Origin of the sequence: Pseudalkalibacillus salsuginis (genome assembly GCF_021646685.1) — a bacterium.
In the GTDB taxonomy this organism is placed as follows: domain Bacteria; phylum Bacillota; class Bacilli; order Bacillales; family Fictibacillaceae; genus Pseudalkalibacillus; species Pseudalkalibacillus salsuginis.
The window spans coordinates 575808-633478 of sequence record NZ_JAKJHW010000002.1 but is presented as its reverse complement, the minus strand read 5'-3'; the positions used below and the strand labels follow the sequence as shown (position 1 = coordinate 633478).

Here is a 57671-nt window from a genome sequence, read left to right as displayed (position 1 = left end):
ATTGGTGTATGAAATATATGAACGTTTCAAGTGCAGGAATAAGGCCAGGGTTCGAAATGATTCAACTATTAAAAGGGAAGAGGTGGAAAGAGTGATGGAAAAACGAGCAAAAAAGATTTGGAGACTTGAAACGATATTATGGATCGTATTGATTAGTATGGCTATGAATTTACTGATCGGAAATGCACTTGCCTCAGAAGATGACGATCAATCATTTGGGCGAACTTATGAAGCTGAGGATACTGAAGCAGAAGGAACCATTATTGATAATAAACACCCTGGATTTACCGGGGAAGGTTTTAGAGATTATAGCCCCAACGTACCAGGAGGCTATATTGAATGGACAATCGATGTCCCTGAGGATGGGGATTATTACCTGATTTTTCGCTATGCCCATGCAGGTGGCAGCGAACGGCCTGCAGAGGTTCTTGTGAATGACGAAATGATTGAAGAACTTCCGTTTCCCCCAACAGGAGATTGGGCTACATGGCTTACCCAAACTTTACATACTTCATTACATGAAGGGGAAAATATCATCCGTTTGACAGCTACCGGTACGGAGGGTGGTGGGAATATTGATCACTTACGAATCCAAGACCAACCAGAAGATGATGAACCTGTTGAAGTAGAAACGGAACAAGTTCCACTATCAGAAGTCATAGATGGAGTAACTATGAAAAAATTGTACCAATTAGGGATATTGGGAAATGTAGAAAATAACAAGGATCAAGCAGTGACATTCAACGAATTTCTAGCATTGATCAATAACGCATTTGGATTTGATGTTCGTGAAAAATACAAAAACGTAGATCCAAGACAGGACATTGGCCAGATCACTGCTGGTCATTGGGGGATCTATGCCGCTCAAGTGGCTAAGGATCATCAATACGTACCCGATTTTTTATGGGACGAAATACAGGCTGATCACCCCTTAAGCAAGGAACACATTGCATTAATCGTGGGAGACTTGTTAGATATGGTCCCGGAGGAGGAAGAAGGCCCGGATATGCTCGGCAAACTGGCACGTCAAGGGATCATGAATCCGAACAGCGATAACAATCATGGAATCAAAGAGGATATGATCTGGCAAGAGGCTAAAGAACTCGTTCAGAGATTGACCGAGGTATCCAAAAAGGATACAGGTGAAGTCCATATTGCGCGTGTCGATGCAATAAATAAAAACTTGATTGCTGTTACATTAAATGGTACGTTTGATGCTTTTGATTTTGATGATTTGGAAATCACCGCTGCCAGAGGAAGCTGGGACAGCCTATCCCCTTTACTCGACCGAAACTTGCGGATCCCTAAAGCAGCAGTGGGAACCGACAAGTTTGGAAATACCGTCTTGTTTTTCAAAAGCCTGGATGAATTGAATGGGGAAAAATTCATATTGAATAAAGAACCTGATGAATTTACCGGCGATATTGATACAGTGATCGAACGGGCAGACAATATATTAACCTGGCAAATGGAACATGGCGGCTGGTCGAAAGGAATTGATCATAGTCGATCCTGGGATGGAGAAGAGCGAAGGTCTGAGTGGGTCAATTCTGATGGGGTGGAACTCGGCACGATCGATAATGATGCAACAGTAAAAGAAATCTATTATCTGGCAGAAGCTTTTTCGGTGACAAAAGATGAGCGCTACAAGAAGAGTATTGAAGATGGAATTGACTTTCTGATGGATCTACAATATGACACTGGAGGTTTTGCTCAAGTATATCCTAGACGCGGAAACTATTCGGATATGGTTACATTCAATGATGAAGCCATGATTCGAGTGCTGGAAATGTTTGATGACATTTTGAATCAAAAGTATCCTTTCAATACCGAAGTGATTGATGATCGCTTGTATCAAACGTTAGAAGAATCCATGGAAAAGGCAGTTGACTATATATTAGAAGCGCAGATAGAGGCAGAAGGCAGACTGACGGCCTGGGGAGCCCAGCACGACCCTTATCGTTATGAACCCGTACAAGCTCGAGCTTATGAGCATCCTTCTATTTCTGGGAAAGAGTCCGTGGGGATCGTTCGATTCCTGATGTCCAGGCCGAATCAGACGAAGGAATTGAGGAATGCAGTAAAAGGAGCACTCGATTGGTTTGATGAAAACAAGCTGGAAGGTATCCGGTATGTTAGTGGCGGAGATGAAAACGGTGACTATTTTGTAGAAGAACCGAATACAACGACATGGTACAGATTTTATGAGATCGGCACGAACCTACCAATTTTTTCTGGCCGTGATGGTGTGATCAAACATGACATCCATGAAATTGAACAGGAAAGAAGAGATGGGTATCAATGGGGTGGAAGCTATGCGACCTTGCTTTTGAAAACTGCAAAAACGACCGGTTACTTTGAAAATCGCGTATACGCCAGAGTAGTCAATGATTTGTCTGAGGATCGATCTGGCAGAAGATTGAAAGAGGATGAGATGAAGCGTGTAGAAGATTACTCAGACATTTTGAACCAAATAGAGAGTAAGCTTGTGGTAGACATAGATGGTACTGGAGACTATGAGACGGTTCAAGAAGCAATTGATGCTGTTCCTGAAAATAATGACCAGGAAGTAAAAGTTTTCATAAACAATGGGGTCTATAACGAGGTCATCGATATCCCTGCGAATAAACCTCATATCGCCCTGATAGGGGAAAGCACAAAAGGGACACTCATCACCTACGACAACTATGCAGGAAAAGACAACGGTATCGGCGGGAAGATAGGTACTTTTGCGAGTGCGACTGGATTTTTAAGGGCAGATGATAGTAAGGTTGAAAATCTAACGATCGAAAATTCATTTGATGAGTCAATCGGCGTCAGGGATCAACAAGCTGTGGCTGTAAATGCTTCTGGGGACAGGTTGATCTTCAACAATGTACGATTCCTTGGTAACCAGGATACACTTCTCGCCAACGCTGGCAGACAATATTACTACAATAGTTATATTGAAGGTGACGTAGATTTTATTTTCGGTGCAGCCCAAGCTGTATTTGAAAATTGTACAATCCATTCGCTTGATCGAGGCTCGGAATCTAATAACGGATATATAACTGCCGCAAGTACACCCATTGATAAACCATTCGGCTTCCTGTTCGTGAACAGCGAGTTAACAAGTGACGCACCTGCAGACACGGTTTATCTAGGACGTCCTTGGCAGCCAAGTAGTAATCCAACCGCCATTGCCAGTGTCGTATTCAGGGATAGTTATCTTGGCGAACATATTAAAGAAGAAGGTTGGACAGAGATGGGAGGGTTCCAACCAGAGGATGCTCGACTTTACGAATATAACAATGAAGGACCAGGAGCTGTAGTGAATCAGGATCGTCGCCAGCTAAGTGATGAAGAAGCCGACGATTACACGATCGAGAATGTACTGGATGGATGGGTTCCTGAATTAAATTAAGAAAAGTGTTGAATGGAATGGTACTGATACAGGCCATTCCTAATAAGTAGAGGAGACTGATAATTTTTCGGAAAATTCAAACATGAACTTCTTTCATGAAAAACAGTTGAAATATAAGAACGCATGTTTGGTTAAGAGGGAGATTTGCATTTAGAGAAGTCCAGGCTCCAAAATCAAATCAATGAAGGAGGAAGACAATGAAACTTCGAGGGAAAGGCAAGTTATTGTGCGCTGGATTGATTTCTATCAGTCTATTATTTGGTAGTCAAGCTGTCATGGCCCATTCATCCGACGAGGAAGATGGCACCGATCAAAAAAATGTATCGATTTATATAGCGGGTGATTCAACTGCTTCTCATTATGGAGAAGACCGTGCTCCTCGTAAAGGCTGGGCACAAGTTTTTGATTCTATGTTTGATGACAAGATTGAAATCCGTAATGAAGCTGCATCTGGACGAAGCTCCAAGAGTTTTATTGATGAAGGCAGATTAGACAACATACTCGCTCAAATTGAAGAGAAAAATTATCTATTTATCCAATTTGGACATAACGATTCAAAATCAAACGACCCGACGCGTTATACAGAACCCTTTACAACATACAAGAGCTATTTAAAACAGTATATCGACGGTGCTCGTGAAAAAGGTGCATATCCCGTTTTATTAACACCTGTAGAAAGAAGAGGATTCACAGAAGATGGCCAAGCAAAGCCATCACACGGAGAATATCCAGAAGCAATGAAGGAGCTTGGGCTAGAAGAACAGGTGCCTGTGATCGATATGTCTGAGAAAACTATGGAATTGTACAATCAGCTCGGTCCTGAAGAAAGCAAGAATCTCTTCATGTGGCTTGAAGAAGGAGAACATCCTAATTACCCGGAAGGGGTAAGTGACAACACCCATTTCCGAGAGTATGGTGCTGAACAAATCGCCAAACTGGTTGCTGAAAGCGTTTATAAATTGAAACTTCAGCTACTTCATAGCCATTTATCAAAAGAGTTAAAAAAAGAATTCTCCTACTAAAAAACAGGTTACTAGCAGTACTAGCTAATAGAAGGTCAATAGGTAGCCCTAAATAAGATAAAAAAGCATGTTACAATAAAATTGGGCATAGGCTAAATAAATAAAAAAACTAAGCTGCCTTACTTCGATATTCCATCGGAGTAAGGTTGTTTAAATTCTCCTGAAACCTTTCATGGTTGTAAAAATACATATGATCTTCAATGTCTTCTTTAAGTTCTGTAAATGTTTCATAGCGATTAAGGTGATATTTTTCCGATTTTAATGCTCCAAAGAAACCTTCAATACAGGCATTATCCAAACAGCGTCCCACTCTAGACATGCTTTGAATCATACCAGCTTCACGAATCATTTTCCCGAATATTTTAGAGGTATAATTGAAACCCACGATCACTATGAATCATCATCCCAATAGGGTTCTCTTTTAAAGTGGCATCCTGAATCTTAAAGACTAGCTGGTTATTGTTGCTTTTTCCTACTTCGTAATGAATGATCATGTTTTCGTGTAAATCTAAAATGGTACTTAAATAGGTTTTTTCACCATTACCGTACGATTTCTAATTTATCTTCTAAACTATATTTAGACCTTTTGGACATACAAAATGCTCCCCTCAAGCAACGATGGTTGTTTTAATTTTACCATTGTCTACTTGAAGGGGAGCATATCAGGAACAAGGAAAGCGCTCATTATTCCATTTTAGGTCCAGATTCTGGAATAACGCATTGTGCAAATGATGGAAATTTGAAATAATTGTTATTGAACAATTGGGCAGCATTGTGGAATAAGAAACGGCAAAAGAATTAGTTGAAAAACGGGGGAATAGAATTGGCTTTTAATGATACTTTTAGGTTTGGTGCTCATGCTATAATATTTAATTCCGAAAGTCATGTGCTTTTATTAAAGCGAACATACGGGAATAAGGGATGGAGTTTACCAGGTGGGAGTGTTGAACCTGGGGAAACCATTCATCAAGCGTTATTTCGTGAATGCAGAGAAGAACTTGGAATAGAAGTTCAGGATGTTGTATTAACTGGGGTTTATTATCATAGTGTACTGAATACCCAAGCTGCAATATTCCGCTGTTCTATTCCAAAGGATGCGGAAATCAACCTTAGTTCTGAACACTCTGATTATAAATGGATGCATTTATCCAAAATAAGTGAGGTCCAACGAATACGGGCTTTAGATGCTTTGGAATTTCAAGGACAAGTAGTAAGTAGAGCCTTTTAGAAGAAATCATTGAAGGGTGGGGGAATTATGGGTTCAAGAATAATGCACTCGATTATTGGTAATAAAATTGCAGAGGCTTTATCGATAGAAGATAAAACATCTTTTTTGCTTGGAAGCGTTGCTCCAGACGCTGTTTTTTCACACCAAGAAAAAAACGTATCACATTTCTTTGTAGGTGAAGTACATGATTATTCAAGAAGTGTTGATTATAAAGGATTTTTACATAAATATAGTTCGCAAGTAGAAAGTAAAAATGATTATAATGATTATATATTAGGGTATTGTGCACATTTAATTGCTGATGATATATGGCTGAAAGGTTTTAATCTTTCTTGGTTAAGGAACAGAATGGATGCTGATGAAGGATTATATATGTTATACCATAATGATTTCCGATTACTAAATGGAAAATTATTAGAGCACTATGGTTTTACAAATGAATTGAGAAAAACGTCATTTTCCTGCAATTTCAGACTTGGAAGAGGTTAAGTCCAAAGACGTTGAAAAATTCGTTCCTTATGTATTAGGCGATATGGAGTACGATAAGGAAGTTTTAAATGAAAAACTTAATGTTTTTACGTTTAATCAGATAGTTGGTTATATAGAGACATCAGTTGATGTGGGGTTATTGAAAATAAAGCCTATACTTACTTAATAGATTTTTACATGGTAACCTGCCCACAATTTTTTGTTATCGTAATTTGCCTTGACTCTAGTAAAAGTTATAATTAGTTATATATACTAAGAATAATTATAGTGAAAATTTTTAATCAGAAGTAGGTGGAATATGAAAACTCAAGAAGAAATGAATGTACTAGAACATATAATTATGGTCAAAGATTCGTTACCAAACAAACAGAGACAACTTTGCCGTTTTATATTAGAACATCATCAAGATATTGGATTGTTTACTGTCAAAGAGCTTGCGAATAATGCGGGTGTGGGAACGACAACAGTCTTACGGCTAGTAAAATTATTAGGTTTCAACAGTTTTTTTGATTTAAAAAAAGAATTTCATGATATTCAAAAAGATTATTCTGATAAATGGGAGAACGTACAAAGATCATTCGGGAGTACCGAAGAGGATAATAATCACAAGACGCTTTCAACTGTTTTTCAAGAAGGGATCGATTTAATTGACAAAACTCTTAACCCTCAATTAATCGAAAATTTCGAAAAAGCGATGGATTTAATATCTAATGCGAAAAGAATCAACTTATTGGGATTACGCCCTTATAAGGCAGTTGCAATATACACTGAGCTGCTCATCGAGGAATTTCACTCGAATACAAGACAGCTTAGTTATGACAGTGATTCAATGTTTGATCGTATACTACAGTTTGAGAAAAATGAAGTTTTTATTATATTTAGCTACGCACCTAATACGCAGCGAGCGGTAGATGCTGCAAAAGTAGCATATGAACAAGGGATACCAATTATTTTAGTAACAGATCACTTATCAAGTCCGATTGCCAGCTATGCAAATGTCATTTTAAAAACCGAGTCTAGTGAAAATCACTTTACAATCATACCGATTATTGCAATTGTAGAATCAATAGTTATTGAATTAGGTATAAGACAATCGAAAACATCAATAAAAAGAATAGAGACATTAGTAAACACATTAAAAGATAAAAAAATTATTATTGATCAGTAAAGTATTTTTTTACAGGACATTAATTAAGCTGAATGCTAAGTTAATGTCCTTTTCTAATATAAAAAAAGGAATGATTATTCCTTTTTTTATAAAAAAGGTTTACAATAAACTATATTTAATGTTAGAATACTTTCAAAAGGTTGCAAATATTTAGAAGATTTGAGGGATTTGAATGGGTACAGTTAAAGAGCTCAATCAATTAGAGCAAAGTAAAAAGGTGGGTTTTATTTATCTTTCCCAGGAGGACTGCATTAAAGCTGGTGGGCTAGATATGAAAGGCACCCTGGGTGCTATTCAAAAATCTTTTGAGTTACACGGGAGTAACGAAGTAATCCAACCATCAAAACCTGTCATTCGCTGGGGCGGTCCAGAAACAGAAGAAACAAGAGGTCGAATTATGACAATGCCTTCTTATCTGGGAGGGGATCTAAATGTAGCAGGAATGAAATGGATTCCAAGTATGCCAGAGAATCCTAAGAGAATTGGCCAACCACGAGCATCTGCAATTATTATCTTAACAGACCCTAATAACGGTTTTCCTTTAGCTATCATGGACGGCACTATTGTAAGCGCTATGAGAACAGGAGCCGCAACTGGAATTGCAGCTAAATATTTAGCTAATCCAAACTCCAGAACGGTAGGTATTATTGGTGCAGGTGTTCAAAGTAGAACGCAGTTAATGGCTACCGTAGGAGTTTTTGGTAATCAGATTGAAGAAATCAAAGTATTCGATTTAAATCGTGAAAAGACTGATCAGTTTGCAAAAGAGATGACATGCGAATTAAATGTAAGCGTTATCAGGGCAGAGAGCGCAGAAGAAGCAATAAGAGAATCGGATATCGTCATTACGGCGACAATGTCCTCCTATCCTTATGTAAAAGGGGACTGGCTAAAGGAAGGGGCATTTCATTCGGAAATTTCATTTTGGGATACTGATCCAGAAGAGTTGGTTCACTATGACAAAGTAATTGTAGATGATTTTGAGCACGTAAAACACCATGGTGTAGATGTTAGTTATAGAGCCGTTCGTGACGGTGTTATTAGAGAAGAAAGTGTATCCAATTTAGGAGAGATTATTACAGGAAAGAAAATTGGAAGAGAAAATGCTATGCAAAAAATCTTATTCAATCCAATTGGTATGTCCATTCATGATATTTCTGAAGCATATAGAGTGTATTTAAATGCTAAGAAATTAGGTATAGGGAATGACCTCTCACTCTGGGAGAACCCACACTGGCTTTAAAAACGTTTGAAATGAGGAATGAAAATGGAGAAATTATTAAGCAATACATTTCAGACACTTGCAAAAAATAAAGTTGCCAATAAAATGGCTCAAAAATACGGATTAAAGTTAGGAGCTAAACGCTTTGTTGCAGGAGATGGTATTCAACATGCAGTAGATTGCGTTAGAAAAATAAATGACGATGGCATGGTAGCTATGCTTAATTATTTAGGAGAATATGTTTTTACAAAAGAAGCAGCTGAAGAAGCAACAAAGAATTGTATTAAAACATTGGATGCCATCCATCAGTCAGGTATTGACAGTAATCTATCTATCAAAATAACTTCATTAGGGTTAGATATAAGCAAAGAGTTATGCATTCAAAATTTAAAGAAAATTTTATATCGAGCAGAAGTATATGGAAATTTTGTGAGGATTGAAATGGAAGATTATTCTCATTGTCAATTAACTTTAGATATTTATAAAGAAATGAGACAAGAATACGACAATATTGGAACAGTAATTCAAGCATATCTCTACAGAACAGAAGAAGATATCCATGATTTAAATGAATATAACGCAAATTTACGCTTAGTAAAAGGGGCTTATAAAGAGTCAGCTGCTGTTGCTTTTCCCAAAAAAAGTGATGTAGATAAGAATTACGAGAAAATTATTAAAACTCATTTGCTGAATGGTAATTATGCAGGAATTGCAACACATGACGACGTGATGATTGAAAAAGTCCTTAATTTTGTGGATCAAACTAACATCAGCAAAGAACAATTTGAATTCCAAATGTTATATGGCATTCGCTCTGACCTACAAAAACAGTTAAGTGAAAAAGGATATAAAGTGAGGGTTTATGTCCCATATGGTGTCGATTGGTTTGGATACTTTATGAGACGTTTAGCAGAGCGACCTGAAAACGTAGCATTTGTACTAAAAAATACTTTTAAATAATTGGAGGATTGTGAAATGTTAAAAACAGTTGAAAAATTTAAAAATGCACAAGATACGGATTTTGCAAATCATAATAATGTTGTTGCTTTGAAAGCTGCCATTGCTAAAGTGAGAAGTGAACTAGGTCAAGAATATCCGGTAATTATTAATGGAAAGAAATTTTATACTGATGATAAAATAACTTCTATCAATCCAGGTAAAAAAGATGAAATTGTTGGATACATGAGTAAAGCTAATCAAGATATGGCAAGTTCAGCAATTCAAGCTGCGACAAATACTTTCTCTTCGTGGGGGAAAACGCCTGCTGAAAAAAGAGCTGAATATTTATTTAAAGGTGCTGAATTAATAAGAGAAAAACGACATGAGTTATCAGCGTTATTAATAATTGAAGCGGGAAAGAATTTTGAAGAAGCAGATGCAGAGGTATCAGAAGCAATTGATTTCCTTGAATTCTATGGAACATCCATGCTTCAACTAGAAGAAGATACACATAAATTAATTAAAATTCCAAATGAAAAAAATAAATTAACATATATTCCTCTTGGAGTAGGATTTATTGTACCACCATGGAATTTTCCATTAGCCATTTGTGCAGGATTAACAGCATCCGCAGTTGTAACTGGAAATACAACTCTTGTTAAACCATCTTCTGTAACACCAATTATTGCTTACAAATTTGTTGAGATTATGGAAGAAGCAGGATTACCAGATGGAGTAATTAATTTTATTCCAGGTGATTCATCTGTAATCGGTGATTTTATTACAGGTCATCCATTAACAAGATTTATTAGTTTCACAGGCTCTAAGGATGTCGGACTGCATATCAATGAAATTGCTGGAAGAACAGCTAAAGGGCAAAAATGGATCAAACGCGTAAATGCTGAAATGGGTGGAAAAGATGGCATTGTGATAGATGAAACAGCCGATTTAGATTCAGCAGCACAATCGATTGTATCGTCAGCTTTCAGTTTTCAAGGTCAAAAATGTTCTGCGGGCTCGAGAGCTATTATCGTTGAAAGCGTGTATGATGAGTTATTGGAGAAAGTGGTCCAGTTAACGAAAGAGCTCAGTATCGGCAACGGGGAAGAGAACCACTTTATGGGACCTGTGATTGATCAAAAAGCCTATAACACCATTTTAAAATACATTGAAATTGGAAAACAGGAGGCGAAACTCGTTTTAGGCGGGGATACGGGCAGCGATGAAGGGTATTACATTCATCCGACCATCTTCATCGACGCAGACCCGAACTGTACGATTATGCAGGAAGAAATCTTTGGTCCGGTGCTGGCGATTGCCAAAGCCAAAGATTGGGAGGAAGCGATCGACATCTACAACAATACCAAATACGGCCTGACAGGCGGATTCTTCTCGTCCGATGACGCGCGTATCGAGCAAGCCATTGAGCGAATGTACTGCGGAAACCTCTATATTAATAGAAATGTGACGGGCGCACTAGTGGGTGTTCACCCGTTTGGCGGATTCAACTTATCCGGTACAGACTCCAAGTGCGGAAGTTATGATTACTTGAAATTATTTAGTCAAGGTAAATTGCATGCTCAAAAAATCTAAGTGAAAATTGAAGAGCTTGCCAAATGATTATTATAGATCAACTGTCAAAAAGTTAATTGAATGTTTGGCGAGCTCTTCATCCTATAATTTATTAAATATTAAAGTGAATTTAAAATAATGAAAGATGGAAATACATTATGCATACCACTAAGATTCTAAGGTCTGAGGATTTTATATACAAAGTTAACGAGAAAGAATCAAAATTTGAAAGTGTATTCCCTCATTTTAATAAATATGATCGTCTAGGTATTATAGTTAGTAAACCAGGAGGAACTATAGGTGTTAGTGTACTTCTTATGGCAGCGATAACTAAATTTTACGATTTCTACCGATTTCAACTAGGAAATGAACATGGTAAATTAAGGATTTATCCAGATTATTTCATATTCCATATAGGAAAATTTCATATGAACCACTTTTGGATGGATATATGGCCATCACATAAAGAAATCTTGGTTAGTAATAATCCTCAATCTATTCTGGAAGCGGTTAATGACCGCGGAATAACAAGATTAATTGTTGAGGACATTCCTTCTACACCTACAAACTTTCTAAGGGAAACCATTAGCAGTGCTGAAAATAGAATTGTTAGTGCTTTAGCATATTCTCCAACAGGAAGAGTCATCAATCATGATATCAGTATAACGAGTTGCTCTATTGTAGAAAAACTCATTAAAGATTCATTAAAGAGTTCGGGAGACCTCTCTGAAAAAATGTATGGAGAACTGAGAAATAAAGTATTAGACCTTGAAGGACATGCAACTGAGACATATCGTCGGATTCAATTATCGGATGCTCTTTACAAACTTACCCTATCTGGTTAATAACTATATTCAATCTTGCTTAGAATAATAACCTTCAATAATAACCTTCTGAGTAAGATTGAATATAGGCTCTAAATTATTTCTAACCTTTATATTGAAAGCGATTTCAAATTAGTATAAAAACTTAAAAAGGGGTTATTAAAATGGAACCAACCTTTACTATGGCTACTTTATTTTGGTTATTCATTCCTATGCTACTATTAATTGTACTTTCTCTTATTTCTCTGTTCAATCAAATCCAACGGGAAAAAAAACAAAAAAATTCTCAATCGTATTTAGATCAAAATACAATTGATAAAAATATAACTGCTGAAAAGAGGGGATCATAATGGATTATATTTCACTTACCGTTTTTATTTTATATTTTGGATTACTCTTTATGATTGGTTATATGGCTTATAGAAGAACAAATGACTTTTCTGATTACATTTTAGGCGGAAGAGGACTTGGTCCGTTTGTTGGTGGTATAAGTACAGGTGCTTCAGATATGAGCGGATGGCTATTACTGGGGTTACCGGGTGCTATTTATGCTGGAGGAATATCAGGCGTATGGCTCGCTATTGGTTTAGCTGTGGGAGCTTATCTAAACTGGCAATTTGTAGGGAAAAGAATCCGAGTGTTTACTCAGGTATCAAATAACTCGCTTACACTTCCTGATTTCTTAGAAAACCGTTTTAGAGATAAATCGAAATCTCTTAGAATTATTTCATCTTTGTTTATTTTAATTTTCTTTGCATTCTATATTTCTTCGGGTCTTGTTGGAGGAGCAATACTTTTTGAGACGACGTTTGGAATATCATATACTACAGCATTATGGACGGGTTCCGTTGTAATCATTCTTTATACATGTGTCGGTGGTTTCTTTGCTGTTGCTTGGACAGACTTTTTTCAAGGAATGTTAATGTTTTTAGCTCTATTAATCGTACCAATCGCTGCTTTTCTTTACTTAGGAGGATGGAGCGAAACCGTGGCTCAAGCTGGAAATATTTCTATAGATAACTTAAATATCTTTGCAGGAACTACTACACTAGGAATTATTTCTTTGCTTGCTTGGGGGCTTGGATACTTTGGCCAACCTCATGTAATTGTTCGCTTCATGTCAATGGCTTCATCTAGAGATATTACCATTGGACGTTCTGTATACACTATATGGAACGTATTAGCGCTATTTGGAGCTATATTTACAGGGTTTGTAGGTATTGTTTATTTTGCGGATGCGCCTTTAACTAATCCTGAAACAGTATTTCTTGAATTTGCAAAAGTATTATTTAACCCATGGGTTACAGGCATTTTATTAGTAGCTATTTTGTCAGCAATTATGAGTACAATTAGTACACAATTATTAATATCTGCAACTGCTTTATCTGAAGATTTGTATAAAGGGTTATTTAGAAAGAATGCGAAAGAGAAAGAATTATTATGGGTAACACGAATAGGTATTCTTTTAATTGCATTGTTTGCTATTGTATTAGCTTTTAACCCAGAAAGTTCAGTATTAAGCTTAGTAGGATATGCTTGGGCCGGGTTTGGATCGGTCTTTGGGCCAGCGATCATACTTTCTATCTTCTGGAAAGGCGCGACAAGAAATGGTATTCTTGCTGGAATGATTGTTGGAGGTATCACTGTGATTTTATGGAGCCTTTTATCCACTCCTCCAGTAGGATCGGATGGCTTACCTATGGAACAATCAGCAGCTGTTATTCCATTTTACTTGTATGAACTTGTTCCTGGATTCTTTTTTTCCTTAATTGCTATTTTTACTTTTTCTAAGATTGGTGCTGCTCCAAGCAGAGAAATGATAGAAGAATTTAATACTGTTAAGACAAGCAATATCTAAAAAGATAACAAAAATGTACAGAGAAGACGGATCTGAAAAATGAACAAAACTATATAGGGTTGATCAAGATCTAGATCTTAATTTCTTAAATTAAAGTACAATTAATAATCTAAGATAATAATGATCTAAAACTGGAGGATTTATTTATGTGGATTATCACCATCTATTCAAAGGGCAATATTAGAATGTTTGAATTTGAAAGCGAAAAAGAAGCAAGAAAACATTTTAATACTATTCAAGAAAGTAAGATCATTTCTAATATTATTTACTATAATGATCATTTGTTAGAAAAAGCAAAAATTGAGTGACCTTAAACCATCCAATTTAGACTAAAAGCTGAAAGATTGCTTAATATATTTTAAAATAAGGCTGTTTTCTAAAAGATTGTTGCTATTGCATAAAATAAAAATATAATTGGCGTACCCATAGACCATAGGGGTACGCCAATTTTTATTTTTTTCCGATGGTTTATTCCATTAAAGACCCCGTTTGCTTAATAAGAGCATTATTCAAAAGACATAGCTGTTTCAATCAAGTCTTTCTTAGTTATTTCTTTCTCCGACTGTTGTCCATAATAAGCTAATCTGTAATGAATATCGTTTTCCGTCCAATTTAACATCATTACACCAGAATCGTTTACAGCATATTTTCCTTTTTTATCCCCTATTTTTACTACTTCAAACTCCATATCTGAATGTACTGTACCACCATTAACAGTCATTAAACTTAAATTATTTCCTTGTCCATAAAAGTTAAATGAAAGATTTCTTATTCCAGAAGGAGGCGGTGTAAAGTCAGCTTCTACAACCTCAAAAGGTACTTGGATCGGCAGCTTCGGTTGGAATGTGGCTTTGGTAGAGCGTTTGTTGAAATGGATCCTGCCTGGGGCTGCCTCTTTCAACTGTTCAGCCTCACATCATCAGTTTACAGATGTACATTCATCTTCTGTCGGAATACCAAAAGCATCTATCTGTATTAAAGGAAGAGATAGATGCCCAGGCTCAAGAATTGTATGAATATGATTTAATACGATCAATCCCAGGAATCGGGGACAAGATTGCAGCAACAATCCTGTCTGAAGTTGGGAAAATCGATCGCTTTCATCACCCAAAGAAGTTAGTTGCTTTTTCAGGGACTGACCACAGAGTTCATGAATCAGGAAAATTTAGAGCAACCCAAAACCTATTAAATATGGCTACCAGTTAAGATAGCCGTTTTGATAAATTTTTTGTTTAAAAAATCAATCACGAGAGGTAGCTGCACTAATAAATAAAAAATTAGTAGGTTTGTCTGTTTTGTTAAACCAGTTGTGAGGTCTAGTTGATTCTATATGAATACTATCCCCAGGGTAAAGGTCGTATTCAATGTCATCAAGAATGATAGTCATGGTACCTTCGATAACATAAATAAATTCCTGCCCTTCATGAGAAAAAGGTGTGCCTTTTTTATCTCCAGGTAATAAGGTAACTAGAATTGGCACAAACATGGGATTTGATACATTACCAGATAGATCTGAATAAGTAAAGGATGACTTATGTTCTACTTGTTTATCAGTTGCTCGTCTGATCATGCCTTTGTCAATTTGTATAGTGTCCGGAAAAAAATAACTGGGACTAACACCAAGAGCTTCAGATATTTTTCGTAAGGAGAGTAATGTAATGGAACAAAGAGAACGTTCTACTTGGGATAAGAAGCTTATAGATAAATCTGTTTTTTCGGAGACTTCCTTCAATGTCATTTTTTTTTCCTTACGGAGTCTTTTTATTAAATGCCCTAACTCTGGATCCATTTTATACCTCCAAATATAGATTAATGTAAAAAGTTATAGGAAATACGCTGGTTTTCTTATAAACATTAGAGAGGATCTAGGTTAAAATGAATTACGTATATCAAACTAGGCTTCTAAAACCTAATACTGAAATTAAATTGTGTCATATTTTCTTACAAAGCAATTGATGACTGGTTAGTTTCGTTATAAAATTTAAGTAATGCTTAAATTTTATAAAATTAATTTTACCATATTAACCTAGTGAGGTGAAGTTATCTGATTTTTAAATATCATATTTGAAATTAGACCATTTCTTTATCACTATAATTTAAGTGAAGTATAAATTCTGTGGTATACGCTAACTTTATTTTAGGATAAAACTGGAACGAGATTTAGGAAATCTGAAAAAAGCATCTAGAGGAAAAAACATAAACGGAAGGTTCTTGATTGAATAATAGAGTTTTAAGAAAATAATAAAACGATTGAATTTTAAGACGAAAATAAGTATAATAGCAACTAATAGCTTTTTAAAATTTAAGTGACATTTAAATATTTTAATTTCTACTTTAATTTTTAGGACTAATTTTAATATTAACTTAGTAACGGTAATGTTATTTAAAAATACCTTATTAAGTTTATATCATTTTTTTAGTCAATTATTTAAATGTCACTTAAATTTTGTGTATTAATTACAATAATGATTAAATTGAGAGGTAGTTAATTCTTTGGCAGATAAGGTGTCACAAGGAGAGATTGGGCAATCCGCACATTTTTAAGTTAGGAAGCAGTCTTGCTGACGCTATGTTTATTTTTTGCTTTCACTTAACTACTTGAAAGCGGTTACAAATTTACGTTGAGTATGAATATGCAGAAGGTTTTAAATTATTAGGAGGACTTTAAAATGAAAAGTACTTTATCGACAGGACAACTTATTGCCGTCGGTCTTATGCTATTAGCGATGTTTCTTGGGGCTGGTAACACAATATTTGCACCCATGGTAGGTCAACTTGCAGGAACGAACACGTGGATTGCGATGTCAGGGTTTTTGATTACAGGTGTCGGCCTTGTCTTATTAGCAATTATAGCATTAGCTATATCGGGAGGTACGGTAGAGAAACTTGCTGCAAGAGTACATCCAAAGTTCGGTATGTTATTTTCCATTGCCCTATTTTTAACTTTAGGACCAATATACGTAATTCCAAGAACTACATCAGTCGTATATGAAATTTCGGTATTTCCTATAATCACTGAGATGGTTCAGTCAAATAATTTATTCTTACTTTTGTTTTCTTTTCTCTTTATTCTATTGACTGTCTTGCTTTCTCTTAACCCAAGTAAGTTTGTAGATCGATTAGGTAAAGTGATAACGCCCGTATTTGCTACTCTTTTAATTTTATTAATAGCTAAATCATTCATTACTCCAATGGGGAGTTTTGGTGAACCGAAAGAGCCGTATATACAAGATACGTTTTTCAAAGGATTTGTTGAAGGCTATTATACAATGGATGTTCTTGCCGCGTTTATATTTGGGGGAATTTTCATTAAGTCGATTAAGAATTTAGGAGTTGAAGGAAAAAAAGCAACATCCATTGTTTTTATGAAAGCAGGAGTTATAACTGTAATTGGTTTGGCGATCTTGCAGTTATCTTTAGCTTGGATAGGAGCATCGAGTATAGATGCCATTGGATATGCAAGCAATGGTGGAGAAGTGTTAGCAAACAGTGCAATCCATTTATTTGGATATGTCGGAATATTCTTGATAGGTACTGTTATATTTTTAACTGGAATAACAACAAATATAGCGTGCTTATCATCAGTAGCAGAATATTTTAATAGAATCTATCCAAATATTTCTTATAAAAAATGGGTAATACTATTAGCTGTTCTTAGTTTAATCATTACCAATTTTGGTTTGAATACAATACTTGAGTTAGCGTCACCAATCTTACTTCTCTTATATCCAATAGCGATTACATTAATTATTCTTTCCTTTACCAATAATCTATTTAAAGGGTATCAATCCGTATATGTAGGTTCAATTATTGGTAGTGGATTTGTTGCACTGTTAGATGCTTTAAAAGAAGCGAATGTTTTTGCAGATTTTATTAGTCAAACCTTTTCTTTCATACCACTGTTTAGTTTCGGGGCAGGATGGATCATTACGGGACTGATTGGAGCTGTTATCGGTATTATTGTAGCTATTTTGAAAAAACCAGAAGAAAGAAAGCTTGATGTAGGGGGAGAAGAGGTTTCCTGACATGGTAATTAAAATTGTAGCGTCTATCTACTAAGTTTCATTCTCGCATTAAGTATAAATTGAGGTGTTTCAAGTGAAAGAAGATGAAATGATCATATGCAGGTGTGAAGAAGTAAGTTACGAGGAATTGAAGACTACAGCTGCCAAGTATAAATGTTCCGCTAGGGAATTAAAGCTTCGTACTAGGGCAGGCATGGGTTATTGTGGTGGAAGATCATGTCGGACTATGGTAGATAAAATAGCTGCTACATCAGCAAATGATCGAAATCGAACATGCGTATCATTGAAATATCAGCCACCTATACGCCCGATCAGCTTCAAAAATTTAGGAGGGTAATATAACATGACGCGAAGGATCTTAGACCACCCTATACTCGGAAAAATGGAGGATAATAATTATGTATCCTTCACATTTAATCAAAAGGGTTATAAAGGCCTGGAGAATGAATCATTGGCTGCCGCACTTTTAGCCAATGGAATTCGCACATTACGACACCATGAAGAAAGCGGGTCACCAAGAGGTATCTATTGTAATATTGGCCATTGCTATGAATGTAGAGTTTCAGTAGATGGTCAGCAAGGAATCCGGGCATGTCTTACACCTGTTAAAGAGGGAATGACTGTAGAAAGTGATGGTCAACTACCATCCAGTAAAAGAAGGTGAGGGACTTGAAAATGGATAACGCCATCATTATAGGAGCTGGACCTGCAGGTTTAACAGCGGCTGTGACTTGTGCAGAAAAGGGGTTGGATGTTGTTGTCATTGATGAGTATATGAGAGCTGGCGGCAGGTTACTAGGACAGCTTTATGAAGAACCGAATGGGAACTGGTGGAATGGGATTAAAGAATCAAATAAATTGTATGAAAAAGCAGTTGATCTTGGTGTGAATTTTCATTTAAACACAGCTGTAAACAACATCGAAAATTCCAATGGAATATGGACTATTTATACAGAAAGGGAAACATTTCATACGCCGAGTCTGTTATTAGCAACGGGGGCAGCAGAAGCTCCTGTACCTGTACCTGGTTGGACGTTACCTGGGGTGATGTCGGTCGGAGCTGCACAGGTGATGACAAATGTTCACCGCGTTAAACCCGGAGAGCGTGGGGTTATTATCGGTGTGAATGTTCTCTCGGCTGCTATTGCGATGGAGTTACAACTAGCTGGCGTAGAGGTAGCTTCTCTTACTTTACCAAAAACGAACCAAGTGACACAGGATGCAGGTAAACCAAAAGAAGTTCTAGATTCTCTTCTTCATGTATCCCATATGGCCCCATCTCCATTCGTTCGATACGGGAGTAAGTTAATGAAGAATGACTTTATGAAAAAATTGGGGGTTAACTTCTTTCCTAAAAAAGGAGTGAAAATGTGGGATATTCCAATTCAACTTCGAAAAGCTGTCACCAAAATTTATGGTGAAGATGAAGTAGAAGGAGTAACATTAGCAACGATTAATGCTGATGGTGAAGTGGTTTCTGGTAGTGAAGAACATATCCCAGTAGATTTCGTTTGTATTGCCGGAGGTTTATACCCATTAGCTGAACTGGCCGCAGTTGCAGGTTGTCCATTTTATTTAGTGGAGGAATTAGGAGGTTATGTTCCTTTACATAATGAACGGATGGAAAGCCCTCTGGAAGGACTTTATGTTGCTGGGAATATTACTGGGATTGAAGGGGCGAAAGTTGCTGCTGCGCAGGGGAGAACGGCAGGTTTATCAATGGCGCACCATGCTGGAATGGATGATTTAGATGGCGAAATTAAAAATTCTATTAAACGGACTGAACAGACCAGGGATAACGCACATATACAATTTCATCCGGAGATCGAAACGGGAAGAAAGAAAATTTTGCAGCAATGGGACGCTTATCAATCTAATAAAGAAAGATCAGTTGTTTCTAATAGCCGAGGGGGAATAACATGACGAACACCATTCATCGTGATGTCGTTGTAATCGGAGGCGGGATTATCGGTTCATCGATCGCTTACTATTGCTCAAAATCCGGTTTAGACATAACGGTTCTTGAAAAGAAAGAATTGGCTAGTGGCACATCCTCTAAGTGTGATGGAAACATTTTGGCAGTGGATAAAGATCCGGGATTTGACAGTCAAATGTCCCTGAAAAGTCAACAAATGGTCCATGAATTAAAGGATGAACTTGAAATCCCATTTGAATATCGAAATCCTGGTAGTGTTTTAGTTTGTGAAAATGATACGGAAATGGAAGCTGCACAAAAATGGGTACAACAACAGCAAGAGGCGGGTTTGGATTTTCGAATGTTGGATCGGGTAGACCTACGTAATGAATCTGCTTACTTCGCGGAAGATCTCCCTGGTGGGCTTGAGTGTCGGACTGATTCTATAGTCAATCCCTATATGTTGACCTATTCGATGATTCATCGTGCAAAACAATTCGGTGCGAAAATTCATACCCATACGGAAGTGAAAAATCTTTATAAAAACAAAGAAAACCAATTTGTAATTGAGACAAATAACGAAACCTTCACTGCCAATAAGGTGGTCAATGCATGTGGTGTATGGGCTCCGTTTATTGGCGAAATGTTAGATATAGATATTCCGATAAAACCACGCAAGGGTCATGTAATTGTTGCTTCTAGACAACAGCCTGTTGCGGTAAGAAATATAATGGAGTTTGGCTATCTCATTTCAAAATTCGGTGGGGAGAGGCATGTAGATCCAGTAACTGATAAATATGGCGTTGCGTTAGTCTTTGAGCCTACTGAAAGCCAAAACTTTTTAATTGGAAGTAGTCGACAATTTAATGGTTATGACACAAAAGTGGACCATGAAGTCATGAAATGTGTAGCAAAAAGAGCGGTGCGTTTCTTCCCTGAAATGGGTGATATGACGGTTATTAGAACATACACAGGATTGCGACCATGGACATCTGACCACCTTCCAATCATTTCACGTGTTGAAAAGGTGCCGGGGTTTTATATAGCAGCAGGACATGAAGGGGATGGCATAAGCTTAGCTGCGATTACAGGTAAAGTAATCGAAGAAATGATCAACGAAAATGATACATCGATTCCAATTGAACCCCTTCGTTATGACCGATTCAAAGTCAAGAGCACACATTAATCCGAATTAATTCAGTTTGGGGAAATTTCCAATAAACAAAATAACTGTTGTGGCGATGATTGATTGGAGTAGGTAATACGTAATTTTTTATTTCATCTAATGATAAGTCTCTTACAAAAGCAGCCAAAAAAATATAGCTTTACATCTACAGTGAATCCTTGCTAAATCTAGATTGAGATTTGATATTTCATTATGCGGGAAATTCCAGGGTGTTTAAAATGCAAGTTTAGTAGAACAACCTAGCAAATGCTGATTTATTTTAGCAGGTTCTCCGGGACAACGGTTGTTGCTCAAACCGTTAGCTGACAAATAGGCTTCCTATTTTTTTAGTAAAAAAGATACGAGTATGATGTAAGACGAAAGGATGAAAAAGTATGTTAATCTTAAATGCTGATGAACAAAAAAGTTTAGTAGATATCAATGAGATCATTGAATGTGCAGCAGTCGCATTAAAGGAATTTTCAGAAGAAAGAACAGTTACACCTATTCGTGCCGCCTTACCCTTTGATGGTGGTCAAAATACTGCATTAGTAATGCCTTCCGTGGCTGAAGAACTCGGGAGCCTTGGATTAAAAGTAGCAACCGTAGCTCCAAATAACAAGAAATTAGGGAAGAAAACCATAAATGGTATTGTGATGCTATCAGACTTCAAAACAGGAGAACCAACCGCTCTTTTGGAAGGCTCTTATTTAACGATGATTAGAACAGGCGCCTTATCAGGTGTAGCAACGAAATATTTATCCCGCCAAGATTCAAAAAAGTTATGTATTATCGGTACAGGAGAACAAGCAAAAGGTCTGGTTGAAGCTGTACTCGCTGTTCGAGACATTGAAGAGATTTTCCTTTATAACCGAACAGAACAAAAAGCACAAGAATTTGCTGAATATATTAGAAAGAAATTTAATAAACGTGTCGTAGTATATTCAGACTCAAACGAAGCAGTACGCGAAGCTGACATTATTATCACTACAACAAACTCTTCAACACCAGTTTTTTCAGAGTCATTAAAACCGGGTGTTCATGTCAATGCAGTAGGTTCATTTAGACCAACAATGCAAGAGTTGCCATCTCATGTAATTTCTCTAGCCGACAAAGTAGTAGTAGAATCTAGAGAAGCAGCATTAGAAGAGACTGGTGATTTACTAGTTCCGATAAATGAAGGCGTTTTTAAGCCAGGCGATATCTATGGAGAGCTTGGGGAAATTGTAAACGGAGAATATAAGGGCAGAGTCAGCGATCAAGAAATCACCGTGTTTAAATCAGTTGGACTAGCTGTTGTGGATATTGTTGTAGCCCAATATTTTTACAAAAAAGCTATTGAAAATAAGGTAGGGACTAGTATTCGATTTTAAGTTACAGATATTTTCTATCATGAAAAATGCTTTTATTTCAAAATTTGTAACTTAACTCGATTTTTTATCCCATTAAAAAGGACGCTTTCCAGCTCTGGAATCGCGCCCGATCGTATTATAAGGTTAACCAGGTCATCGGTTAACCTATTTAGGTTATTCTTTAGGTAGCCGGGGTAAGACGGAGCGCCCGTGGGACTTGATCCCGTCCGTAATACTGGCCACCCCCTACTTTTAATATGTTGCCTTAAAATAAAGTTTGATCAAAAATACTATATAAACATTGATATACTCTTAATAAAAGATCCCGATTCAGAAAAAAGTTTGATCAAAATCAGGATTTTTCTTAATTGGACACTTATTGAATTTCACTGCATTGTTAATCTTGTTGTTGAATTGATCTAACATAAAATGGTCAACAACTCGTTCCATTCCTTTTGAATCGTGTTTGTGTGGGTTTTCAGCTTGAACGGGGTAGTAGCCTATTAATAAACAAAGGATGAAGGGCTCAAGAGTGTAATAACAAGAACTATTGCTTACGTCAGATTGTGAGACAATAACCTTAGTAAGGTTTAATATTAGCGATAATGATTAAAAGGGCGGTTCTTAATGAAAAATCATATCAAAGTGAATGGAAAGATTCTTCAAACGAACAAACGATTTTCACAGTTGAAAAACAGCCAAAAGGATTGGATCGCAACAGAGCTTTATAAGATCTACCACAATAAAATGAAGGAAAGACGCACAATTAGGAAGTTACCTCCTGATCAGAGAGCTGTTGTTATTTCGTCTTTGTATGGGCAGATTCAGAATCGAGAGATATGGATTCCGTATGATGAGGTGAAAAAATATGTATTCAGTAAAACAACAAAGGTGGTAAAATCTTTTAAGAAGCAATTCTCAGAGTTAAGTGAGGAAATAGAAGCTGAGCACGATATGAAACAAAAAGGATGACCTTAGTTGGATACAGCTGCCAATCTTGCCGCTAGAAAAAATGGAAGGTGATCTATATCATGAACATTCAAGTAAATCTTAAAGATATAATCGAAGAAAAGGATAGAATTGTAGAGCTTGATATTGAGGAGCAATGGTATTCTTATCGTGACGAAAGGTTTAAACAAATTGCAATTAGATGGAGTAGAGACAATTACATAAACTTTGTTGAATAATGTTAGTACGAGTTAAACCTTGAATTTAAAATTAGCAACTCTTTTTTGCAATAATCGGTCGCAATAGTCGAAGTTCTAGCCAGACAATCTCCGGCTTTTCCTTTATTCAATAAACGGGCAGGATTCTGGAATAAGAGGTTCCAATATTTAATCCACAGAAGGGCCAGATTGTAGAATAACATCTTCACTGACTGGGTTTTTCAGGTATTATTAAACCAATCAAAAAAATAAAAATAAAGGAGTGATAGAAGTACGTTATCTTGTTTTGAGAAACCGACCGGCCCCTGTGATAATGTTTTAGCTATTCCCAATATTTTAATCTTAATAACTTAAGGTGAGGGGAGAAAGCAAATGAACCTAGAACTGATGGATATTTTTCGCATGGAATTTGACTTTAGTTGGGATACTGAGACCTGGTTTTTACCTTTAGAATCTGCTCTTGAGGGTTTAAATTCCACAGATGCAAGCTGGCAACCTCCTGGAGGAGGGAATACAATTTGGCAAACTGTGAACCATCTAAATTATTACAACGCCCTACTTGTTAGACAAATCAATGACACAACGCCTAGAAAAAAGGCATCTAATAACAAGGCTACATTTGGAGATATCGGGGAACCAGCAGATTCTAAATGGAAGGCAGTCTTGGCAGAGAATACATTTGGAGATATCGGGGACCCAGCAGATTCTGAAAAATGGAAGGCAGTCTTGGCAGAAACACGCCTAATTTGTGAAAATTTGCGCAAATCACTAGCACAAGTTAATGACAGTCAGCTGGAAGAGGAACATGTTGGGGTTCTGGCTCGTCAAATTTTGCACAACGTATACCATATAGGGCAAATTGTATTAATTCGCAAACAACAAGGCTCTTGGCCAAAGGAGCGAGAATAATTTGTATATTCCACTATAGGGCGCAATTCAAGAATATTGGATTACGTCCTTTGTTCTGTTAAAGGGGGCGTTGATCTAAGAAGGACAACGCCTCTTTTGCTTAATGTGTAACTATAGGCCAGTTTAATTGAATAAGAACAAGACCTGGTCATATTTAGCAACCGTAAAGTTACATATACTTGGCAGCTAACTGCAGGGTTGCTTATATACAAGGAGGTAAAACATGGATTATATTTCACCGAAAGAAGCGGTGTTAAAGGTGAAACGGTTGCCTAAAGATACCATAGCGGCGGGTCGTCGTCATACCGTTGGGCTTAAATCTGACGGAACGGTGACGGCCGTGGGTGATAATAAATATGGCCAATGTGATGTAAGTGGCTGGCGCAATATTGTGGCGATCGCGGCTGGTAATGTTCATATGGCGACGAACACGGGTAATGCTCATACAATCGGTCTTAAATCTGACAGTACTATGGCGGCTGTGGGTTGGAATAAGCATCACCAATGCGATGTAAACGACTGGCGCGATATTGTAGCGGTTGCGGCGGGTTGGCGTCGTACCATTGGGCTTAAATCGGATGGCACGGTGGTAGCAGTGGGCCGAAATAATGAGGGTGAATGCAATGTAAGCGGCTGGCATGATATTGTGGCGGTCGCGGCGGGTGACTGGCATACCATCGGTCTTAAATTGGACGGCACGGTGACGGCTTTGGGTAATAATCGGTATAGCCAATGCAATGTAAGCGGCTGGTGCGATATTGTGGCGGTCGCTGCGGGTTATCTTCATACCATCGGTCTTAAATCGGACGGCACGGTGACGGCTGTGGGTTGGAATAAACATGACCAATGCGATGTAAGCGGCTGGCGCGGTATTGTGGCGATAGCGGTGGGTAGTAATCATACCATCGGCCTTAAATCAGACGGTACTGTGGCGGCTGTGGGTTGGAATGAGTATGGCCAATGTAATGTAAGTGATTGGCGCGATATTGTGGCGATAGCGGCGGGTTGTGCCCATACCGTCGGGCTTAAAACGGATGGCACAGTGGTTGCTGTGGGTGATAATGAATATGGCCAATGTGATGTAAGCGGCTGGCGCGGCATCCAACTGCCCGGCAATTAGTTTTTAATAACAAGCCAGAGAATCACTGAACGAGTTAATGAGCATTGCTTCAGGAATATGGTTATTTCATTAAAGGGCGCAATTCAAGAATATTGGATTACGTCCTTTGCCCCGTTAAAGGGGGCAATTCTGAAGCACAAATTGTGCTCTTTCTTTTTGTTAAGGGTAAGATTGTGAAGTACTCATTCTCAATACAGATGGATATATATGTTAAAATTAGTAATGACTAAGCTAATAAGATTTGACAGAGGTTTATCAACTTGTGAGATGTCTTGGATTTACTCCTCCTCCCTGTTCAGCTTCCTATAGCAAGTTGTCCTTTAATAGCAATCTTTCGCAATCGGACTCAGATGAACTTTTACATGTCTATTAATATTGAGGGGGGTTATATTGAATAATCCTGACTTAAAAGCAAGATCACCTTGGTCCAGATTAAATGTTGTTAAAGTTGTAAGAATTTCACCTATACAAAACAATCAAATTAATAATGACATTAGAATTACAGGGAGTAAGAGTTTTACAAATAGAGCATTAATTATGGCTGCTTTGGCTCGCGGAACTTCAACCCTAACCGGTATTCTAAAAAGTGATGATTCTTATTGGTGTATAGATGGACTCCATAAACTTGGTATTACCATCGAAACAGCTGATGAAACAGTTACTGTTCACGGTTGTAACTCCAAATGGCCAGTAAAAAAAGGCGATTTATTTAATATGAAACAAGGAATTACTCCACAAAAAATTCAGGAGGGATAACTTGAAACAAACATTACTTTTGGTGACATTAGTTAGTTTGAGCTTTCTTGTTGTTGGATGTACAACAAATCATGCTAAACAAAGGGTAGAAAAATATTATACTGCTTTTAAAAACGAAAATTACGAAAAGGCTTTTAATCATTTATTAATTTTTGATAAACACTATGATGCGGGAACTACCTTAAGTGAATCAGAAGCTAAAGATAAATACATAAAGAAAATTAACTATTTAGAACAAAAAGGCTATCAATTAAAGGATTTTGAGATTCAAGAAGTCCGAAGTGATGATGGAGGTCCTCCAATTGTGCAAAGTCTGGTAACAATAAAAATTGATGACAAAACGAAAAAAGTCAAGGAATTCATTCAGGTTACGGAAAACGGACTTTTCATTGATTTGTCTGAGGGAGATAAGTACGCTCACTATCGTGATGGAAAAATGAATGTAAATATTAAAAAGCCTAAATAAATTATCTCTAATGAGAAGGGGTAAGCGTTGAAAATTAACTTATGAGCCATTTTTGCGGCTTTTCTTACTTTTCTAATCTTCCGTAAAAGGGTGCATTTCTGAAATAAGATTTACGCTCTTTCTATATAAAGCCAAATTGTTGAGGAACGTTTTTCAGGCAATTAGAATTATTCGAGTTAGAATATTGTGAAGGAGGATTTTCAATCTTCTTTTCTGCAAAACGATTATAGTAATAGATAGATTTCAACTATTACAAAGATTTTTTTGGAAATTTTAATTGGTTAGGCATGGTAAAATGTTATTAAATGGAACTGAAAAATTTAATTGATAAAGGAGAATATTTTGGAACAGATAAATTGGACCGAGCAATTAGTAGAAGCATGGAACACCAACAATCGAATCAACCTTTTTCTTCTGGAAAAAATTACCGATGAAGGAATGAACTGCACGTTATCCAAGAGAGGTGGTGGAACTCCGGCTAAACAGTTTGCCCATATGCATAACCTCAGGTGCGATAAACTTGTCAATTGGCATTACCCTCTTTCCGACATTGTCGAGAAGCTAAGCATGTACGATGAGCTGAACAAAGAACGGTTAAAGGAATGTTTGAATACATCTGGCGAACAAATGGCATTGTTCATTCGACAATATACCGAAGAAGGCAATAACTTTAAAACGTTCAAAAAAGGACTGGTTTCCAGCATCAGTTATTTTATTAGTCATGAAAGCCATCATCGCGGCAATCTAATTCAAACTTTAAAACTAAGCGGTCATAGATTGAATAAGGATACTCTTTATGCTATTTGGTATTGGGACAAAATGTAATGTAAACCAAGGAACGGGGAACGCAGCTTTTTAAGCATTACTTGGTGGGAAAATCTTTTAAGTTTTTATCTTTCGGATATGGATACTCCACTGCTGTTTTTTTCTAGAAGTCTTTACACGGGTGAAGTGTGTCTAAATTGATCTTCTAGGGAAAACTGCAGAAAAATCTCTAAAATGGCGAGGTAAATAAATGGAAAACGGAAAAATCACAAGAAAAAACCCATCTAGCATACCGACACCGGTTGGCAATTACACACATATTACAAAAATTCCAAGGAATTAAGAGATATTCGTGACATCAGGTCAAATCGGTGTAGATGAAAATGGAAAATTCCCAAAAATAATGAATGAGCAAGTCAGTAATACGGTTACCAATATAAAAAACTTTGATTATTATAGAAAAAAATTATTTGTTTCTAATCCTAAAATACCAAAAGAATTTAGTGGCTTTATTAAAGAATAATATTATCCGTTACTGGATTATTTTTATTTCGCTAACGGGTGCATTTCTTCAAGAAGATGCTTTTTTATTGAACTTATTGTAGTAACGAGCAGTTTAGCGAAAGAAGAGGTAATTGGCATTTCGATGTAGAATTTTTACAGATATTGTGGTCGAAAAATCTATTGAATGGGTGGGAGCTTAGAAATGAAAACGCTACTTCAGTATAACTGGCAGGTTAGAGATGATTGGTTTACATGGTGCGAAGATGTACCAGAAGAGGAATTACTTAAGAAGCGGGTTGGCGGGGTCGGTAGTATCCTGTACACCCTGTTTCATATCGTGGAGGTCGAACGAAGTTGGATTCACTTTTTGAAAACACAACAAGATCCAGGAGAACCACCGTTTGAAGATTATGCCAGCTTGGAAAAAGTAAAAGCTCTATCTAACCAATATCACACAGAGATTGAACCGTTTATAATGTCTTGGACGAATGAAATGGAATCACGAACCATTAAAGTTACCAATTCCGAGGGTCAAAGTGCAACTTTCAGGCACGGGGAAATAATGCGGCATGTCATAGCTCACGAAATACATCACGTTGGTCAGTTGTCTGTATGGGCGAGAGAACTTGGACGGGAACCAGTGACCGCGAATTTAATCTTCAGAGGGCTATTCGAATAAAAGCAATGTGTCGCTAAAGGAGGCAAGAGTTGAAGATCAATATGGAGTCACAACTCTTTTTACTATTGGGGCAGTTTAGCGACAGAAAGACATATCTAATATAGTGTGCTTATCTAGTTGAATGGAGGGTCTAATCATGGGCATTAGGAATTATCTGATTGGAGGCGTTTCCGGCTCCGGCAAAACTACGGTCTGCAACGAATTACAGCGGCGCGGCTACCATGCCATTCATGGTGACCGTGAATTGGTTTATCAAGGCGATCCGGAAACTGGTACCCCGACGGATGGCTTTAAACCCGAACACCATATTTGGCATGTAGATAAAGTAAAAGCTTTGGTCGCCAATCAGGATGAGGCGGTAACATTTTTCTGCGGTGGTTCGCGGAATTTTCACAAATACATCGATCTCTTCGACGGCGTGTTTGTCCTTGATGTCGACCTGGAAACCTCTCTCCGGCGGATTGATGAGCGAGTGGCACTGGACCCAACTGACTGGGGTGGCAGACCAGAGGAACGGGAAATCAGTAAGCGCATGTATCAAACGAAAGAAGGCGTTCCCAAAAACGGGATTATAATCGACGCCACGGCACCGATTGATCACGTCGTTGACGAGATCATCCGTCAAAGCGAAGAAAATAAACATCAACGACAGTAAACTTACGGTTGCGACAGCCCAATACACCGGTGCACCTGGATACGAATTTTATTTCAGACATGTTAAATTACGTAGGAAGAAATACACTAGATATTTTAATATATTGGTACTGATTTTAGGGGTAGGGTATCTGATTTGGGAAGAAATTTATGCCTATCAAGATACCAAAAATCAACAAAATGAAAAAACTGTTCTTCAACTAAAGGGTGCGATTGCTATATAAGCAGTCGCCCTTCAACATACTTCAGATTACGGTGGGATTGTGGAAAACTAAATATCATTGTAAAATGTACGGAACTAACATAAAGGGGAAATTCAAATGAATACCAAGCATTGGAGAGTAGGAATTTTTCTGTTTGAAGATGTAGAAGTGTTAGACTTTGCAGGTCCGTTCGAAGTGTTTTCAGTAACTACTTTAGAAAATGGTGATAAGCCGTTTGTTGTTAACACAATATCAGAACAAGGTAACTTAATATGTGCTCGAAATGGCTTAAAAGTACGACCAGACTTTAATTTTGATAATATGCCTCAATTTGATATTTTAATTATTCCTGGCGGGTTAGGTGCAAGGGAACGAGAAATACATAATGATCATGTTATAAAGTGGATTGAAAATGAAAAAGAAAACGTACAACTAATGATCTCAGTTTGTACGGGGGCCTTATTATTAGCAAAAGCAGGTTTACTAAAAGGTAAAAAAGCAACAACACATTGGGCAAGTCTTGAAAGACTTAAAAAAGAATTTCCAGAAGTCGATGTACAACATGGAGTTAAATTCGTAGATGAAGGAAAAATAGTGACATCTGGAGGCATTTCAGCAGGTATCGATATGTCATTTCATATTGTTAAGCGATTATTAGGGACTGAAGTAGCTAAAGAAACGGCGAAAAGAATGGAATATGATATTGTTCTTTAGATCTTCAACAATCGGGCCAGATAATTGAATAACACTTGGTTGTTAATTTGGATATTTAAGAATAGAGATTGTGAAGGAATGTACTTAAAGTAACGGGCAGTTTACTTGAAGAAGAAAATGATAAAATAAAAAGGAAATTAGTTGAGAGGTCAGAAGAAATGAACACCAGAATGGAATCCTTCCCTTTCGCGTTATACCTCGTTCCTGTAAAATATGTATTGAACAATTCTACCGGTAGAAAGGAGAGCCGCGACTACACCTCCAATTTTGGGAACATAATGTCGCGTCAGACGCCATGATCGTTTGCACATATTCTCCAAAATATCCAATCTCAGAGTTTGTAGATTTTATTTGGTATATGCAGGGGTACAATCCTGCTCATTCAAGAGAACTGGCTTTTCCGGACGGATCCGCAGAGGTGGTTATAGATCTTCTGGAAGATACGACACAACTTTATGACCATAAAAGCCGCGAATTGGTTTTGAATGGTTCGGTCGTTTGCGGGCCGCACTCAAACTATTTTGTCATTGACACATCTAGCGAGTCGAAGGTACTCGGCATCCACTTTAAGCCAGGGGGGCTTCGCCCGTTTATACCCATGCCGCTACATGAGTTATTGAATACACATGTTTCGTTGCAAATGCTATGGGGAGCCAGAGCGACCGAGCTTCGCGAGGAATTGTTGGAATTGTCGACCCCGGAAGAGATGTTCCCTGTCCTGGAACGAAGGTTATTGATGCTATTGTCCGGGAACTTCGAGAGCCATCCGGTTGTGCGGTATGCCTTGAACCATATTGATCGGGTTCGTGTAGGAAATCTTATGCAGCATATTGGTATGAGTCATCGGAGATTTATCGAATTATTTAAAGCAGAAGTCGGTATGACGCCCAAACGTTTAAGCCGTATTATCCGCTTCCAAGAAGTACTCCAACTCACTGGAAATAAAGAAGAAATAAATTGGACCGATATCGCATTGCAGTGCGGATATTATGATCAGGCCCATTTTATTAAGGATTTTCAATCCTTTTCGGGAGTTAGCCCCAGCCATTATCGCATGATTCCCGGCAGACATTACAATCATGCGGTCTCACCTGAATAGCGTAAAAAAATTACAATACGCAACGTGGAATGTAGGCTAGTATGAAATCGAAAGTTTAGATTTTGGAACGAATGGAGGAATAATCAGTATGGAGAATATGGGGTATGCACCGCAAGGCTATCAAACGGTAACACCGCACTTTACTGTAGAAAATGCAGACAAGATGATTCAGTTTATGAGTGAGGTTTTTGGAGCGGACATTTTGAATCGATCCGTGAATGAGAACGATCTTGTAATACATGCTGAAGTGCGGATTGGCAATACGGTTGTAGAAGTGTCCGATGGGAACGAAGCATATCCACCGAGGCAAAATACGCTTCATGTCTTTGTAGGTGATCCGGACCGTTGTTATCAACGAGCTTTGAATGAAGGGGCAATATCCCTTTTTGAACCAGCAGACATGCCTTATGGAGAACGAAGTGGGGGAGTGAGGGATCCTTTCGGAAACCACTGGTACATCGCAAGGTTCACAGGTGAAGCGGGTCACGGGTATTACGGGTAATTGCCCGGCTTGGCAGTTGGGCAGTTACGACCCAGTGACATCCTCTCTCCATTGAAATGGAGAGCTTCCCATTCTAGACAGCGGAATATTGCTTTTTGCCGATTTGTCTTGTCTGAACATCCACGCACTGAACAGGTTTGGCTGAAAAATACCTTGATTATTTTAAAGATTATCGAGTCTTTGAAGATAATGATGACCGTCTTAATAACTACTGGATTACAGGCAAAAACCTTCTTAGCAAAGATAATGTTTTATCTAATAATTTTAGAAACACTTTTGAGGGTTGGAAGGATTTAAATACCTACAATCAGACGTGAAACTTCTTCAACTAAAGGGTGCGTTACTTTAAGATCCAGCTGCCATCCTAGGCGGCTTTTTCTTTTTGAACAAACGTGGCAGGTTAGTAAAATAAGGATATAAAACTTTAATAAGGAGTTTTTATTAGTTTTGATGTGGAGGTCACTCGATGGATAAAGAAGAGAAAACGGCTGCTTTAAATGATCTAAATTTTTTATGTAATGGTGCAAAGATTGAAGGGATTAATTTTTATGGATAAAGTTACTCCTTTCTGAAAGCGAAAATAATTCAAATCGAATTAAAGGACAAATCTACATAAATATTGAGAGTGAATTTTGTATATTTAATTCAATGCCAAAAAGTATCCCCTCATTTGATGAACTACCTAAACTTGATTGGGTCGAATCATCTAAATCATTATGTGAGTTAAGATTGAAATAAATGATCACCTCGGAGTATCTTACTGGCTTGTGCTAGAAATGGCAAAGCGTAAAGAGATACCACACGTAAAAGCTGGGAAGCGTATCTTATTCAGAAAAGAATCTCTTGATCACTGGATTAAAAATAAGGAAGTCCTTTCGATACAGCAAGGTAACAATGATCAGCAGTATGGGGTACTTCGAAAATTACAACCGTAATTACGATTTGGGGGTGATTTTATGTGAAGCAAAAAATTAGAGCTGGAGAAATTCTCCTGCTTGTTTTTCAAAAATAAGGGGGAGTGTTATATGAAGAAAAGTATGATTTTTACATTTTTAATTTTGTTATCGATAATCCTAACAGCATGCTTGAAAGAGGCAGAAAATCAATCATTAAACAAAGAAATGATCGAAGAGTTAAAAAATGGGAAGATCGTTAATACACCTTTAAGATTAGACAGGAAAATTACGATGACAGATGTTGAAAAAGAGTGGGGAAAACCGGACGAACATCATGATCATGAAGATATTCAGACTTATGTTTACGTTAAAAATAACAAACGATTTGTGATTGCAGAAGATGAACTAAAACATGTTTATCGTATCGGAGTTGAACTAAATGTAACAAAATCTGAAATAGAGAAGAAAATGGGGAAATCAACCAACAAATCAGGGAAAATATTATCCTATCATCTAACCGGCTACATCATTACCTTCGAAAAAATGAATGAGCATACATGGACCATAAATTTACTAAGAAACGACTGAAAAAGGTATTGAAACTGTTCAACAACAGATCAGATCCTAGGATGAACGAGGAATTAGAGTCGTTGTACGTATTGCATGCGCCTGGGTCGAAAGAAGAACCTAAAACCGCTGACAAAGGATCTGGATCGCTGGTATCATCCTAGATATATTAGATATCAGTATTACAAGAAAAGTTAGTTTAAATTTTCCCTTATATTCTTTAGGAATTATTTTATTAGGATTTCTAATTACGATTATATTTGATAAAGGTAGGAAAAAGAGAACAAAAACCATCGATTTACAGGACCATAATTTCAATTTTATGTGTTGATGTTGAATTATCTTAATGAGAATATAGAGTTTTTTCTTGTTCGGTTAAAGGGTGCTTATGTTTTAAAAAGGGGATCTGCTGCGACGATCTCTTTTTCTTCTTAAGCTAAAGAAGCAGGATAAACGAAATAAGGTGATTGATTAGGGTTGGCGCCAGCAATTAAAAAACATCCTACGCTAGCCTCTCGTGTAAAGCAAACAACGCTAAGTTCCTCTTTAAGACAAAGCCCCTGCGCCGTTTGTCATTTTGTTAAGAAGACTGAGAAGTGTCATTTATTTTGGACTGACGCACTCTAATTACGGCTAACAATATGGCGGTTCCCAATAAAATGAGTCCGAAGGTTAGAAAACCTTGTGCGTAATTCATGATTTCCTTGGCAGGTACCCGATCATTAATCTCAATCAGCAAAAATGAGATTCCAATACCATATCCTGTCCCCGACCCTTCAACAGCCGCTTGCTGTTTCAGATCAAAGAACTTTAATAGTGCCGCGGAGCTGATAACACCGAGAAAAATGACAAGCCACCAACGTTTCATGTTCTCACTCCTTTTCTTGTTCTAGTCTTTAAGTATTTAACATCTGTGTCTAATGCTTATTATATAAGTTCTTTTATATAAAGGAAAATCCTTCTAAAACCTTAGAATATCGCAGAAATCCATAATCCAAGGTGGAATCCATCGGAGAGCGTCCGTCAAAATTTCTGGAATAAGAATTGCGCTCTTTCTTAATGAATAGGGCCATTTAATGGAGTAAGGCTTATTCTAATGGGGTTCAGTTGAAGAAGGGATAGCAAAATTATGCGAAGAAATAATTAAATATAAAAAGTAGGTCTGTGAAAGTAGGTGACATAAATGAAAGAATTTCCACAAAGCTTAGCAAGATTGATAAATGGATACTCATGGGAACAAATTACAATTGGTCATTCAGGAGCTATGACTTTCTTGTTGAATGGCCCTGGTTATTTAGAAAGAGGCCCAAAGGCTAGTGATGAGGAAATAGAAAAAGCACAAAAGCATTTATCAGTACAACGGTTTCCCAAAGATAAGTACAAAATCGCTCAAAGCCCTCATCCCAGTTACCATTTCCGTTGTTTTGTGCTTCATACCTAAGTTTTTCGATTGCTCTGAGCAGCTCACCTTCAACCGTATCTGCTTGACCATTCTTAGGTACATACTTTTTCCAAATTGTTTTGTTCTTCATAATTATATAATCTGTCAATATCTGCTTTTATTTCTTGTACACTGCTTTATTAAAAGTGCTATTGTCATTTAAAACCATATCTGGAAGATGATCTATATGACAGAATAACCGACCGTATGATTGAATGGAGTTTTTCTCATAACGGACCAATAGTGAGAGAGAAAGATCCCAACCAATTTAGATAGTCATCTTCAGTTAAAGGGGGCTTTTCTGCAATAAAGCTATTGTAGATCAGTCTAAAAACGATCTTCAACAATCGGGCCATTTTGTGTAGTAAGAGAACCTCAAGTAAAGTAGACGTTTAGTTGTAAGCGAAGAATTAGTGTAAACATTAAAATTGATTGGTGGATATTATACATGGATATATTAATTGAAAAATTAAATGGTACAGATGCGAAAGCTTTGTATAAGTTTGAACTTGAAAACAGAGCTTTTTTTGAAAAAATGGTACCTACTCGTGGTGATGATTATTATAAGCCCGGGATTTTTAGGATTAGGCATGAAAGCTTACTTAAAGAGCAAGCTGAAGGAATTTCATATTTCTATTTAATTAAAGATGAAAATGGATCTATTCTTGGAAGGATTAATTTAATTGATATTGATGAAACTCAAAAATTCGGTTATCTAGGCTATAGAGTAGGACAACACCATACTGGAAAGGGGGTTGCTAAAAAAGCATTGAAATTGTTATTAGAAACAGCAATAGAGCAAGGTATAAAACATATCAAGGCAAAAACAACAACCAATAACATAGCATCCCAAAAAGTATTAGAGGGAAACGGATTTAAGCAAACGGCATCAAATGATGAGGAATTTGAAATGAATGGTCAGAATTTAAAATTTACAAATTATATATGGTCCAATAAAGCATTGTCATAGTTAAACAATCGGGGGCTTTTCTGGAATATATTTTCAATATGTAAGTTCAAGAGCGTTCTTCCGTTAAAGGGCGCGATTGTTGAACAAAAAGTAAAGGAGTGAAACATATTATGCATGACTAATATGTTTCACTCCTTATTTTTTATGACTTTTTACGATTTAGGTCTTGATAACTTCAAAACGGTACATCTTTTTTATAAAGTACAACTTTCTTTCAAAGCCACACCTGTCTCCTTCATCTCAAGGAAGACAGGTCGATTACCCGTACGATTTTTTACTCCTGATATTTAGTTTCCTTTGTTTTGTAGCACTTTCAGGCCTTGGCCCATGTCTGATGCTAAAATATAGTTTCTATCCACATACACTCCCCAGACGAGAGCCCCTTCAGAAACATAAGATCCTACTTCCACGGGATTTCCTATATCCGTAATATCTACCATGCGTACACCATCAGAGTAATGTGACAAATAAAGAGTATTGCCCCTAACTTTCGGATCATGTACGGTAAATGTTCCCGGTTCTCGTTCACCCCGCTTGATCTGTGCCTGAGAATTGGTCGTTCTGAATTTGCTGACCAACTGGGGCTCAGTTGGATTTTTGATGTCATATATGCGTACATATCCCCAACCTCTTTCAAACTCGGGGTCTATAGGGTCAGGATTAAACACTTCTCTTGTTTCAATTAGATAATTTCCTCCCTTGGCCAGTGCGGCAGAATGAGCTGCACCTTGAACGTGACGCTCAAATTTTGTTCGTCCGACGAACTCCGGATTTTCGGGATCGCGGATGTCCAGGATCACCGTCCCAAAATCCCAATACGACAAGTAAGCGTAATTTCCGGCCTGGTCAACTATAACACTATGCAGGAAGACCGTGCGTTGAGCACCTTCTTCATCCTCATAATGAAAGTCTCCGTTAAATCCGTCCCCGACTTCAGTCGGATCCCAGTTGGCAATTTCTTGTGGGCTGGTGGGATCGGTAATATCTACTATAGAGAAATCATGAACGTCGACGCCGCGATCCTGATAGCGGTGAGCCTGATAGTTCGTAGCCAAAATGTATACATTGTTACCTTGCTGTACGAGAGCGAATTCATGTGTACCTGTCGGTAACTCAGGCGGTGTTTTCCAGAAGCCAAGACGTTCGGGGGAATACGGATCGGTGACATCATAGAGTACCACACCGCCGGATTCTACTGTATCTCCCGTATACCCATACCGTTCTTCATCCATTTTTTGAACACTGATTGCAGCGATATCTCCTTTAAAATAAGGAGTACTGACACTTTTGACTTTAACTTTTTCCTGCCATGTTCCCGGAATGTCATTGGCCATGACGGCTATTTCTTGTGGATTTTCCGGATCTTTCATATCAAATATGCGTACACCTTCATTTGTCATTTGTCCGCGATGTGTACCCAGATAAGCATATCCCTTATGAGCGAACACATCGGCTGTTCTGACATGTTCACCTTTCAATTCTTTCAAAGGCACGGCCGCTGACTCTCGTAAGTGCTGAAAGTTTTTACTGCCTTCAATCTTGGCAACACCGCCGAAATCCTCCTCATTGGCTTCCATGATGTGTTGTTGACCGTAACCGTCAAAACAGGCCAGAGCTGCCGGACCGCTCACGAACATAAATGCTGCCAAACTCGTTGCAGTGACTTTCTTGAAAATGGACATAACTCTTCCTCCTTTAAAAAAATTTCACTTTTTTGGTATTACCTTAATTGTGAGCCATTTTGTGTTGATCGATGGTTACTATTAATCCAGATAGCTGCTCCATCACGTCTTGAATCTGCTACGCCATAGAACAGACTTTTTCATGATCAATGAGGATACTTTGGACATTTCCGATCGATCGGCTGGGATTAGCTCTCCAATTATGACCCATATTGAGCGTTTCTGGTGTATTCAGTTTTTAGCGTACAATTATCTGGAGTGCCAACGAAAGGACTGGGAAAGAGAAAAGTCCCTCACAATTGGTGAAGTGGTCCGAAGAATACGAAAAGAACATCTTGGACAGATCATCTTTTATGTCTATAGAATCTAGCCAAAATCTGCAAGAGTCAAGTTACTTACATACCTTCGCCTTTTTTTCACGAAAACCTCTTATTAAAACATAAGTTCTTCAACTAAATGGCCCTTAAAAAGTAAAAGAGACACTTTCCTTTAATTTAAGATAAAAGATCTTCCACAAAGGGGCACTTTTAGGAAGTAAACAAAGCCTAGTTTCTTGCTTACAATACCGAGAGATTAGTCTTTTTTATATTTTCCTTAACGTTGTAAATCCGCATTTAGCTGACACTCCACCTTTCGGGGAAATGGAAAAAATAAATGGAAAGCCCATTGACTTAAAAATTAAAATGTTATATATTTATAACGTAATGTTATATATTTCTAACGTTAGGAGGGCTTTCTTTGAAAGTTAAATATATCGTTTTAACGGTTATTTCATTAGGTATTGTGTTAGGTATGCTTCTTCAAACTTTCAATTTACTGGGGGCTAATGATTATTTTTCCGCAGCTTTATTGTTAATCGGCTTAATTAGCTTTGTTGGTTATATTTCAATGATATTGAAAAAATTATTCCCTGAATTCAAACATGGATTACCCTCTAATGATGAACGATCCAAAAAGGTGAAATATTATTCAGCTGGTAGGGCATACTTCTTCTCCTTATATATATGGATTGCTTTACTCGCTTTCCAAAAATACTTGGATAAAGACGACACCTTAATTTTGGGGATATTAGGGATGGTTTTGTCTTTATTCGTGTCTTGGCTTTTTACAAAGAATAAGAGAGGCTTCGAATGAATGAAAACGAAAATCAAGGAATACAGAGCCAAAAACAATATGACTCAACTAGAACTTGCAAAAGAAGTCGGAGTAAGAAGAGAAACAATCAGCTTTCTGGAAAAAGGAGAATATAACCCATCCTTAAAGCTCGCCACTAAAATAGCTCGTCAATTTCATGTAAGTATTGAAGAATTATTTATCTTTGAGGACAGTGATTTGGACTAAAAGAAAGGAGGTGAAGGAGATGTTTGTTTATTTGTATCATAAAATGAATAAAACTCAACAAAAATACACGATTGCAACAACGATTACTTTTTTGGTAGCTGGTGTTGCTTTGCTTTTCTTGTAATCCCGGCATACAGGCAAAGCCCCCCAATATGTATCAAATAGATGTGAAATTAGGAGGTAATACCCCGTTTTTGGAAGATACAAAGGCGAATGGTACAGACGATTAGTAAGAGTGTGTACATCAACAAAGACTATTATCTATTTCTTTTTTGTAATGTAAAAAAAGAAAGCCGCCATAACAAAAAAACCAACAAATATAGCGATTGGATCAGCAGAAGAAAGAAGATCTTCATAGATCATATCTATAGGTTGATAGTTGAATAACTTAGAAATGGCTTTCCCCTGCTCTACAGGATTTTCTCTATTTACTACGTCAAAAATCAGAATCGTGGAGGAAAGAAGTCGGTAATATGATCGATAAGAATGAAAGCAAAAAAACGACTATAACTTGATCCTTGCAAAAAATAAAACAAATCGTTTAATGGAATAGTATTCCATTAAACGATGAACGGATTAGACAGAGCATGTTGAACTTACTGAGAAAATTGATTGAGAATTCTTATATTCAAAGTGGGAACAATTATTTAGCCATGATTATCCAGCAATGACGATTGTATATATTGCTGAGTTAGGTTTGCCTGAGATAAAAATTGAAATAGAAATTTGGGCAGCTAAAGTATAAAGTTCAAACACACTTCATCAAAACCATTGAACGTCTAATTTAGATGATTCCATGGGTTTTAAATGCGAGCATATCTTCAGCAGTCGGGCGCATTTATTTAATAAGAAGTTTCCAAATATATATAAAATTTTTAGGAGATTTATATGGAACTAACACTTTTAAGCTATTTTTTTATCTTTTTTATTACCGCTAGGATTGTAAAACAATAATTATACACGATTTAATTTTAGCATTTATCTTTTCTTTATTTCTTTCTTTTACAATGGGTTAATTATTTCATCTTTACACCATAATCGAGGGCTATTGCTGAATTTAAACTTTGATTTAAACCAACGACATGCTATTAGGGGTTTGCTGAATAATCAAAAGCCCAAAAGGGTTTATCCGATATTTCGTCGAATTCAAATGGAAGGATATCATGAGTAGAGCCTATATACTTGCACCTGGAGGTATGTAATATGTATCAACCAGTGTCCCATAGGAATCAGCAACTACCCTTAGCCGGAGGTTTTGGCGGGTTATGAGAACAATAAACTTTACAGTCTTGCCGCCACCAAAGGTATTGAGAAGCGACATTGAGTGCCTTCGGATTGCCTCGCATACCGGTAGTGAAGCACTGGATGTTAAGGTTTGTCCGAATGGCCTTCCTGGTATTGTGTTCCAGCTTTCTACCGATGCTTCAGCTGCTATAGAGAGTATTTCGACCCGATCGGCACAAATCTCGAATATTCCAATATTGTTTCTGCATGGACAAGGTTCGGAACCGAGTGTCATGCACTTCAGAAACAAGCCGTACACGACAATACAAGTAGTCTTCAAGTCTCACGCGCTTTATACGCTGTTTGGTATGGATGCATCCTCGCTCAACCAAGGTTTTCTAATGCCCGACCAATTTGGCGCAAAAGAGCTTGAGAAGCAGCTTTTAGCCACTAAAACAAATGCCGAGCGAATTACTATGCTCGGCGAATTCCTTATCACAAAGCTGGAGAAAACGAATAAAAGAGATGAACTCATCGAACAGGCGCTGGGTTTTATTCGTTTGCACATTTCAACTATTACAGTGAAAGATTTATTGTCGGCATTTCATATTTCAGAGCGTCAATTCCAGAAGCGTTTTGCCCGAGTCGTTGGCATGCCACCCCAGTTGTACATCCGAGTAAAGCGGGTGAATGAGGCACTGAGGATGATGAATACGGGGCAGTACGAACGATTTTCGGATATTGCTTACGCGCTTAACTTTTACGATCAATCGCATTTTATCCGCGACATCAAAGCGTTTTCCTGGGTTACGCCGAAAAGCATTACGAATAAGGTAAGTGAATTCCATAGCGATGAGGCCGGGTCATCGTATTTATAGAAAAAACGACGGCTTTGTACAATTTCATATCACTCTTTCCAATTATAATGAGAATGTAAAACAAAAAGGAAGGAGCATTACGATGCGTAAAGTCAAAATGATTAATCGAGTTTCTATTGATGGTTATTTTGCCAGTTTCAACGAAATGACTGGAGGTATGGACTGGTTCGTCCCAGACAATGACGTCGATAAAACGACTCACGAGATGGTGAAAGCGGATACGCTCATAGTAGGCAAGGCTACTTTTGAGTTGTTCGAGGCTTCATGGCCGCCCGTTCTGCGCGACCCGAACGCCCCTAAAGAAATGCAGGCGTTGGCGCAAGAGCTGACCGACATGAGAAAAATTGTCTTCTCGGAAACGATGAGGAAGTCCGACTGGGAGAACACTGAATTTTATAGTGGCGATATCACTGAAGTTGTGAAGAAGCTAAAGGAAGAAGATGGATCTGACATTCTCATCATGGGCAGCGGCACCGTCGTGCAGCAACTTACTAATGCCGGCCAAATAGACGAGTATGTGTTCATTATGACACCAGTCATCGCTAGCGGAGGAAAGCCACTTTTTAAAGAGGTTAATCAAAACGAGCTTACGTTCCTCAAAGCCAAGAGCTTTGCTTCTGGCAACGTACTGCTGCACTACGCTGCTGCTAAATAGTTCAAGGTATGCTGGTAGAACCTTGCTGTTGTAGCCGAGTCATCGGGGAAGTGCGATAACAAAGAAATATTGTGAAAAATATAATAATCCTTTTGTTCCGGTTTCTACAATGGGATCGAATCAGCGATCATCAAAGCGATTCGTAATGAAGCAAAAGTATTAAACTAACTAAAAGGCAGCGGTAGATTTTAAATAAAGTCACAATATTTATAAAAAAGATACAACGATTTCCCCTTTGGATATGGTTATCTAAAGGGGCGTTTTTTAATGAGGGAAAGAATATCTGAATATAAGGGCGGACTTAAGAACTGTTGATGGAAAATAGAGTTGTTCCGTTAAAGGGCCATTTAATTGAAAAAGAGGTTAATTCTTTCTCAGTTATGGTAATGTGGAATAAATTGGTACATAAGGAGTGGATCTATTGATGTTTCAAAAGAAGATGGCACAACAAGTAAATACGAAATCAACTACTTGGGGTTATGTGGCATGTATTTCGGCACTCTTATACGCCGCACCACATCTTTGGTGGGGGATGGGAATATCTGTAGCTTTCCCAGGCGACTTTAAATCATTCGACGAAAACATTTGGTCTATAGCTATTGGATTTTGGACAATGGGTTTCTTAGCGGTTCTTGCATCACTCTTTGCACTTTCTTTTATACAACCATGGGGGCGAAGAATTCCCCGTATAATGCTACTCATACTCGGGTGGATTTCATCAATCGTGTTGACATTTTGGGGTCTCGGTTTTTTTTATCTAAGGTTTTTTATAGAAATTGGTCGTGTGATATCTTCCCCACAATTTACTTATCAAGATTCAAATATACACCCTATAATTTGGGGTTACATTTGGTATTCATTGTTCTTAGTTTGGGGGATCTCGTTAGGTCTTACCGTCCTGCAGTATCAAAGAAGATCTCGTGTACAGAGTGAGGAAGTTAATAAATCCATATCTATAGACAACTAAGTGTGCGCATTACGTGTAGAAATCACATGTATTTAATTTATAGGGGGAGGCTTTGGCTGGCTGAACGCACGAGAGTGGTACGATCTCGTCAGCATACATTTTCGTCATCCCTTACGTCAAAAACATGAACTAGAACAAAGGCTAGGGTTTAAGGAATAAAACAAAACACGTGTTATTCCAGAAATGGGCGCATTTCTTGATTAAGAAGGAGTCTTTTTCAGATCGTTGAAGAGCATTAAAGAAATTAGTCATCCGACACTATATATTTTTGACCATATATTTGAAATATACTTCTAATTCACTATCCGGCTAAAATTACGGCAGTAACAAATATAAATTGCAGGATTGTTCTTGGTAATAGGGACGTTGCTGGTCTTTCACCAATCTTGACACTTAACTTTGCAGCACGAATATTAGCTGGAAACATAACAATTAGTAAAATGGCCAAACATATCGAAGCGATTCTAGAAGTGACCGGTATCAGTAGACCTATAGCACCGATAATCTCAAATATTCCCGTAATAGTTACGATGAAATTGGGATATGGCAACGACGGAGGTACCATTTTAATAAGAGCTGGACGTCTCTTTCCCCAATGAGCCATTGCTGTAAATATTAACATAAGAGCAATAGCGAGGCGCAATGATGTCTGCCATTCATTCAATGGCAATTCAAAATAACCAATTACACTAAACATCAGAAATGTAAAAATTAGAACAATAAACGGAGCCATTTGATTCATCCCCTCCTGTTAATTAAAATGCTTTTGTAACCATAAGATACAAAATGACCACAGGTAATAAAGTAGCTGCAATTCCAAAAATTGCCCAATAACGAGATGCTTTCCGATACTCATTCGAAATGATGCCGTCGCCTATTGATCGAGCACTGTGACGGATCATACCTCGCTGTATGGGTATAAGTATCGCTAACCAGAAGATACCGGATAATACAAACAGGAATAATGACAAAGTAAGCCAATTGAAAGTATCCATCGAATAGCCTGATTGAACAGCCATTAGAATGCCGGAACCAATGATTAGTATTAATCCCGGCAGTGTAAAGATGAAATCAGCCATCATAACGTTTTTCACAGTGTCATGAATAAACTTAGGATCCCTTTTTAGGTCAGCTCTAACTTTCCAAAATGCTGCCGTGACAATATTCCCAAGAAAAATAACTGCTCCAAAAATGTGCAAAAACAACAAAACGCTCAATGGGTTCGCACCCTTTCTTTTATTTTTGTTTTGGTTGCAGTAAGTCCGCCATAAGTATTGAAAAATCGTCTGTACTGAATGCGTGATCATCATTGGAGAGGGAACTGCGCACACGGAACCCGTAGGAGATCAATATGAATAACTCAGCTGTCTTATCTGCATTAACCGATAAGGGGATGACCCCAGCATGCTGACCGGCTGTAATCCACTTTTTGGACAATTGGACGGCCTGATCGTAAAATTTATTGATTATTTCACTGACAGCAGGCTGATCGTTCTTCGCTAACAAATAAAGTAAGATTCGATTTGTCGGATCATGGGGGTCTTGCAGTGATGGCAATTTTTTAACGATTTCTTTCAAAGGTCCTTCAAACTCTTTTTTTCCTTGGTTTACTTCGGCAAAAAAACGATCATTGATTTCTTCCATCCTCTCCTGTAAAACAAAAGCCAATAATTCATCCTTGCTTTTTACGTAATGGTATATCCCCCCTTTGGAAAGTCCAGTACGTTTGATAATGTCGTTCAGGGTCATATTGTTACACCCTCTTTCTTGTACTAAAGCTTTTGTTGCGTCCAATAGTAACTTTTTTGTGTTTTTTCGTTTCGATTCCCGGTCCAATACTTTTCATCCTTTATCGTTAGATTTATTGTTAAGGTCATTATTACATACCGACCGACGGTTTGTAAAGTGATAAAATACATTGAAATTTTGTATAAGAGGGACTAAATATTAAATTTGGTTTCCTAAAAGTGGATTATTTATTACAATTAGAAAGAAAATTTTTTTAAAATAGCTCGTGTCATAGGGAGGGGCCTTTTGAACAAAGCACAGCTGTTAAGGCTGCTGGATGATGTGAATCTAAAATAAGGTATAATAAATATGTAACCTTTCAACGATTATTTTATTGGTTAGATTATATAGGGAAATTGGGAGGTAAACTTAATGACTGAAACAAACAAATTTCCACTCATTTCAGGTCATCTTTCTCTTGATTTAGTGAACACGGAAATAGTAAGACGTGGTCAACGTCAGGATTTATTGCTTTCGGAAGAAGATTTTATGGACTGGCTCCATATAATAAAAAAGGAAAACTCTTATTGGGATGATCAGCTATTCTTAAAGGTCAATGAAAGGATTGGACAAGTATTATTATGTATTCTAGAAATGCGGACTGTTTTAAGAGATTATTTTGAATTAATAACAGATGAACAGTCATTTCCAGATCAGTTTATTGCCTATTTAGAAAAAACTGTCGAAAAAGGACCATTCACTTATAAATTAATGAATAAAAAATTGATTCCCATTCCTGTTGGTGAGGCAGAAGATGCCCTTTTATCGTTGATTGCCTTTGATGTATTAACTTTAATTGAAACAAAAAAGCTGTCTTACCTCAAACGATGCTCCAATCCGGATTGTGTACTTTTATTTATTGATGAAAGCGGAAGACGCAAGTGGTGTTCAATGAAGATATGCGGAAACAGAAAAAAAGTAGCACGGTTTCAACAACGTAAATCTGATGAATGATGAGAACCAACTTATTTCAAGAGTTGGTTTTTTTTTACACAATACAACTAACCCTTAAAATAATTTTTTACAGGTTAGTTGCATTAGTGTAAAGTAAAATTTAGTTTAAGGAGGGGAAATAATGGATCGTGCTATAACAATAAAGCGAGAAGAAGAACATTTATTTCACGTACGTTATTTATCTAAGATGAAAGGGAAAGGGAAAAATCCATTAAAGGTGGATGTAAAGGACATAATAACCGGGTTAATCGGTGGATTTTCAACCATTTTTGTGTTAGTACTTTTAACAAACATGACAGCATCCGTATGGTTAATGGCTCCCTTTGGAGCTAGCTGTGTGTTGGCATTTGGTGCATGGAATGCGCCTTTATCACAGCCAAGAAATATTATTGGGGGACACTTTGTTTCAACATTCGTTGGATTAGCCATATATCAGCTATTGGGTAATGAACCTTGGACGATTGGTTTAGCTGTCGGCTTAGCGATTGCGTTTATGATGATTACAAAAACGACTCACCCACCAGCAGGGGCAGACCCACTTGTTGTTATGCTTGGCGCGTACAGTTGGAGTTACTTATTTACACCGGTATTAATCGGCTCGGTGATAATTGTTTTCTTTGCGTTGATTATTAATAATTTACGCAGTAACCGGGAATATCCTACATTTTGGATATGATTAAGAATGTTCAGGAGGGAATCAAGTGGAAAACTATATCTTTAAACAATTAAGCTTTGTTCGGGATAATACGATTGGTCATGTGGCAGAAATAAATGATGAGACATCACTTTCCATTCCAGAAGGATTTAATAACAATATAAAATGGAATCTAGGGCATATATATGTCGTCCAAGAAAAGTTCGCCTTTCATTTTACTCGAGAAAAAATGAACTTACCTGATCAATTTACAGAATTATTCAGCCCAGGTACTAAACCAAGCGATTGGGGAGAAGAGGTGCCACCAATTCATGAATTAATCTTATTGCTCGAAAATCAAGTTTGTAGGATTGAGAAAGTATTGAAATTTAGGCTCAAAGAAGCTGTAGAACAACCTTATACAACATCCACAGGTCTTACATTATCGACAGTAGAAGAATTTCTAAGCTTTTGCTTATACCATGAAGGCATGCACTTTGATGCGATTAAATCAATCAAACGAGTTATTCAAAGTCGGAGTATTTGTTCTTAATCAAATTATTGTCAAACAAAATTAAATTTTCAATGATTCAAATCAATCTAGTTGGGTAATCATGAACAATTAAATGGTTTATATTATTGTTTCAATTATGTAAAAAGTTAAGATATTAGATTATTTGTGGAATAACGGAGCAGGTATGAACAAGCTGAAAAAGGGACTATAGGATCATTAATGCTGTCAGGGCAAAATGAATGGGAATGAGGTATTTTATAAATATTGGGTGGTAAAATAACAATAATAATTTTATTGGAGTGAATATCCATGGATAATCGTAGTAAACTGACGAGGGAAACAAAGATAAACACAAATGGTAATGACAGGGATAATGCAAAAATGTATCCTAAATTGACAAATAAACAAAACGATGTCACTAATTCGGAAAAACTACGTTACGAAAACGCGGATGAAATTTACGACTAAAAGAGGATTGTGCTTAAAATATTCTAACCTATCGCTAAACATAATACGGAACTAGTGCATTGCTTCGAAACGAAGTAATGCTTTTTTGTGAAAGGAAGATTAAACCAGGTTTCACAATTCAGTGTTGCTATACCTAACTGTGCATTTCGTATTCTTAAAAGTCAGTTAATAGAAGTTTTGTTGTTTTCTTTATAAGGTGGCCATATCCGCCATCTCCAAAGGCAAAAAAGCATACTCTCCGTCCTTAATAATCTCACATTTACGAACTGGAATAGGATGTTTGAAAATCGGCCCATCTATTACTGTGGTATGGAACTCTCCACCTTCTCCGCAGGGGTCGATATCACGAGCTTCAAGCTCTTTCACGTATTCATGGGTTAACGTTCGCCCTAAATCATCTTCTCGCATACCTAATGATAAATTAACAGTTACAATGATCGTTACAAATCCTAGATTTATGAACTCTTCGACAGCTTCACGATGATTCATTTCCCACAAAGGCATCCCAAGCTTTAATCCAGCATTCTTCGAAACCTTTTCATGCCAACAGCCATGAGCAGGCATATCCAAATCTCCGGTTACTAACACCTCTGCTCCTTGATTTTTTGCTTTTTCTAAAAGGTGCATAAATTCTTTTTCATAGTCTGCCCAACTTGCAGCTGCAGCATAAATGGGCAAACCTATAGATTTAGCTTGGGCACGTAAAAGCTCCGGAGGCATTCCGTGGGACCTGGAACGTTTCCCTTTTTCCTCTAGCATGACGATCAGTCCAACCGCTTCTCCAACTTTCATAGCTTTATATAGAGCTAAGACACTATCCTTTCCTCCGCTAAAAGAAGTGATGAATTTATGTCCGCGAGCACCATTTTTCCAACCCATTAATTCTGCCATCATATCTCCCCCCTTTATTTTAATTACTTTTTTCACGATGTCTATTATTAGCCAATTTCATGTTTTAGGTTTCATAGTTATTTTTGTTTAATTCTATCACGATTGGGACCCTACAGATAAGATATTACTACCATCCTGATACAAAAAAAGAACTTGAAATACAAATGATGAATTAAAGAGAAGTCATTCCGTAAAAGAAGACTTTACTTTAAGTCACTACACAATAGTCATTTGAAGCCCTTCCATTATAGATGAATTTTTCGAGCCAGGAAATACGTCTATCTTACATATAAGGGCCAGATTGTAAACTGACATGGTTTTATCGTTCCATGATATGTGTAAACTTTGGAATTTCAGAATGTAGTTGACAGCAAAGATTTAAAATTGTTTAATTCATGGTAACAATATGTGGAAGGGTGAAATAAGCACATGATTCAATAATCCTAACTTTAGAATGCTCGATATAAAATACTTTTTATGTGTCCGGTGGATTTATTCTTCCTGTGGTATATCGATAATTTTTTCTGAGGTAGGATTATGATAATGTACTTTAACTTGTGTAAGGAGAAGTCTGATCAATTGAGTACTTTTTCCATACCAGGTATTCTTCATTATATCCTGTCTCAGAAATGAGTGCAGGTTTTTTTGATTATAAGAAGATTTTGGGAGGAATTGGTATGATAAAAGGAATTGCAATTGACCGTCCTAATTCTGCTCCATATGGTATTGTAACGGATGATATGGAAAATGTGTGGTTTACTCAACATAAAGCTAATAAAATAGGTTGCTTAAATAAATCTGGTCACATAAAAGAATTTGACATTCCTACACCAGACGCTCAAGTTTTATGTTTAACTGTAGCAACTAATGGCGGGATATGGTTCACAGAGAATAAAGGTAATAAATTGGGGAGAATTTCAAAAAAGGGAGATATAGAAGAATTTCCACTACCCCAACCAAATTCAGCCCCATATGGTATTGCAGAGGGATTGAACGAAGATATATGGTTTACACAAATGAGTGGGAACCGAATAGGTAAAATAACTTCGAACGGATATATCTACGAATATGATTTACCAACAGAAGGTGCTTTTCCTTCGTTTATTGTTTTAGGTGATGATGGTGCAATGTGGTTCACTGAAAATCAAAACAATGCAATTGGACGAATTTCCTCAACCGGAGAAGTGACTGAATTTGTTTTACCAACTAAACAATCAGGACCCGTGGGAATAACTAAAGGTCCTGATAAAGCACTCTGGTTTGTAGAGATTATAAATAATAAGATAGGTCGTATTACTTTATCAGGTGATATAACTGAATATGAAATTCCAACTGCAAATGCTCGTCCTCATGCAATAACGGCTGGGATAGACGGATCATTATGGTTTACTGAGTGGGGAGCAAATCAGATCGGACGATTTTCCCTTGTTAATGAGCAGATTACAGAATATAAAATCCCTACCCAACAAGCTGAGCCACATGGTATCACTTGTGATAATAATGGGGACGTTTGGTTTGCATTGGAGTGTAATAAATTAGGTAATATAACAAATTATTGATATATAGGATGGCACCCATTTTGTTCAATAAGGAAGTATTATTCAATCAAAGTTTAAGAGAGGAAATTCTGTTCAGTATCGGTATTAAAAAAGCGAAACCAATCTAAAAGGTTTCGCTTTTTTGTGACACTTAAAGAAAGTATAAAATACTTTCTTCAGTATAAGTGCAACTATGACTCAGCCTACGCCTAAGGCTTGGCTTTGCCGAGTTTTCTTTATGAATGGTATTTTCGCCACATATGAACAAGACAGCATATCACCAGCATGCCCTGCATCAACCAAATCCCATGAGGTAATGAAGTCATTTTTTCCAGTAGTGGTATAACTCCAAATCCCGCTAAAAACCCACATCTCGTTGCGAGCGTGTTGAGACCGAACAAACGGCCGCGAACATGTTCCTCACTGCGCTGAAGGAGTGTATAGTGACATACTTGCACCAGTGCTTCAGCAGCTCCTACAAGTAATAGAACAAGAAACGTGGCGAGTGTTATATCAAAAATAAACGTGAGTGATACGAATGTTCCAAACAAAAGTAAACTGACGATATAACGCCGCTCGTTAACATCTTGTTTTTTTATAATCAATGAACATAGAAATGAACCAACAGCTACAGTCGACCACATCATCCCGTTATACAAATCCCCGTATTCTTCTCCAGATGCGATGAGAGGCAGGGCGTATTGATAAGCAGAAGCTGCAAATGGATACACAAATCCAACTGCCAGCAAAAACATGTACATACCTGACTGTAAAACGTTTCGTAAAGTTTGTTTCTGTTCAACGGGCTGAAGCGATTTGGCTTGTTCTGACCAGTGGATATTTAACAATACAATGGCTGATCCAATATACATCAAGCCGTCAAACACAAGCAAATACTTATAAGAAAAAAAGGTCGAAATCAAACCGCCAGCGGGAAAGCCAACGATACTCATCGTCGCTCCAAGACGTACAAGCAGCGAGTTGATTTCCGTAAGGCTCTCTTCACTAAACATCGTAGGAATTGATGCTCGAAAACTCACATCAAAAAATGTATACGTAATACCAAGTAAAAAGGCAACAATAACAATAAACAGTGGATGTTCTATGAAAATTAAACTTAACACAGCGATTCCGCTTGCAAGTTCTGAAATAATCATCGTTAGGTGTTTCGAAAAACGGTCGGCAACGATGCCAGCAAGATAGCTTGTTATCATGCCACCAATTTGTCTCCCTAAAAAAAACAGCATCATATACAGTTCAGGATACGAACTCATTAACAGTGCGCTCGTCAAGCCGATAAACTGCATACGTGAACTAAAATCAGACAATGCTTTCGTATATAAATAATAGATTGGTTTCATCATAGCCTCCAAGAGTCTGGCGGCTAAAGAAGTGTACGTCCCCCTTATTAAGGGCGTACACTGATGATTGTATGCATAGTAATACCTCCTAAAAAATCATAAACTAAAAAAATAAGAGCGGAAGGGACGTGCTTCCATTGCTCGCCTTTACTTCCCTTTTATTATATGTTCCGATTACTAAAAAGAATAGCGGAATTTGACAAACTGTTTGCGGAAGCACTTCGGTACCTCTGTAAAGATTGCGGCAAGAGTTTCAATGATATGACTCATACACCTTTTTCGGCTAATCGTTATCCCCAAAAATAGGTCAAATATGTGGAACTAATGGTTGAAGGTTATACCCTTCCTAAAATTTCAAATAAACTTGATATACATAGATCCGCAACCTTTTACTGGCGACACAAGATTTAAACGCATTAAGTTCGTTAGGTTTTCTCGAACTATCTGGAATCACAGAAAGTGATGAAACCTTTTTAAAGGGTCTATGAAAGATAGAGAACTCACACACCGTAAAAGGAAAAAAGCGGGGCGAAAAGGATAGTAAGCGAGAAATTTCCAATTAAATAATGCTGTTGTTGTAACTTAGAATCGTAATGGGGTTGCTACAGTAAATTCATTTGGATTTTGGCAAGCTGAAATAAGCATTTATTCTATCCGATTTTCAAATGCCATTTTCTTTCGATAAAAAAATACTGATGCCATCTTTTTACAAGGAACCTTACAATTTATGTTAAATGATTTTAGAGTACAGAAATTTCTTATTCAGTAAACGGGCAGGATTGTTGAATAAAAGGATAGAAATGAACTATCAAAGGGGAGAACAATTATGTTAAAAGTAAGACCTTTAGAAGATGGAGACTATGAATTGATTAAGCAAGCAGAAGAAGTAATAGAAAAGAATTATAGGTATGGCCGACATCATATTGGTTCAGCAGTTAGAACAACAACTGGTAATGTTTTTTCAGCAGTTCACGTAGAAGCGAACGTGGGAAGAATCACAGTGTGTGGGGAAGCAATGGCTATTGGTAAGTCTATTTCTGAAGGGGACCACGAATTTGAAACGATTGTAGCAGTGGCTCACCCTCATCCACACGAAGATATAGAAAAATGTTGGGTAGTTGCTCCCTGTGGTATGTGTCGAGAGTTAATTAGTGATTATGGAAAAAATACAGATGTAATCATTTCTTATAATGATAAATTAGTGAAGTGTAATGTAATGGAGTTACTACCAGAAAAATATACAAGTGATATTGAATAATATCTTCAACGGGGGCGTTTCTTAAGTAAGAGAAGTGTCCTATTTATTAAGAATGGCACTGGTTATTTAGAGACTAAACTATGTACTGTAGAAAGTTTAATTTACAAAATACTTTTAGGTGAGGAAACTAGTGTATAAACATATGCCTTCTGATTATACTTGTCCCTTTTGTTTGGCTGTTAAAGGTGAAGAGGACGAAACCAACAAGCATGTTCAAACTAAGCAGCAAGATATTATTTACCAGGACGATTACGTTACAGCATTGATTGCAACGTTATGGTGGCCGAATAATAATGGCCATGTATGATCATTCCGAATGATCATTATGAAAATATTTTTGATTTACCTTTAGGGATCGCTACTAAAATACATAAGTTGTCCCAACAAGTTTCTTTAGCACTCAAGGAATGTTACGGCTGCCATTAAAGAGTTTAGTTTCATTTTTGTTTATTTGCATTTTACAAATACTTATTGTATAAATAAATTAGAGGTGAACGAAAATGAAAAACGAAGATCTTCGTGAACTATTTCAAATAATGACTCGGCGCTTTGGCTTTCTTAATAAAAGCTGCTGTTCTGCTGGTGGGTTTGATATTTCTTTAATACAAAGTCATATCCTATATGAAATTGACCACCGGCATAAGCCTTCTGTGCAACAAGTTGCAGATGCATTGGGGACAGATATCACAACTTTTAGCCGACAAATCCAATCGTTAATCAAGATGAATCTAGTCAAAAAGACGCCTGATCCAGATGACCGAAGAGTCTACATTCTTTCTTTAACGACGGAAGGAACCTATGTAGCAACATCAATTAATCAGCAAATTAATGCATACTTAGATGAAGTTTTTTCCCACATGAATGAATTTGAACAAGAGACTGTTATTCGCTCCATTAAGCTATTGAACAATGCAATGGCAAAATCCAGCGTTTGCTGCACCCCTCCATTGGGGTGATTTCTTTCATTTTATATTTGCAAAATACAAATAATTATAAAAGGAGGATCTAAGATGGCAACAGTATGGGATTCTATTGTGATTGGAGGAGGGCAAGCCGGGCTTGCATCGGGATATCATTTGCAAAAAAAGGGGCTACATTTTTTGATCTTAGAAGCAGGTAAACAGGCAACAGGATCGTGGCCACTTTATTACGATAGTTTGAAATTGTTTTCTCCGACACGTTTTTCGTCACTACCTGGCATGAAATTCCCAGGAATCCCTGATCATTATCCATCACGAGATGAAGTGATTCATTATTTAGAATCTTATCGGCAGAAATTTGAGTTACCAGTGATAACAAATCAGAAAGTTGAATTTGTTGAGAAGAATAACGGATTCTTTAGAATCCAAACAGATTCTGGAGATATTTATCAGACTAAAACCATCATTAATGCAACCGGTTCTTTTCATAGTCCATTTACCCCTGACATAAAGGGACAAGAAACCTTCCGAGGTCAAATTCTACATTCTTCTGAGTACCGAAATCCAGAAGGATTTGCCAATCAAAGAATAGTGATAGTGGGACGTAGAAATTCGGCTGTCCAAATTGCCATTGAACTCTCCGAGCACAGTCAAACGTCCTTAGCCGTACGTCAGTCGGTTCAACTCGTGAAACAAAGGGTATGGGGGCAAGATTTACATTTTTGGATTCGAGTAGTCGGTTTCGATACCTTTCCGTATTGGCGGTTTGGGAAAAACCCACCTATTCCAGCTGGTGTCTCGGATCTGGGTGATTACAAGGAGAGACTAGCTGAAGGGAAGCCCGATCAGCTTCCTATGTTTACATCCTTTTATACGGACGGTGTTATATGGCCGGATGGAAAAAGGGAGCCAGTGGATACGGTTATCTTTGCGACGGGTTATCAGGTTAACCTTCCTTACCTGAAACCTATTGGGGCACTAGATTCGGAAGGGATCCCTTTACAGGTAGCAGGAATCAGTACATCGGTCCCTGGTATTCATTATGTTGGCTTGGAAGGTCAGCGTTCATTTTCTTCTGCCACACTAAGGGGGGTGGGGCCAGACGCTCAATTTGTTGTGAAAAGGATTTTACGTTATTTGAGAAATTGAATTTACAGCAAATGGTCACGATTCTGTAATGAAGGAAGTGAAGTTTGTCTCATGAAAATACTTGCTTTGATTGCTCACCCTAACTTGAAAAAGTCACGCGTTAATGCAAGATGGACGCAGGAGCTTGAACGTATACAGGAAATTACCGTCCATAATCTTTATAAGCTGTATCCAGACGAGCAAATCGACGTAAAACGGCAACAAGAGTTATTGCTTTCACATGAACGAATCGTATTTCAGTTCCCATTTTACTGGTACAGTACACCACCCCTATTAAAAAAGTGGATGGACCAAGTATTATTGTACGGCTGGGCATACGGACCTGGAGGTAGAGCGTTGCAAGGAAAAGAATTGGTGTTGGCCATATCGATTGGAGGCGCAGAAAATTCTTATCGTGCTGGAGGGAAAAATCAGTTCACAATCAGTGAGTTGACTAGGCCAATACAAGCAACCGCGAATTTGACTGGAATGTATTTTCTGCCTCATTTTGTACAACACGATACGGTCGTTATCAAAGACGAAGATATCAATAGAAGTGCTGAAGCATATGTGAAGCATATTACCAATGAAAGGCTCAATCCATTAGTCCGAATCACTAACAAAGCATAAAGTTCTTGTTGTATCAAATTTCCTTATTACCTAATTATGTTAAGGAGGAGTTATTAATGTTAAACGTACATCTACACCAATTTCCACATCAAGCTCATGCTGCAGTAACTAATGAGAAAATTATAAATGTTACATTGTAGTGTCCTGATTGTACCCTTTAAAAACTCCTGTACTGGTATCCTTATAGTAATTGATTCTTAGACCAAAACGTATCTTTGTTACTATTATAAGTGTATGGGTCCTGAGCCGTATTCTTATCATCGTGGTCTAATTGATCGCTTCTCTTGATAGTGCTCTAGCATACGTTTATATCCAAAGTAGGGATGGAGTTTATGGATCGCTATGATATGATCCTTGAGTAAAAGATCTTCTTCTAAACGGATTGCACGCTTAGAACTGTTCTTACTTATAATACCCAGCTTTTGAGACTTCCCCTATTTTCTAGAGCCAGGCTAAAGGATGTTTCTTTCGCATCCCATCAATGATTTCAAATCGTTGAGCTTTTAGGACCATTCCTTCCTATGTAGATTTGGATTGCGCTTTTTTAGGTATTCTACCTGCGCTTTCAAGTAAGCATTTTCTTCTTCCGGACTATCAAAGTGTTTTTTATTCCACTTCCCCCGTTGATCATCAAATGATTCCCTTGTTTCAATTTGTGCGTCACTCTTAATTCCAAATCGTTCACGGAGCTGTCGATAGGACCAGCCTTCCTCCAACTTCAAACGTACAACCTCCCGCTTTAATTCTTCCGTATAGGTTTTAAAACGCTGCCCCTTTTTAGCCATAGAAAAATCCCCTCCAAGTAGACCTTAAGAACATCATATCAAATGCTCTCTTTTTTTGATGTCTACCTGAAGGGGGAACTATTTAACAGTAATTTTATGCTGAGCAAAAAAGTTTGATTTAGCTATCGAAGATGAACCGAGTGCACTGGAATAAGTATCCAAACTAGCAAATTCAATGGTAGTTTTATTGGAATAAGGTGATAGTCTTTCTTCCAACGTGCGGTGAATTGGATTGGTAATCCATGTTTTAAATTGAGCTAATCGATTCCCGATAATAATCATTTCAGGATTAAACGTATTAATAATATTAGTTAGTCCGATCCCAACATATTCACCAATGGAGTTCAGTAGCTGAATGACCTCACTATTCCCATTTTTCGCCTCTCGGGTAATAGAATCTAAATTTGATGTTACATCCTGCTTAAATACATCAAGCTTCATCGCTTCTTCTAGCAAAGCACTTTCAGACGCATATAATTCCCAGCATCCACGGTTCCCACATCGACATTTCTTTCCGTTTGTTTCGATTGTATGATGCCCCATTTCCCCAGAAATGCCAGTTGCACCTGTATAAAGATTTCCATTAATAATGATGCCAGTACCGATACCAATACCAATACTAACGTATAGTAAATTGGATATATTTTTGCCTGCCCCATAAAGCTGTTCGCCAAGACAACCTGTATTCGCCTCATTTTCAATTGAAACTGGAATATGGACAGCTTCTTCGATGGCTTGCTTTAAATCGATTTGTTTCCATTGTAGATTCGGGGCAAAAAGAATTTTACCATCAGTATCTACAATGCCAGGAACTCCAATCCCTATCCCAATTACACCATAAGGGCTTTCTGGTGTGTGGCTAAGTACATCGTGGATCAAAGCGATAACCTTTTCAATTACGATGGAAGGCTCTTTATCCTCTAATTTCTCCAATTTTTCAAAAACGATATCGCCTCTTAGATCCGTTAGAATAGCTAGTATGTAGTTAACACCTAAATCGATGCCAATCGAAAAAACAGCCTTATGATTAAAGTAAAGTAGTACTGGCTTTCGTCCACCATTTGACTTACCAGCACCAATTTCGTTTACCAGTGATTCTTCCAATAATTCACTTACCATCGTCGATACGGTGGCTTTATTTAGACCCGTGTCTTTGGAAATCTGTGCACGGGATATAGGACCTTTTTGTTCAATTGATTTCATAACGATAGATTTATTGATTTTTTTGATTAAGTTCTGGTCCCCAGTTTTTATTGTCTTCATTTTCAATTTTTCCTCACCTGTTTAGTTTATCCATTAAACATTGTTTGTATAAATATTAGTATAACATAAGATAAGAGAGGAATAAATATACCAAAATCAATAAATTATCTGAATATTGTGCATTGACAACGATTACATCATTACATATACTTAGTTTAATGGTTAAACTAATTTACAAAAAATACTCAGAATTTCAATGTATAATTAATCACAAAGAGGGGGTAAGGTTTTATGTCGAAGAAGTTTTTTGGAATAGTTGTACTAATGGCACTTCTAGTGCTAGCAGCATGTAGTGGTGAATCCGTAACGGATAGCGATTCCGATAATAATGCTAGCAATAATGATGAGGAAGAAGTGCAAAAAGATGTAACTGTTTGGTACTACTATACTGGTAAACAGGAAGAGCTATTTTTAACGGCTATTGATGAGTACAATGGCGCCCAAGATGTCTATGAAGTAAAAGCCGAATACGTACCATTCCCAGATGTAAAGAAGCAATTATCAGTTGGTCTAGCTGGTGGAACGTTACCAGATATGGTACAGATGGACGTTGTTGATAATGCTTCATTTGCTGCACAAGGTGTTTTAGAAGATATTACATCATTAGTAGAAGAATGGGGAGAAGCAGATCAATTCTACGAAGGACCGTTAAAATCTGTTACATATAATGATGGGTACTATGGTCTACCTGTGGGAAGTAATGCATTAGGATTATTTTACAATGTTGATATGTTGGAAGAAGCTGGGGTAGAGCCTCCAACTACTTGGGATGAGTTATTAGAAACTGCGGAAACGCTAACGTCTGGCGACACGAAAGGATTCGCCATTTCCGCTGTGAAATCAGAAGAAGGCGCGTTCCAATACTATCCTTTCTTACGTTCTTCTGGAGCGGAATATACCGATCTTGATTCAGAAGGTGCAATAGGTTCATTATCCCTTTTAACGCAGCTAGTTGAAGAAGGCTCCATGGGTGCTGATGTGGTCAATGCAACACAGGATGACCTAGCAAGACAGTTTGCTCAAGGGAAGTTAGCGATGATGGTAAATGGCCCTTGGAATATTGAACGATTAAAATCAGAAAATCCAGATTTGAACTTTGCGATTACCCAGATTCCTAAGGATGAGGAGTATGCATCTGTATTAGGTGGGGAAAATCTAGCAATCATTAAAGATAGTAATGTAAGCGGTGCCTTTGACTT

The 57671-nt window shown here is 37.5% G+C and carries 60 protein-coding genes and 6 pseudogenes (1 of these 66 only partly in view); 54 read left to right on the top strand and 12 right to left on the bottom strand.

Annotated features, from left to right (window positions below; translation table 11 throughout):
* The first annotated feature begins 94 nt into the window (after positions 1-94).
* Positions 95-3403, top strand: coding sequence for a pectate lyase (gene pelA, locus L1611_RS08195; protein WP_236312586.1), 3309 nt, complete (start codon positions 95-97; stop codon positions 3401-3403).
* A gap of 197 nt (positions 3404-3600) precedes the next feature.
* The gene (locus L1611_RS08190; RefSeq protein ID WP_236312585.1) at positions 3601-4425 is read left to right on the top strand and encodes a rhamnogalacturonan acetylesterase; all 825 of its coding nucleotides are present in this window, start codon (positions 3601-3603) and stop codon (positions 4423-4425) included.
* Between the two features lie 109 nt (positions 4426-4534).
* Here L1611_RS08190 and L1611_RS08185 read toward each other — a convergent pair whose 3' ends face one another.
* Entirely contained in the window at positions 4535-4816 is a 282-nt protein-coding gene (locus L1611_RS08185) for an IS3 family transposase (RefSeq protein ID WP_236312584.1), read from the bottom strand.
* A 432-nt stretch (positions 4817-5248) separates the two neighbouring features.
* Here L1611_RS08185 and L1611_RS08180 point away from each other — a divergent pair, with 432 nt between their 5' ends.
* The 10 genes and pseudogenes from L1611_RS08180 to L1611_RS08135 all read left to right on the top strand — a co-directional run bounded on the left by L1611_RS08180 (position 5249) and on the right by L1611_RS08135 (position 14033).
* Entirely contained in the window at positions 5249-5653 is a 405-nt protein-coding gene (locus tag L1611_RS08180) for an NUDIX hydrolase (protein WP_236312583.1), read from the top strand.
* 27 nt (positions 5654-5680) lie between these two features.
* Positions 5681-6308: pseudogene (locus L1611_RS08175) on the top strand (zinc dependent phospholipase C family protein).
* Between the two features lie 132 nt (positions 6309-6440).
* Entirely contained in the window at positions 6441-7310 is an 870-nt protein-coding gene (locus L1611_RS08170) for a MurR/RpiR family transcriptional regulator (RefSeq protein ID WP_236312582.1), read from the top strand.
* Positions 7311-7482: 172 nt separating this feature from the next.
* A complete protein-coding gene (locus L1611_RS08165; protein WP_236312581.1) occupies positions 7483-8553 on the top strand; it encodes an ornithine cyclodeaminase family protein in 1071 nt (356 codons plus the stop codon).
* Positions 8554-8577: 24 nt separating this feature from the next.
* On the top strand, positions 8578-9492 hold the full coding sequence (locus L1611_RS08160) for a proline dehydrogenase family protein (protein WP_236312580.1): 915 nt from the start codon (positions 8578-8580) through the stop codon (positions 9490-9492).
* A 15-nt stretch (positions 9493-9507) separates the two neighbouring features.
* Positions 9508-11064: an L-glutamate gamma-semialdehyde dehydrogenase gene (gene pruA / locus L1611_RS08155; protein ID WP_236312579.1), complete on the top strand. Its 1557-nt coding sequence runs from the start codon at positions 9508-9510 to the stop codon at positions 11062-11064.
* 137 nt (positions 11065-11201) lie between these two features.
* A complete protein-coding gene (locus tag L1611_RS08150) occupies positions 11202-11888 on the top strand; it encodes a hypothetical protein (protein ID WP_236312578.1) in 687 nt (228 codons plus the stop codon).
* Positions 11889-12031: 143 nt separating this feature from the next.
* Positions 12032-12217, top strand: coding sequence for a hypothetical protein (locus tag L1611_RS08145; protein ID WP_236312577.1), 186 nt, complete (start codon positions 12032-12034; stop codon positions 12215-12217).
* A complete protein-coding gene (gene putP, locus L1611_RS08140) occupies positions 12217-13725 on the top strand; it encodes a sodium/proline symporter PutP (RefSeq protein WP_236312576.1) in 1509 nt (502 codons plus the stop codon). The genes L1611_RS08145 and putP overlap by 1 nt, the downstream gene beginning before the upstream one ends.
* 146 nt (positions 13726-13871) lie before the next feature.
* Positions 13872-14033 (top strand): hypothetical protein, encoded by a 162-nt coding sequence (locus L1611_RS08135; RefSeq protein ID WP_236312575.1) that lies wholly within the window; start codon positions 13872-13874, stop codon positions 14031-14033.
* A 197-nt stretch (positions 14034-14230) separates the two neighbouring features.
* Here L1611_RS08135 and L1611_RS08130 read toward each other — a convergent pair whose 3' ends face one another.
* Positions 14231-14626 (bottom strand): DUF4367 domain-containing protein, encoded by a 396-nt coding sequence (locus L1611_RS08130; RefSeq protein WP_236312574.1) that lies wholly within the window; start codon positions 14624-14626, stop codon positions 14231-14233.
* 5 nt (positions 14627-14631) lie between these two features.
* On the opposite strand from L1611_RS08130, the pseudogene L1611_RS08125 reads away from it, so the two are divergent.
* A pseudogene (locus L1611_RS08125) lies at positions 14632-14901 on the top strand (transposase); the annotation flags it as partial.
* A gap of 64 nt (positions 14902-14965) precedes the next feature.
* Here the strand turns inward: L1611_RS08125 and L1611_RS08120 are convergent.
* Entirely contained in the window at positions 14966-15514 is a 549-nt protein-coding gene (locus L1611_RS08120) for a helix-turn-helix domain-containing protein (protein WP_236312573.1), read from the bottom strand.
* A gap of 880 nt (positions 15515-16394) precedes the next feature.
* Between L1611_RS08120 and brnQ the strand changes: the two genes are divergently transcribed.
* The 21 genes and pseudogenes from brnQ (at position 16395) to L1611_RS08020 (ending at position 33203) form a co-directional block, all read left to right on the top strand.
* Complete coding sequence (gene brnQ / locus L1611_RS08115; RefSeq protein ID WP_236312572.1) at positions 16395-17750, top strand: branched-chain amino acid transport system II carrier protein; 1356 nt, start codon at positions 16395-16397, stop codon at positions 17748-17750.
* Positions 17751-17823: 73 nt separating this feature from the next.
* Entirely contained in the window at positions 17824-18087 is a 264-nt protein-coding gene (locus tag L1611_RS08110) for a (2Fe-2S)-binding protein (protein ID WP_225068157.1), read from the top strand.
* A gap of 6 nt (positions 18088-18093) precedes the next feature.
* Positions 18094-18414, top strand: a complete 321-nt coding sequence (locus tag L1611_RS08105) for a (2Fe-2S)-binding protein (protein ID WP_225068158.1) — start codon at positions 18094-18096, stop codon at positions 18412-18414.
* A gap of 11 nt (positions 18415-18425) precedes the next feature.
* Positions 18426-19673 (top strand): NAD(P)/FAD-dependent oxidoreductase, encoded by a 1248-nt coding sequence (locus tag L1611_RS08100; protein ID WP_236312858.1) that lies wholly within the window; start codon positions 18426-18428, stop codon positions 19671-19673.
* The gene (locus L1611_RS08095) at positions 19670-20851 is read left to right on the top strand and encodes an NAD(P)/FAD-dependent oxidoreductase (RefSeq protein WP_236312571.1); all 1182 of its coding nucleotides are present in this window, start codon (positions 19670-19672) and stop codon (positions 20849-20851) included. The genes L1611_RS08100 and L1611_RS08095 overlap by 4 nt, the downstream gene beginning before the upstream one ends.
* Before the next feature lie 374 nt (positions 20852-21225).
* The gene (locus L1611_RS08090; protein ID WP_236312570.1) at positions 21226-22203 is read left to right on the top strand and encodes an ornithine cyclodeaminase family protein; all 978 of its coding nucleotides are present in this window, start codon (positions 21226-21228) and stop codon (positions 22201-22203) included.
* Between the two features lie 606 nt (positions 22204-22809).
* The gene (locus tag L1611_RS08085) at positions 22810-23154 is read left to right on the top strand and encodes a hypothetical protein (RefSeq protein WP_236312569.1); all 345 of its coding nucleotides are present in this window, start codon (positions 22810-22812) and stop codon (positions 23152-23154) included.
* A 59-nt stretch (positions 23155-23213) separates the two neighbouring features.
* On the top strand, positions 23214-23369 hold the full coding sequence (locus tag L1611_RS08080) for a hypothetical protein (RefSeq protein WP_236312568.1): 156 nt from the start codon (positions 23214-23216) through the stop codon (positions 23367-23369).
* Positions 23370-23720: 351 nt separating this feature from the next.
* A complete protein-coding gene (locus L1611_RS08075; protein WP_236312567.1) occupies positions 23721-24257 on the top strand; it encodes a DinB family protein in 537 nt (178 codons plus the stop codon).
* 223 nt (positions 24258-24480) lie between these two features.
* On the top strand, positions 24481-25377 hold the full coding sequence (locus L1611_RS08070; RefSeq protein ID WP_236312566.1) for an RCC1 domain-containing protein: 897 nt from the start codon (positions 24481-24483) through the stop codon (positions 25375-25377).
* Positions 25378-25767: 390 nt separating this feature from the next.
* Positions 25768-26133 (top strand): 3-phosphoshikimate 1-carboxyvinyltransferase, encoded by a 366-nt coding sequence (locus L1611_RS08065; RefSeq protein WP_236312565.1) that lies wholly within the window; start codon positions 25768-25770, stop codon positions 26131-26133.
* Between the two features lies 1 nt (position 26134).
* The gene (locus tag L1611_RS08060) at positions 26135-26599 is read left to right on the top strand and encodes a hypothetical protein (protein WP_236312564.1); all 465 of its coding nucleotides are present in this window, start codon (positions 26135-26137) and stop codon (positions 26597-26599) included.
* Positions 26600-26941: 342 nt separating this feature from the next.
* Positions 26942-27424 (top strand): DinB family protein, encoded by a 483-nt coding sequence (locus L1611_RS08055; RefSeq protein ID WP_236312563.1) that lies wholly within the window; start codon positions 26942-26944, stop codon positions 27422-27424.
* A 190-nt stretch (positions 27425-27614) separates the two neighbouring features.
* Positions 27615-27803 (top strand): annotated as a pseudogene (locus L1611_RS08050) (RidA family protein); the annotation flags it as partial.
* Positions 27804-28070: 267 nt separating this feature from the next.
* The gene (locus L1611_RS08045; protein WP_236312562.1) at positions 28071-28547 is read left to right on the top strand and encodes a DinB family protein; all 477 of its coding nucleotides are present in this window, start codon (positions 28071-28073) and stop codon (positions 28545-28547) included.
* 136 nt (positions 28548-28683) lie between these two features.
* Positions 28684-29202, top strand: a complete 519-nt coding sequence (locus L1611_RS08040; protein ID WP_046516231.1) for an AAA family ATPase — start codon at positions 28684-28686, stop codon at positions 29200-29202.
* A gap of 319 nt (positions 29203-29521) precedes the next feature.
* A complete protein-coding gene (locus L1611_RS08035) occupies positions 29522-30118 on the top strand; it encodes a DJ-1/PfpI family protein (RefSeq protein ID WP_236312561.1) in 597 nt (198 codons plus the stop codon).
* A 295-nt stretch (positions 30119-30413) separates the two neighbouring features.
* The gene (locus tag L1611_RS08030) at positions 30414-31217 is read left to right on the top strand and encodes a helix-turn-helix domain-containing protein (RefSeq protein ID WP_236312560.1); all 804 of its coding nucleotides are present in this window, start codon (positions 30414-30416) and stop codon (positions 31215-31217) included.
* An 88-nt stretch (positions 31218-31305) separates the two neighbouring features.
* Positions 31306-31719: a VOC family protein gene (locus L1611_RS08025; RefSeq protein WP_236312559.1), complete on the top strand. Its 414-nt coding sequence runs from the start codon at positions 31306-31308 to the stop codon at positions 31717-31719.
* Between the two features lie 728 nt (positions 31720-32447).
* Positions 32448-32654, top strand: a complete 207-nt coding sequence (locus L1611_RS20650) for a helix-turn-helix domain-containing protein (protein ID WP_322972537.1) — start codon at positions 32448-32450, stop codon at positions 32652-32654.
* A 90-nt stretch (positions 32655-32744) separates the two neighbouring features.
* Positions 32745-33203, top strand: coding sequence for a DUF4309 domain-containing protein (locus tag L1611_RS08020; RefSeq protein WP_236312558.1), 459 nt, complete (start codon positions 32745-32747; stop codon positions 33201-33203).
* 559 nt (positions 33204-33762) lie between these two features.
* Here the strand turns inward: L1611_RS08020 and L1611_RS08015 are convergent.
* Complete coding sequence (locus tag L1611_RS08015; protein ID WP_236312557.1) at positions 33763-34050, bottom strand: hypothetical protein; 288 nt, start codon at positions 34048-34050, stop codon at positions 33763-33765.
* 315 nt (positions 34051-34365) lie between these two features.
* Here L1611_RS08015 and L1611_RS08010 point away from each other — a divergent pair, with 315 nt between their 5' ends.
* Both L1611_RS08010 and L1611_RS08005 read left to right on the top strand, forming a co-directional pair.
* A complete protein-coding gene (locus tag L1611_RS08010) occupies positions 34366-34623 on the top strand; it encodes a hypothetical protein (RefSeq protein WP_236312556.1) in 258 nt (85 codons plus the stop codon).
* Between the two features lie 448 nt (positions 34624-35071).
* Positions 35072-35593 carry a GNAT family N-acetyltransferase gene (locus L1611_RS08005; protein ID WP_236312555.1) on the top strand — a complete coding sequence of 174 codons (522 nt, stop codon included), beginning with the start codon at positions 35072-35074 and terminating at the stop codon, positions 35591-35593.
* 287 nt (positions 35594-35880) lie between these two features.
* Here L1611_RS08005 and L1611_RS08000 read toward each other — a convergent pair whose 3' ends face one another.
* Complete coding sequence (locus tag L1611_RS08000; protein WP_236312554.1) at positions 35881-37275, bottom strand: LVIVD repeat-containing protein; 1395 nt, start codon at positions 37273-37275, stop codon at positions 35881-35883.
* A gap of 738 nt (positions 37276-38013) precedes the next feature.
* Here L1611_RS08000 and L1611_RS07995 point away from each other — a divergent pair.
* From L1611_RS07995 to L1611_RS07970, 6 genes and pseudogenes are all read left to right on the top strand, one after another.
* On the top strand, positions 38014-38409 hold the full coding sequence (locus L1611_RS07995) for a hypothetical protein (protein ID WP_236312553.1): 396 nt from the start codon (positions 38014-38016) through the stop codon (positions 38407-38409).
* Positions 38410-38616: a helix-turn-helix transcriptional regulator gene (locus L1611_RS07990; protein ID WP_236312552.1), complete on the top strand. Its 207-nt coding sequence runs from the start codon at positions 38410-38412 to the stop codon at positions 38614-38616.
* Positions 38617-39214: 598 nt separating this feature from the next.
* Positions 39215-39361, top strand: a pseudogene (locus L1611_RS07985) (RidA family protein); the annotation flags it as partial.
* A 520-nt stretch (positions 39362-39881) separates the two neighbouring features.
* On the top strand, positions 39882-40718 hold the full coding sequence (locus tag L1611_RS07980; protein ID WP_236312551.1) for a helix-turn-helix domain-containing protein: 837 nt from the start codon (positions 39882-39884) through the stop codon (positions 40716-40718).
* Positions 40719-40800: 82 nt separating this feature from the next.
* Positions 40801-41373 (top strand): dihydrofolate reductase family protein, encoded by a 573-nt coding sequence (locus L1611_RS07975; RefSeq protein WP_236312550.1) that lies wholly within the window; start codon positions 40801-40803, stop codon positions 41371-41373.
* Positions 41374-41797: 424 nt separating this feature from the next.
* Entirely contained in the window at positions 41798-42340 is a 543-nt protein-coding gene (locus L1611_RS07970; protein WP_236312549.1) for a DUF3995 domain-containing protein, read from the top strand.
* A 301-nt stretch (positions 42341-42641) separates the two neighbouring features.
* Here the strand turns inward: L1611_RS07970 and L1611_RS07960 are convergent, their stop codons facing one another.
* The 3 genes from L1611_RS07960 to L1611_RS07950 are packed head-to-tail and all read right to left on the bottom strand — an operon-like array spanning position 42642 to position 44134.
* Positions 42642-43073 carry a DoxX family protein gene (locus L1611_RS07960; RefSeq protein WP_236312548.1) on the bottom strand — a complete coding sequence of 144 codons (432 nt, stop codon included), beginning with the start codon at positions 43071-43073 and terminating at the stop codon, positions 42642-42644.
* A 22-nt stretch (positions 43074-43095) separates the two neighbouring features.
* Positions 43096-43557: a DUF2269 family protein gene (locus tag L1611_RS07955; protein ID WP_236312547.1), complete on the bottom strand. Its 462-nt coding sequence runs from the start codon at positions 43555-43557 to the stop codon at positions 43096-43098.
* 19 nt (positions 43558-43576) lie between these two features.
* Positions 43577-44134 carry a TetR/AcrR family transcriptional regulator gene (locus L1611_RS07950; protein WP_265738411.1) on the bottom strand — a complete coding sequence of 186 codons (558 nt, stop codon included), beginning with the start codon at positions 44132-44134 and terminating at the stop codon, positions 43577-43579.
* 366 nt (positions 44135-44500) lie between these two features.
* Here L1611_RS07950 and L1611_RS07945 point away from each other — a divergent pair, with 366 nt between their 5' ends.
* The 4 genes from L1611_RS07945 to L1611_RS07930 all read left to right on the top strand — a co-directional run bounded on the left by L1611_RS07945 (position 44501) and on the right by L1611_RS07930 (position 46698).
* Complete coding sequence (locus tag L1611_RS07945; RefSeq protein WP_236312545.1) at positions 44501-45082, top strand: CGNR zinc finger domain-containing protein; 582 nt, start codon at positions 44501-44503, stop codon at positions 45080-45082.
* 121 nt (positions 45083-45203) lie between these two features.
* The gene (locus tag L1611_RS07940) at positions 45204-45758 is read left to right on the top strand and encodes an HPP family protein (RefSeq protein ID WP_236312544.1); all 555 of its coding nucleotides are present in this window, start codon (positions 45204-45206) and stop codon (positions 45756-45758) included.
* A gap of 25 nt (positions 45759-45783) precedes the next feature.
* Positions 45784-46269, top strand: a complete 486-nt coding sequence (locus L1611_RS07935) for a DinB family protein (protein ID WP_236312543.1) — start codon at positions 45784-45786, stop codon at positions 46267-46269.
* Positions 46270-46539: 270 nt separating this feature from the next.
* Positions 46540-46698 (top strand): hypothetical protein, encoded by a 159-nt coding sequence (locus L1611_RS07930; RefSeq protein ID WP_236312542.1) that lies wholly within the window; start codon positions 46540-46542, stop codon positions 46696-46698.
* Between the two features lie 189 nt (positions 46699-46887).
* Here the strand turns inward: L1611_RS07930 and L1611_RS07925 are convergent, their stop codons facing one another.
* On the bottom strand, positions 46888-47589 hold the full coding sequence (locus L1611_RS07925; protein ID WP_236312541.1) for a Dph6-related ATP pyrophosphatase: 702 nt from the start codon (positions 47587-47589) through the stop codon (positions 46888-46890).
* Between the two features lie 677 nt (positions 47590-48266).
* Here L1611_RS07925 and L1611_RS07920 point away from each other — a divergent pair.
* A complete protein-coding gene (locus L1611_RS07920) occupies positions 48267-49148 on the top strand; it encodes a Vgb family protein (RefSeq protein ID WP_236312540.1) in 882 nt (293 codons plus the stop codon).
* 215 nt (positions 49149-49363) lie between these two features.
* Here the strand turns inward: L1611_RS07920 and L1611_RS07915 are convergent, their stop codons facing one another.
* A complete protein-coding gene (locus L1611_RS07915; RefSeq protein ID WP_236312539.1) occupies positions 49364-50488 on the bottom strand; it encodes an MFS transporter in 1125 nt (374 codons plus the stop codon).
* Positions 50489-50710: 222 nt separating this feature from the next.
* Here L1611_RS07915 and L1611_RS07910 point away from each other — a divergent pair.
* The 6 genes and pseudogenes from L1611_RS07910 to L1611_RS07885 form a co-directional block, all read left to right on the top strand.
* A pseudogene (locus tag L1611_RS07910) lies at positions 50711-51048 on the top strand (transposase); the annotation flags it as partial.
* Between the two features lie 266 nt (positions 51049-51314).
* Complete coding sequence (locus tag L1611_RS07905) at positions 51315-51746, top strand: cytidine deaminase (protein WP_236312538.1); 432 nt, start codon at positions 51315-51317, stop codon at positions 51744-51746.
* 130 nt (positions 51747-51876) lie between these two features.
* Positions 51877-52053, top strand: coding sequence for an HIT family protein (locus L1611_RS07900; RefSeq protein WP_236312537.1), 177 nt, complete (start codon positions 51877-51879; stop codon positions 52051-52053).
* 193 nt (positions 52054-52246) lie between these two features.
* Positions 52247-52702: a MarR family winged helix-turn-helix transcriptional regulator gene (locus L1611_RS07895; protein WP_236312536.1), complete on the top strand. Its 456-nt coding sequence runs from the start codon at positions 52247-52249 to the stop codon at positions 52700-52702.
* A 54-nt stretch (positions 52703-52756) separates the two neighbouring features.
* Positions 52757-53815 carry a flavin-containing monooxygenase gene (locus L1611_RS07890; protein WP_236312535.1) on the top strand — a complete coding sequence of 353 codons (1059 nt, stop codon included), beginning with the start codon at positions 52757-52759 and terminating at the stop codon, positions 53813-53815.
* Positions 53816-53866: 51 nt separating this feature from the next.
* Positions 53867-54424: an NAD(P)H-dependent oxidoreductase gene (locus L1611_RS07885; protein ID WP_236312534.1), complete on the top strand. Its 558-nt coding sequence runs from the start codon at positions 53867-53869 to the stop codon at positions 54422-54424.
* A gap of 273 nt (positions 54425-54697) precedes the next feature.
* Here the strand turns inward: L1611_RS07885 and L1611_RS07880 are convergent.
* Positions 54698-55209, bottom strand: a pseudogene (locus L1611_RS07880) (transposase family protein); the annotation flags it as partial.
* A gap of 78 nt (positions 55210-55287) precedes the next feature.
* The gene (locus L1611_RS07875) at positions 55288-56472 is read right to left on the bottom strand and encodes an ROK family transcriptional regulator (RefSeq protein WP_236312857.1); all 1185 of its coding nucleotides are present in this window, start codon (positions 56470-56472) and stop codon (positions 55288-55290) included.
* Positions 56473-56703: 231 nt separating this feature from the next.
* Between L1611_RS07875 and L1611_RS07870 the strand changes: the two genes are divergently transcribed.
* Positions 56704-57671 carry the 5' portion of an ABC transporter substrate-binding protein gene (locus L1611_RS07870; RefSeq protein ID WP_236312533.1) on the top strand. The gene runs 289 nt beyond the window's last position, so the window shows 968 of its 1257 coding nt (coding positions 1-968); it begins with the start codon at positions 56704-56706; its stop codon lies beyond the right edge, outside the window.

Excerpts from the sequence above, each read along its gene's own strand:
- L1611_RS08190 (WP_236312585.1), top strand. The coding sequence starts at position 3,601 with ATGAAACTTCGAGGGAAAGGCAAGTTATTGTGCGCTGGATTGATTTCT.
- L1611_RS08045 (WP_236312562.1), top strand. The coding sequence starts at position 28,071 with ATGAAAACGCTACTTCAGTATAACTGGCAGGTTAGAGATGATTGGTTT.
- L1611_RS08105 (WP_225068158.1), top strand. The coding sequence starts at position 18,094 with ATGACGCGAAGGATCTTAGACCACCCTATACTCGGAAAAATGGAGGAT.
- L1611_RS07895 (WP_236312536.1), top strand. The coding sequence starts at position 52,247 with ATGAAAAACGAAGATCTTCGTGAACTATTTCAAATAATGACTCGGCGC.
- L1611_RS07980 (WP_236312551.1), top strand. The coding sequence starts at position 39,882 with ATGAGAACAATAAACTTTACAGTCTTGCCGCCACCAAAGGTATTGAGA.
- L1611_RS08015 (WP_236312557.1), bottom strand. The coding sequence starts at position 34,050 with ATGAAACGTTGGTGGCTTGTCATTTTTCTCGGTGTTATCAGCTCCGCG.
- L1611_RS08010 (WP_236312556.1), top strand. The coding sequence starts at position 34,366 with ATGAAAGAATTTCCACAAAGCTTAGCAAGATTGATAAATGGATACTCA.
- L1611_RS08005 (WP_236312555.1), top strand. The coding sequence starts at position 35,072 with ATGGATATATTAATTGAAAAATTAAATGGTACAGATGCGAAAGCTTTG.
- L1611_RS08090 (WP_236312570.1), top strand. The coding sequence starts at position 21,226 with ATGTTAATCTTAAATGCTGATGAACAAAAAAGTTTAGTAGATATCAAT.
- L1611_RS08135 (WP_236312575.1), top strand. The coding sequence starts at position 13,872 with ATGTGGATTATCACCATCTATTCAAAGGGCAATATTAGAATGTTTGAA.
- L1611_RS08150 (WP_236312578.1), top strand. The coding sequence starts at position 11,202 with ATGCATACCACTAAGATTCTAAGGTCTGAGGATTTTATATACAAAGTT.
- L1611_RS08040 (WP_046516231.1), top strand. The coding sequence starts at position 28,684 with ATGGGCATTAGGAATTATCTGATTGGAGGCGTTTCCGGCTCCGGCAAA.
- L1611_RS08160 (WP_236312580.1), top strand. The coding sequence starts at position 8,578 with ATGGAGAAATTATTAAGCAATACATTTCAGACACTTGCAAAAAATAAA.
- L1611_RS08000 (WP_236312554.1), bottom strand. The coding sequence starts at position 37,275 with ATGTCCATTTTCAAGAAAGTCACTGCAACGAGTTTGGCAGCATTTATG.
- L1611_RS07875 (WP_236312857.1), bottom strand. The coding sequence starts at position 56,472 with ATGAAGACAATAAAAACTGGGGACCAGAACTTAATCAAAAAAATCAAT.
- L1611_RS07905 (WP_236312538.1), top strand. The coding sequence starts at position 51,315 with ATGTTAAAAGTAAGACCTTTAGAAGATGGAGACTATGAATTGATTAAG.
- L1611_RS08080 (WP_236312568.1), top strand. The coding sequence starts at position 23,214 with ATGAACATTCAAGTAAATCTTAAAGATATAATCGAAGAAAAGGATAGA.
- L1611_RS07945 (WP_236312545.1), top strand. The coding sequence starts at position 44,501 with ATGACTGAAACAAACAAATTTCCACTCATTTCAGGTCATCTTTCTCTT.
- L1611_RS07890 (WP_236312535.1), top strand. The coding sequence starts at position 52,757 with ATGGCAACAGTATGGGATTCTATTGTGATTGGAGGAGGGCAAGCCGGG.
- L1611_RS07940 (WP_236312544.1), top strand. The coding sequence starts at position 45,204 with ATGGATCGTGCTATAACAATAAAGCGAGAAGAAGAACATTTATTTCAC.
- L1611_RS08075 (WP_236312567.1), top strand. The coding sequence starts at position 23,721 with ATGAACCTAGAACTGATGGATATTTTTCGCATGGAATTTGACTTTAGT.
- L1611_RS08085 (WP_236312569.1), top strand. The coding sequence starts at position 22,810 with ATGAAAAATCATATCAAAGTGAATGGAAAGATTCTTCAAACGAACAAA.
- L1611_RS07925 (WP_236312541.1), bottom strand. The coding sequence starts at position 47,589 with ATGGCAGAATTAATGGGTTGGAAAAATGGTGCTCGCGGACATAAATTC.
- L1611_RS08030 (WP_236312560.1), top strand. The coding sequence starts at position 30,414 with ATGATCGTTTGCACATATTCTCCAAAATATCCAATCTCAGAGTTTGTA.
- L1611_RS07970 (WP_236312549.1), top strand. The coding sequence starts at position 41,798 with ATGTTTCAAAAGAAGATGGCACAACAAGTAAATACGAAATCAACTACT.
- pelA (WP_236312586.1), top strand. The coding sequence starts at position 95 with ATGGAAAAACGAGCAAAAAAGATTTGGAGACTTGAAACGATATTATGG.
- L1611_RS07915 (WP_236312539.1), bottom strand. The coding sequence starts at position 50,488 with ATGAAACCAATCTATTATTTATATACGAAAGCATTGTCTGATTTTAGT.
- L1611_RS08170 (WP_236312582.1), top strand. The coding sequence starts at position 6,441 with ATGAAAACTCAAGAAGAAATGAATGTACTAGAACATATAATTATGGTC.
- L1611_RS08145 (WP_236312577.1), top strand. The coding sequence starts at position 12,032 with ATGGAACCAACCTTTACTATGGCTACTTTATTTTGGTTATTCATTCCT.
- L1611_RS07990 (WP_236312552.1), top strand. The coding sequence starts at position 38,410 with ATGAAAACGAAAATCAAGGAATACAGAGCCAAAAACAATATGACTCAA.
- brnQ (WP_236312572.1), top strand. The coding sequence starts at position 16,395 with ATGAAAAGTACTTTATCGACAGGACAACTTATTGCCGTCGGTCTTATG.
- L1611_RS08070 (WP_236312566.1), top strand. The coding sequence starts at position 24,481 with ATGGATTATATTTCACCGAAAGAAGCGGTGTTAAAGGTGAAACGGTTG.
- L1611_RS08100 (WP_236312858.1), top strand. The coding sequence starts at position 18,426 with ATGGATAACGCCATCATTATAGGAGCTGGACCTGCAGGTTTAACAGCG.
- putP (WP_236312576.1), top strand. The coding sequence starts at position 12,217 with ATGGATTATATTTCACTTACCGTTTTTATTTTATATTTTGGATTACTC.
- pruA (WP_236312579.1), top strand. The coding sequence starts at position 9,508 with ATGTTAAAAACAGTTGAAAAATTTAAAAATGCACAAGATACGGATTTT.
- L1611_RS07920 (WP_236312540.1), top strand. The coding sequence starts at position 48,267 with ATGATAAAAGGAATTGCAATTGACCGTCCTAATTCTGCTCCATATGGT.
- L1611_RS08165 (WP_236312581.1), top strand. The coding sequence starts at position 7,483 with ATGGGTACAGTTAAAGAGCTCAATCAATTAGAGCAAAGTAAAAAGGTG.
- L1611_RS07960 (WP_236312548.1), bottom strand. The coding sequence starts at position 43,073 with ATGGCTCCGTTTATTGTTCTAATTTTTACATTTCTGATGTTTAGTGTA.
- L1611_RS08025 (WP_236312559.1), top strand. The coding sequence starts at position 31,306 with ATGGAGAATATGGGGTATGCACCGCAAGGCTATCAAACGGTAACACCG.
- L1611_RS08120 (WP_236312573.1), bottom strand. The coding sequence starts at position 15,514 with ATGGATCCAGAGTTAGGGCATTTAATAAAAAGACTCCGTAAGGAAAAA.
- L1611_RS07975 (WP_236312550.1), top strand. The coding sequence starts at position 40,801 with ATGCGTAAAGTCAAAATGATTAATCGAGTTTCTATTGATGGTTATTTT.
- L1611_RS08035 (WP_236312561.1), top strand. The coding sequence starts at position 29,522 with ATGAATACCAAGCATTGGAGAGTAGGAATTTTTCTGTTTGAAGATGTA.
- L1611_RS08020 (WP_236312558.1), top strand. The coding sequence starts at position 32,745 with ATGAAGAAAAGTATGATTTTTACATTTTTAATTTTGTTATCGATAATC.
- L1611_RS08095 (WP_236312571.1), top strand. The coding sequence starts at position 19,670 with ATGACGAACACCATTCATCGTGATGTCGTTGTAATCGGAGGCGGGATT.
- L1611_RS07885 (WP_236312534.1), top strand. The coding sequence starts at position 53,867 with ATGAAAATACTTGCTTTGATTGCTCACCCTAACTTGAAAAAGTCACGC.
- L1611_RS07930 (WP_236312542.1), top strand. The coding sequence starts at position 46,540 with ATGGATAATCGTAGTAAACTGACGAGGGAAACAAAGATAAACACAAAT.